Here is a 57,671-nt window from a genome sequence, read left to right as displayed (position 1 = left end):
AAATGTCATAGTGGTCGTAATTGGTTCGATCTCCGTTTTGACTTTATATTCTTATTTCTTTTAGATCTGCTGGGTGCAGGTCTATTTTTTATGTATAAATCATTACCTGAATAAAAACGGGCGGGCTGATTGCAAAAATAAATGAAATGTTGACAAGATGAATGAATAGATTATAATTAACTTTATTAATTCCGACTAAAACAATAAGCTTTATTAGAATAGGGTGGTTTAATTGTTTATTGAAATCAGCAATGTACACAAACAATACGCGGACAAAAATAATCACCAGGTTGATATTCTAAAAGATATTAATCTAGAAGTAAATAAAGGGGAATTCGTATCGATTCTTGGGCCATCCGGCTGCGGAAAATCGACACTTCTTTCTATAGTAGCTGGACTGACTCCAGCAACGAGCGGCGAAATTACAGTCTCTGGCAAAAAGATAGATAAACCGGGAAAGGACAGAGGAATGGTTTTCCAGCAGGCGGCGCTGTTCCCGTGGCTGAATGTATTGGAGAATGTTCTCTTCCCGCTTAAACAGGAAATGCCAAAGAAACAGGCCGAAGCGGAAGCAAAGAAACAATTACAAAAGGTACAGCTTAGCAAATACCTTTCTCACTATCCTCATGAGCTATCAGGAGGGATGCAGCAGAGGGTGGCGATTGCAAGGGCGCTGGCGATGAATCCGGAAATCCTTTTGATGGATGAACCATTCGGAGCTCTGGATGAACAAACTCGTTCGCGGCTTCATGAACAGCTGGAGACGATCTGGGCAGAAACTCAGAAAACGATCTTGTTCGTCACTCACAGCATCTCTGAATCCATTAAACTATCAGACCGGATCATTGTGATGGGAACGAAGCCAGGGGTGATCCTTAAGGATATTAAAGTAGAGATTCCAAGGCCCCGCCATGAGCATAAAAAAGAGATGGTGGAACTGGAAGAATATATTATGAGTTATCTGAAGAAGGAGATCGACAAAGTCATCAGGGAGGAGCTTGCAGATGAATCCGCACATTAAGAGAATCATATTTTTCTCAGCAATCATTGCATTCTGGTACGCAGGAAGCAAGCTTGAATGGTGGATGCCCATCATCCTTCCATCTCCGGAAAAAGTCCTTGAGGCACTGGTCACAGGCTTCGAGGATAAAACTTTGATCTATGATCTGATCGCCAGCTTCAAACGTCTTGCGATTGGTCTCGGTCTCTCCCTTGTAATCGGGACTGCGCTTGGAGTCCTGCTCGCAAAATCCAAAACGGCGGATGAGACACTGGGCACAATCGTTCTCGCGTTCCAAAGTGTACCTAGCATTGTATGGCTCCCCCTTGCGATCATGTGGTTCGGAATGAACGAGAAAGCTGTTATTTTCGTGGTGGTTCTCGGAGGAACATTTGTCATGACACTTAATATTAGAGTTGGGATTAAAAATGTTTCGCCATTATTTATAAAGGCCGCGAAAACGATGGGAGTGACAGGCTGGAATTTATATAAAAGGGTTATTTTTCCGGCAGCGATCCCTTATGTGGTAACCGGCTCAAGACTGGCCTGGGCATTTGCCTGGAGGGCTCTGATGGCAGGGGAACTTTTAAGCACGGGCCCGGGTCTCGGATATACGCTCCGTTACGCCTCGGATTTCGGCAATATGGGTCTCGTGATTGGCGTCATGATCATTATTGGTGTCATTGGAACAATCGTAGACCAGTTAATTTTCCAGCGTATCGAAAAATCAGTGCTTAATCGCTGGGGACTTGATTCATAAAGGCTCTTTTCTCAAACTTTGTTGCTATTGACTGCACAATAAGACTGAATAACCTTAATTTCTTCACAATGAGAAAAGAGCTTGCAAACTTGGTATCGAAATACAAAATGGGTATGATCACGTTAAAATCGGCTTAGGATTTTAACAACAATTTTAGGAAAACAGACTTCATAAAATAAGGAGGAAAGAATAATGAAAAAAGCTATTTTAATGTTAACAATGTTGTTTACAGCTGCGATGGTACTCGCCGGTTGCGGTTCAAGCGGTTCATCGACAACCTCAGCAGGCAAGGAAAAAATCGTCATCGGCTACTTCCCGAACATCAACCATGTTCCAGCGATGGTGGCAAAAGATAAGGGCTTCTTTGAACAGCAGCTTGGCGATGGAACCACAATCGAGTATAAGACATTTGCTGAAGGCGGTTCTTTCATGACTGCACTGAAAACGGGCGAGATTGATGCAGGTCTTGTTGGCCCGGGCCCGGCGATGAACAATTACTCAACAGGTGCTGATGTTAAAATCATTGCAGGTGCGTCCACTGGCGGTACGGTTGTATTGGCGAGAAAAGGAGTCGAGATCAATTCAGTTGAAGACTTCGCAGGCAAGACATTCATCACCCCTGGAGTAGGCTGCACACATGATGTTCAGTACGAAACATACCTTGAAGCAGAGGGAATCACGTCACAGCGGATCGGCGGAACAATGAAGCACCTTACTGGCCAGCCGGCACAGTACGCTGCAATGCTGAAGTCAGGCAAGGTGGATATCGCTGTAGCACCTGAACCATGGGCAGCAGTAATTGAAAAAGAAACTGGCGCAGAAGTCGTTATCGGCTGGGATGAAGTATCATTCGGAGAAACACTTCCTGCATCCGTAATGGTCACTTCCGGGAAGATGATCGAGGAAAAACCAGAAACCGTCCAAAAAATTATTGATGCTCATAAAGATGCTGTGAAATTCATCAATGAAAACCCAGCAGAAGCACAGGAAATCACCATTAAAGACATTAAAGAAACAACAGGACAGGAGCTTGAACAAGATGTTGTCGAGCTGGCATGGGAAAGAATCGGCTTCACCCATGAAGTCGATGCACAGGCAATCCAGGACTTCTCGGATTCATCCTACGCATTGAAGTTCCTGAAAGACAAACCAGATTTCAAAACATTGATTGACGATAGCTTTCTAAAGAATTAAAGAAGCTTGCATAAAGAAAAAGGTATCAGGAGTTTTCCTGGTACCTTTTTGCTGTTAAAAGGAGACATTTTCCACACATAATAGCTTAATGTGCGGATAAAGGAGTCGCCCCCGAGAGTATCGTCACATAAAAAGACTTAATGTGCGGATAAAGGAGTCGTCCCCGAGATTATCGTCACATAAAAAGACTTAATGTGCGGATAAAGGAGTTGCTCCCGAGAGTATCGTCACATAAAAAGACTTAATGTGCGGATAAAGGAGTTGTTCCCGAGATCATCGTCACATAAAAAGACTTAATGTGCGGATAAAGGAGTCGCTCCCGAGAGTATCGTCACATAAAAAGACTTAATGTGCGGATAAAGGAGTCGCCACAGAGATCATCGTCACATAAAGTAAAGTAATGTTCACATAAAGCAGTTATCTCTCAAATTATCGTCACATTAAATACGACCCTAAAACACCTGAATCATATATTCCAGTTCAAGTAGACATGATGAGCATTTCCCCTGCCCACAATAACTTGTTCTATTTTTAGGACAAAGGATTAAAATAGTTATAGATATGGTTGTACGTAAAGGGGGAGAAGCTATGGCGAGAAAGATGGGTTTTTACGGTGTGGTCGCCTATGTGCTCTATGGTTTCGCAGTGTACTGGTATTTATTTTACTTTGCAGATACGAATCTACCATTTGAGTTCGAAGGTTCGAGGGCTGACCCGGCAACATTCTTGAATGGACGAGAATTAATGCTGAGTGAGGAATACTCAAAAATCAGGAATTTATTGTTCTTTCTGTCCACACCCTTCGAGTGGCTGTTTTACTTTTTGATTCTCCTGCTGGGGCTTTCTAAAGCTTTCAAGAAATGGGGAGAAGAGACGGCGAAGAATAGGTATGGCCAGACAGCGATCTATTTAATATGGCTTTCGTTCTTTGCTTATATCGCGACCTTCCCTTTAAGTTATATCAGTTATACGCTGTCTAAGACCTATAATATATCGACGCAAACATTCGCCTCCTGGATGAAGGATGAACTTATCGATTTCTGGGTCAATTATGCGATGATGTTTGTGATTGTGATTGTCCTGTACTGGCTGATGAACAAGTTTAAAAGGTACTGGTGGCTGTTTGCATGGATGCTTTCCGTTCCGTTCACCTTGTTCATCATGTTCCTGCAGCCTGTTGTGATCGACCCGCTGTACAATGATTTTTCCCCGCTGAAAAATAAAGAGCTGGAGACAAAAATCCTTGATATTGCGGAGCAGGCTAATATTCCAGCTGATCATGTATTCGAAGTGGATATGGCTGAAAAGACAAATGCACTGAATGCGTATGTGACAGGAATTGGATCTAATTCAAGGATTGTTCTCTGGGATACGACATTAAACAGGCTGAACGATGACCAAATTTTGTTCATCATGGCACATGAAATGGCTCATTATGTGGAGAAGCATTTATATATCGGGATTGCCGGATACCTGGTACTCTCATTGTTCGGCCTGTACTTTGTTTCAAGACTGATGAACTGGGCGATCAAGCGTTGGGGAAAGGAATTCAAGCTAGAGCATCCCGGGGACTTGAGATCATTTCCGCTGTTTCTGATGTTCCTCTCGATGATCATGTTTGCCGCAAGCCCGGTTTCCAATCTTGTCTCCCGTTATCAGGAAACAAGAGCTGACCGGTATGCGATCGAAATGACGGACAACACAGATGCAGCGATTTCTGCCTTCCAGGAACTGACGAAGGCGGGGCTCAGCCAGGTAAATCCTCCATGGCTGGTGAAAATCTTCCGTTACGGACATCCGACAATGCTGGAACGGATTTCCCGACTCGAGGATTATGAAGTGGAAAAGAGGAATGAGCAGGAAGATGAAAATTAACCAAGAAAGCCCTCGAATAAAGAGGGCTTTCTTTTTTGGTGGGCTCAGCCTGATTAAAATTCAACAAAGCAATCAGCCTTATTCCGAAATAATAAAATATCCCCTATATAGGGGATATCACTCATCTAAGTGCCGAATTGTTTGTTGAGATCCTTCAATTCTTCCGTCAATGTTAAAAACATGATTTTGTCTCTTTCATCGATTGCTTTATCAATTTTCGACATCAATTTTTCTTTTCTGGTGTTCAGCTGAATTTCGGAAATAAGCATGTCAACATACAGGTCCAGAACAAAAGATTCCTTGGCTTTAATGCGTTTCATCACACTTGCCTTCATGGTTTCAGAATACGATTTTTCTTTCACTGACCTCACCTCTTAGACCTTTTTTATATTATATGGATTATGTAATAGATAATCAACTAAATTTTTATAATTTTTAGAAAATTTATATCAGGACCCCAATTGTGGCTAAAAATAAAACTTTTTCTATACATAAAGAAAATTTAAACACTTATGGTAAAATAGGGTATAAGGTATTTTAGGAGGTGAAGGAATGACAGGTAATATAAAGAACTTAGTAGAAGAGTACGAAATAAATCCTTTTACCATGATAATTATTCCTGAAGAATACGGCAGCAGGATTTACTCCAGGGTGATCGAGCTGGAGGAGGAGTATTTATCCCCGTTCAGACCAATAGATATTGTTAAGAAAAGCTGCAAATATTTTGGAAGCAGTTACGATGGCAGAAAAGAGGGAACGAAACAGCTTACCGGGATCACCCACAAAACCCCCATCATCATCGACCCTATAAGCTCCATTTATTTCATGCCTACAAGCTCACCTACAAAACCGGATTGCATATGGGTTTCACATGAGCATGTTTTATTCCATAAGAAGGTGGATGCCCACAGTACACAGGTTACCTTCAGGAATAAGAAATCCATGATTCTCCCGGTATCCCATCATTCATTTGAAAACCAGCTGCTGCGGACATCCCTGCTGCGCACCAAATTCATGCAGCGAATGAAAGAAACCGAACGTAAAGCGCTATATCTTCTTCATGGGCCAAAGTTTAGTGAATCGCAAGGATATCCTCATGCCAGCCTCGTCAGTGAGGTATATAAAGACTGAATAAAAGAATCCGGTTTTTTTCTGCCGGATTCTTTTTCAATTGTAATCTAAGTATTTTTGTAGTGGATAAGGTTTAGTTTTCTTAATCCAGCTCAAGCGCCTAGCCAGTTTTCATCCCTAAATGAACTTCCTCGGGTATCTTGCGATAAGCGTTAGCTTTGAGCAGCTCGAGACGCATGTCTAGCTGCGGCTCCTAACTCCTCGAGTCGCTTCGGTCCTGTAAATGAAGTCAAAGAACGACTTCACTGTCAGGCCTTCCAGCGCTTGTCGGAGTTGGGCAGTCGCCTCCGCTTTTCGAATTGTCTAGTGTCGCCGCCTAGAAAATCCGAAACTTCAACTCCGCCGGCAGGGTCGGAGTCTCCAGTTTCTCCGTTTCTGGACAGTCGGCTATACTTTTCTATTTCGGTCCTGGCAATGAAGTCAAAGAACGACTTCACTGTCAGGCCCTCCACCGCTTGTCGGGGCTGAACGAGGCGCTTGCGCTTTTTGTTCTGGTTTAAATCGCTTGAAAAGGTAGTGGACCATCAGCTCCTGGACTTTGTTGCGTATTCGGGGATTGAAATAGTTATGCTGTTCTTCGTAGCCTTTGTAGATGAAGAGGAACATGGTGAAGGCGTCATCCCGCTTTACTTCTTCAACCTTAAGGTTATTCTTTTTGAGGTAGCTTTTTACGACGAAGAGTTCTTTCTGGACTGCTTTCATTGTTTCTTCAATTAGTTCCAAATAAGGCTTCTTTAATTTGAATGGACTATTTTCAACGACAGAAAGATCCCGGTTGAGCACGACCAATACCATCGGCAAATAGATAGCCTGCTCCATAATATCACGGTCTTTCTCAGGAATCCTTGTCATTTTACACTGTCCCTTCTGTATGGATTAGAACATTTGTTCGTAATTATCGTACTGGATTTTGAAGAGGATTTCAAGAGGGTAAAAAAAATTTACCCATCACTATCATCTTCTCCAAAACAAAAGGAAACTTGCAGAGTTGGGGAAGTGAGACACTTAAGGACCTTTTTTCGAAAATAAAGCAGGAGATTTATTTCTGTTATCGAAATAATAAAGAGAATAATTTAACTTTGGAAGGATGGCTGCCGAGATGGAAAAGAGATTTATTAAAGTAGAGGATTTATTTGAATTAAAGTCCGTTACTGATCCTCAGTTTTCACCTGAGGGAAAGAAGTGTGTGTTTGTACAGACAGAGATGCTGGAGAGTAAAAATGATTATGCCTCTAATTTATACATAATTGATATTGAAGAAGGCGGAGAGCCGATGCAATGGACTTACGGTGAATATCGCAACCATTCCCCGAGGTGGTCACCGGATGGAACGAAGCTGGCTTTTGTATCTAACCGCAGCGGCAAGAATCAGATATTCGTTCTGGATTCTGCAGGCGGGGAGGCGAAGCAGGCAACAGATTTCAGGAATGGTGCCAATGGACCAGTCTGGTCTCCGGATGGCGATCGAATCGCCTGTTCCGTATCCCTGAAGCCTGACGAGGATTTGCTTGAAAAAGCAGAAGAAAAGAAGGATGACAAGAAGCTGGAACCGTTCGTAGCTGAGGAAATGAAATACAAATCAGATGCAGCTGGTTTCTGGGACGGAAAATACAAGCAGACAGTCATCGTCAATCTTGCAGATGGCAAGGCGGAGCTTGTGGCAAAGGGTGAAGTGGACTATCATCTGCAATGCTGGTCTCCTGATGGCAAAAGCCTTGTATTGTCGGCAGATGAGTCACCTGAACGCGATTTCTCTTTCAAAAGTGATTTATGGCTGATGGACATTGAGACAGGTAATAAAACGAAACTGACAAATGGCAAGGGCTACTTCGGGAATGCTTCCTTTTCTCCTGATGGAAAATATCTTGGCTATACGGGGCATGAAAGAGCGTTTGAAAATGCAACACTAACCCAGCTGTGGGTTCAGGATCTCGAGACTGGTAACATCCAATGCGTCACAGAAAACATGGATATCCTTGTGGGGGACGCTGTTGCCGCAGACTTCCACCAGGGAGCGCACAGCCCGGGGGTGATCTGGGGCGAAGATGGCAAGAGCTTTTATTTCCTTGCTAGCGACCAGGGAAACACTGTTTTGTATTTTGCGAACCTTGATGGCGAAGTGTATCCGGCACTTCTTGACCAGCAGCATGTTTATGGGTACACTCTTGACCGCAGAAACCAGAGAATCATTGCAGCCATCAGCAATCCGGTGCTGCCGGGAGAATTGTTCCAGCTTGAAGTAACCACTGGTGAGATGACAAAGCTTACGTCCGTAAATGAAAAGGTCCTGCAGGAGGTCACTTTATCGAAACCAGAGCAAATTACTTTCGAAGCCAGTGATGGCACCACGCTGCACGGCTGGATCATGAGGCCGGCTGGGTATGAAGAAGGAAAGAAATATCCGCTGATTCTTGAAGTCCACGGGGGACCGCACGCTATGTATGCGAACTCATACTTCAATGAATTCCAGGTCCTGGCGGCTGAAGGCTACGGAATCCTCTATATCAATCCACGCGGCAGCCATGGCTACGGGCAGCAATTCGTCAATGCTGTGCGCGGGGATTATGGCGGCGGAGACTACCAGGATGTGATGGATGCTGTTGATTATGCGCTGAAAAATTACGATTTCATTGACAAAGATCGATTGGGAGTGACAGGCGGGAGTTATGGCGGGTTCATGACAAACTGGATTGTCGGACATACGGACAGATTCAAGGCAGCCGTCACTCAGCGTTCGATTTCAAACTGGATCAGCTTTTATGGCGTCAGTGACATCGGATACTATTTTACAGAGTGGCAGATTCAAGCTGATCTCAGCGATTTGGAAACATTGTGGAAGCATTCACCTATCGCCTATGTGGATAAAATCAATACACCATTATTGATTCTTCACAGTGAAAAGGACTATCGCTGTCCAATTGAACAGGCAGAGCAGCTTTTCATCGCCTTGAAAAGACAAGGGAAGGCAACGAAGTTCATCCGCTTCCCTGAATCTAACCATGAGCTTTCCAGAAGCGGAAAGCCTAATCTGCGCCTGAGCAGGCTAGCAGCTATTGTTGATTGGTTTAACAGCTATCTGTAAAATCAATAGAATCGAACATTTACCCGCGGCAACTATTCCTGCCGCGGGTTAATTTTTGAAAAATTCTCCAGAGAAGTTTAATGTTATAGGTAAAGAAGGAAAATAGTAATAAAATATATTTCGTCCGGCTGTTGCTGCCTAATCAGTGTTTCTAATCAAACCAAAACGGTCATGAATCAAAACACTGAGTAAGCAACAAGTTAACAAAAGGGACTTAATAAAGAAGAATATCTATAAATCGGAAGGGTTTTTTAAATGAGATCTGATAGGCACCAACACAAGAAAAGAAAAAAGAGAGTCAGATGGTCGGGCATTTTTCTGCTTTTATTCATCCTGGTCGGAGCCACGGCGCTATATTCTTATATGCAGTACCGATCCGGTGTGAATGATTCAGAAAAGGCAGCGGAAGAAAACAAACAGGAGTATCATTTCAATGGTGAGAGCGACCGCAATGGCCTGACGAATATCCTGCTGATTGGGAGTGACGCAAGAGGGAATGAAACTTCGCGTGCAGATACAATAATGATCGCCAGCTATAATCCAGATACAGAATCTTACAAATTGACCTCAATCATGAGGGATACGTATGTGGAAATCCCAGGGCACGGAAAAAATAAAATCAACTCAGCTTTTGCGCTTGGCGGGCCGGAATTATTACGGAAGACAATAAAGGAGAACTTTGATGTGAGCCTTCAATATTATTCAATCGTCGATTTTGAGGGCTTTGTCCGTCTGGTTGATGAAGCATTCCCCGAAGGTGTTGAAGTCAATGTTGAAAAGAGAATGTCTGAGGGAATTGGTGTCACACTCGAACCAGGTGTACAAAGACTGGATGGTAAGCATCTGCTTGGATATGTCCGGTTCCGCCAGGATGCAGTCGGTGATTTTGGCCGTGTTGAACGCCAGCAAAATGTCATAAAGGAAGTAGGCAAGCAGTTCGCCAGCATCCAGACATTGCCGAAACTCCCTAAATTGGTGGGAGTCCTGACTCCGTTTGTCAATACCAATATGGATACAGGCGATATCATATTTATGGGAAAAGGATTGATCTCCAAGGATAATCGGAATATCGAAACAATGAGGATACCGGTTGAAGGATCGTTCGAGAACCAGAGGGTGAGCGGTGCAGGCGCAGTACTGGTGATCAATTTTGAAGAGAACAGAACTGCGCTTCAGGAGTTTTTAACTAAATAGTTGCCTTACTAAAATTCCCCGAGCAAGAATTAGAGGTGTACAATTATTTATAAGAGGTAAATAGGATAAGGTAATCAGGACTCTGTTGAAACTTCAGGATTCTGATTACCGAGTTGTTAGGACAAGGAGATTTCAATGGATGTTGAATTGATGAAAGAATGGTTTACAAATGAAAACATTATGGATTTGCTCAATCAATATCGCTCATTTGGGCCGATTCCGGGAATCCTTCTGCCAATGCTTGAGGCGTTTTTACCTTTCCTGCCATTGTTCTTATTTGTCATGGCGAATGCGAACGCGTTTGGGCTGTGGCTTGGGTTTCTTTTTTCCTGGACTGGAGCAGTTCTCGGAGCTTTGCTCGTATTCTTGATTTTTCGTAGATACGGCCAGGGACGAATACTTAGGTTCTTGCAGCGCCATCCTAAAGTCCAAAAGGGGATGAATTGGATAGAACGCCACGGTTTTGGTCCGATTTTCCTGATGCTGTGCTTCCCTTTTACTCCATCTGCCCTCGTCAATATTGTGGCAGGGCTTTCGAAAATCAGCATGGCTCAGTATATGCTTGCAGTAATAACTGGGAAAATGGTGATGATATTTACGATCAGTTTCGTAGGATATGATATTCGTTCATTGATCACCAATCCTGCGCGGACTGCCATCGTTCTGGCTGTCATCGCCATTCTCTGGTATATTGGCAAAAGAATTGAAGTAAAGATGAATATGAGTGTTGGAAAAGACGATAATGACTGATAGCAGGAACAGGATAACAGGTGGTGAAGGTAGTCGATGATACAAATCATGAAAAGGGAAGGGCTTGAGTGGATCAAGGCTTTTGCTCTCGGCATGATCATATTTGTCTTTATCAGGATTTTCTTTTTTTCCAATTATGTAGTTGAAGGGGAATCCATGCTTCCGACTCTGGAGGATGGGAATAAAGTCGTTGTTAATAAGCTGGGATATGAGACGGAAGATCTTGAAAGGTTTGACGTGATCGTATTCCATGCGAATGAGGAAGAGGATTTTGTAAAGCGGGTCATCGGCCTGCCGGGAGAAAAAGTAGAATACCGCGAGGACATGTTGTTCATCAATGGCAAAAAAGTGAATGAACCTTTTTTGAAGCAGTACCGCGAACAATCCCCAGGAGGCTACTTGACGGGCGATTTTACCATTGAGGACTTGACCGGGGTTGAAAGAGTGCCTGAAGGAAAGTTGTTTGTCCTCGGCGATAACCGACTTGGAAGCTGGGACAGCAGGCAGTTTGGCTTCATTTCGGAGGATCAGGTCGTTGGCAAGGTTAATCTTAGATATTGGCCGCTTGAGGAAATGGATGTATCGTTCTGACAATACATATAGAGAAGTGGAAAGACTCGTCAATTTTCGAGTCTTTTTTTATTTCGTCCATGTTAGACTGAAAACATTATCATGAAAACAGGGCGGAGATTATATGCAGGGAACATTGCCATTGATCAAAACAAAATTGATTGTTCCTGGCTTACAGGAACAATGGATAAGACGGGCAAAATTATCGAGAAAAATGAAAGCGATTTCCGAGAAACCGCTGACCATCATCCAGGCTGGCGCCGGTTATGGCAAGAGCACGGCTTTGGCATTGCATGTCAAAGATCAACAACAGTCATGCTGCTGGTATACAATCACTTCTTCAGATGATGATATTCTTCCGTTTCTTTCCTATTTGACAGCCTCGATTCAAACCTTGTTCCCGGAGTTTGGCCATGAGTTAATACCATATATGAAAAAAATGGACCGTTATATAAGGGAAGAGGAACTAGGCATGCTCTCTTCGCTTTTCATCAATGAGATCCTTCAGATACCCGAACAGATCATTGTCATCCTTGATGACTACCACGCGATTGAACATTCTTACCATATCAATGTCTGGATGGAAAAACTGCTGGAGCATATGCCGGGCCATCTCCATCTTGTGATTTCGACCAGGACAAAGCCTGGCTGGAAAGTACTTGCTAAGTTTAGGGCTAAAAATGAATTGAATGAGATTTCGAAGGCGGATTTGATTTTCGGCAAAGAAGAAATTGAGCTGCTCCTTTCTGATTATTATCAGATGGCTATTAGTGACGAACAGATTGACCAGCTGTATCACATTACAGAAGGCTGGGTCATCGCGATTGGAATGATTGCTCAGCAGCTGCCGCATCTTCATAGCCTTGAAGAGCTGCTGGCAGAGCCTGCAAAGTCGCTTGAAGATCTTTTTCAATACCTGGTATATGAAGTGTTTTCGAAACAGCCCCCAATGATCCAGCAGTTTCTTGAACAGACAAGCATCTTCGAAGAAATAAGCGGCGATGTATGTGACCACATCCTCGGTATGAACGGTTCCATCCAGATGCTGCAGCAGCTGACTGCGAAAAACCTGTTTATTCAAGAGATTGGCGGCAGCCAGTTCAGGTATCACGCCCTTTTCCGGGAATTCCTCGAGAACAGGCTGATCACAAGCCAGCCTGAACAATACAGAGTTTTAATGATGAACAGTGCCTATTATTTTGAAAAAAAAGGACAGTGGGAAGAGGCATTATACTGCTATGAGAAAGTTGGCCAATATCAGGCAGCTGCGGCGATTATGGATGAACAGGGGATGGAGCTTCTCGAAATGGGCAAGCTCGAGAATCTGCAGGAGCGGCTGGCAAGAATCCCGCTGGAAGATAAAAGCCGCTATTGGTCACTTTTATTTCTTGAAGGCGAAGTGTACCGTTACCGCTCATTGTACAAGCAAGCGGAAGCATGTTATGAACAGGCGATCCAGACAGCTGACAGAATGGGAAATGCGGAATGGAAAAGCAAAGCGCTTGAAGGCAAAGCGAAAATTTATCTTGATACAATCCAGCCGCTTAAGGCTGAACGCATTTTAGCACAGGCTATTGAGCTTCGGGAAGCGGCGATGCTTGATGCTGCTGCAGAGGAAACGGGAAGGCTCTATCGCCTTCTTGCTGAAAACCTGATCAATTCCGGACAGGCTTTGAAGGCAGAAAAATGGATAGAACGGGCAAGGTCGATGGGAGTGCATATTGAGGATGGAAACCTTGAAGCCCGGCTAACTTTAAGGACCGGCCGATTTGAAGAAACGAGAAGGATTTTAAGTGATGCTAAAGCAATTGGCCATCTGGATGAAAAGCAGCATTTGCCTCAATCACATAGGGAAACAGATTTGCTGCTGGCGTTGATTGAAGCTTTTACAGGCAATGGCATGCAGGCAAAAACCTTGTCTCAATCAGGGATACAATATGGGATTGATATCCAGGCTCCATTTGTGGAGGCTTGTGGATGGATCAGGATGGGGCATGCAGTCCAGCTGATTGAACAATATGATCTGGCTTTGGCAGAAAAATGCTATGAAACGGCACTTGATATCATGGGACGTCTGAGCATCGAAAGAGGGAAGGCCGAACCGCTGATGGGCCTGTGTATCCTCTATGGATCAAGGCGTGAATATGAAAGGGCAGCTGAGGCTGGAAGAAAGGCGCTGCTCGAAACAGAACAGGTGAAGGATGTTTGGTTATCAGCCCTCATTACCTTATGCATGGCCATTGCGTCCATCTACAACGACAGGCACAAAGAGGCATTCGAGAACCTTCGCAAAGCAGAGGGACTGATCAGTCAGTGCGGCGATGAATATGGCAGGATGCTGCTTGCGTTTTGGAATTCCTATTATTATTTTTTGTTGAATGAAGATGAGGAATTCAAATCAGCATTTTCAAGCTTCTTAAAATTGATGAAGACAGGAGGATATGAATTCTTCCTGAAAAAGCGGACGACATTTGGGCCGCGGGACTTGCAAGTTTTCGCACCGATGCTAATTCAAGCGGTAAAGCATTCCATAATGCCTGGATATGCAGAGAAGCTGCTGGAGGATTTGAAAATTCCGCGCTTGAGTGCCCATCCTGGCTACACATTAAGAGTCCAAACGCTTGGTCAATTCAGGCTCTGGCTTGGAGACAGGGAAGTGGAGGACAGGGATTGGCAGAGGGGAAAAGCGAAAGAGCTTTTCCAGCTATTCTTGACGAAGAGGAGCCAGTTCCTGATGAAGGAGGACATTTTCCAGATTCTATGGCCAGTCCATGAGGAAAAAAGTGCAGACAGGGATTTTAAGGTCGCTCTGAATGCCTTGAATAATGTACTGGAGCCTGCCCGCAAAGCGAGATCCACCCCTTTTTTCATTATCAGGGAGGGAACAGGGTACGGAATTAACCCTCAGGCAGCGATTGAACTGGATTCGCGAATTTTTGAAGAATGGGCAGAGGCCGGCCTTGAAGAGAAGAATACCGAAAAATCTATGGAGGAACTTGAACGCGCCCTGAATTTATATAACGGGGATTATCTTCCTGAAAGAAGGTATGAGGATTGGTGCCTCAATGAGCGGGAACGGCTTCTTGTATACTTTTTGCGCAGTGCGGAAAAGCTCGCCCAGTTGAACGTAAGGCGGGAAAACTATGATTCTGCCATTCATTGGTGCCAAAAAATCCTCCATAGGGATAGAACATGGGAGGAAGCATACCGGTTGCTGATGTTTTGCTATTATCGGAAGAACAATCGCCCGCAGGCAATGCGATGGTATAAAAAATGCAGCGAAGTACTGGAGGAGGAACTGGGAGTCACTCCGCTGGAACCAACAAAGCATATGTATGAGATGATCATTGCAGGACATAATCAATAGACTTACAGGAGGATATGGAATGGAGCACAAAAGACAGATTCACAGTTCATTAAAAGTTTTATTGGTATCGGATCTGGAAAAAGCGCGGAAGTTCTACTCTGATGTATTAGGCTGTGAGGTAACGGGCTGGTGGGCCATCCGTGATGGATTTTCAGGACTGGCAATAAAAATGCTGCAAGCAAGCGTTCCGAAAGATGTGAGGCCTAATCCGCCGGCAGCAGGTGAAAAGCATGGATTCGACCTTTACTGCTATGTAGAAGACTGGAATTCGCTTGATGAGTTATACCATGAATTCAAGGGAAAAGGAGCGCAAATTGCCATCGAGCCTTGGGTTGATGAAAATAATGGACCCTGGAAGGAGTTTGCCGTCAAAGACCTTGATGGATACTGCATCGCATTCGGCGGAACAGACGGCATTTGACTGAGGGTGATGCATGCTGTTAGTCACGTTTAAGCGACTGTAAGGATGCGATCAAAATAACTTTTCAGGATCAGCCACCTTGCCGGATAGGTTGCAGCAAAATCGGCTAATGCCTCATTTGAATAAATCAGCAGACAATCAATCTGTTTTTTATGCTGCTTTAGATCATAGAGCAGGGCGTGCGGGATTGTATAATGCTGGTTTAATTGATAAGGGTTTAATTTTACAGGCACTACACTTTCTTTATCCATTAAGTCAAGCAGGGCAGCTTGCTGAATTTCAACGCTTTCATCCTGGACGTGCCCATTTATATGAATCTTTTCATTGATCAAATAGATTCCCTTCATAGAAATCCCCTCCATGTTTTAGGCAATTTAGTAAAGTTATTGCCATAAAAATAGGAGGGGATACTATTTAATTTGGAAGTCTAGAAATAGAAGTTCATTTTTTAACGGTGCCGGTACTTATAAATCAATCCTGCAATGATATTTGCCGGAATGAACAACAAAATACGGCATTCATGAACTTGTCCCCCTTTTATTTATTTCACTATTAATTTCATAACTACTTCTTCTGCTTTTTGCCACCAACAATGCCTTCCATGACATACCCAATTTGCTGTAACTCATTTGTAACTTCCATTTTTTAAGATGATGTCAAAGCTTGTGGGCTTTGGAATCACCATTTTAAAGGGGGAAAGGAAATGAAAGCTGGTCAGCGGAATTTTGTTTTATCTTTTATGCTCATTTTGGTCCTGTTGTTTACAAGTGCCTGCAGTGGATCGGGAACAGAGAAGTCAGGCGGTACAGAAAGTACGGAAGGAAAAGGTGAACCGAAGAACACGGAACCGATCAAGATTGGTGTGCTGGCTTCGCAAACAGGCGGACTTGAAGCTTATGGGAAGCAGACACTTCGCGGGTTCGAGTTGGGGCTTGAATATGCAACAGACGGAACGAATGAAGTAGCGGGGCGTAAAATCGAATTCATTGTTGAAGATACCGAAACCAAACCTGAAGTAGCAGTCCAGAAAGCGACGAAGCTGCTTGAGGAAGATGAAGTAGACTTCCTGGTCGGTTCATCAAGCTCAGGTGACACGCTGGCAGTCCTGCCATTGGCTGAGGAATACGAAAAAATCATGATTGTCGAGCCGGCAGTAGCAGACAGCATCACAGGCTCTGAATTCAATGAATATATTTTCCGAACGGCGCGCAACTCTTCGCAGGATGCTGTTGCGGGTGCCGCTGCCATTGCGAAGGATGGCGTAAAAATCGCGACTCTTGCTCCGGACTATTCCTTTGGCCGCGATGGCGTCGCTGCGTTCAGAGAAGCAGCAGAAAAACTTGGCGCAGAAGTTATTCATGAGGAATATGCAGATCCTGCTGCTACAGATTTCACTTCCAACATCCAGAAAATCATCGACCAGAAGCCGGATTACTTGTTCGTTGTCTGGGCTGGCGCAAATTCACCATGGAACCAGATTGCAGACATGAAGGTCCAGGAAAAAGGCATTAAAATCTCCACTGGTGCTCCAGATATCGCCGCACTTGCAACAATGGAGCCGCTTGTCGGCATGGAAGGCTTCACTGTCTATTATCATGACCTTCCGCAGAATGACATCAATAAATGGCTTGTTGATGAACATAAAAAGCGCTTTAACGGCGAGCTTCCAGATTTATTTACGCCAGGAGGCATGACAGCTGCGATGGCGATTGTCGAAGCCTTGAAGAAAACAGAAGGGGACACCGATTCCCAAAAATTGATCGAGACGATGGAAGGAATGAGCTTTGATACTCCTAAGGGCCAAATGACCTTCCGGGAAGAAGACCATCAGGCACTCCAGGCATTATACGCTATCAAATTGGAGAAAAAAGATGGAGTGGACTATCCAGTCCCTGTCCTGATCCGCGAGCTCTCTCCAGAAGAAACAGCTCCACCGATCCGCAATTAACTAACAGATCCATAATGAACTTCGGTAACCCAGCCGAAGTTCATTATGCTTTTACAGAATCGGTGCGCAGACGTAATTTTATCAAGGGTGGTGAAAAGGAAATGACGGCAATTATTGAGACGAAAGACCTTAGCATTACATTTGGCGGCCATACAGCTGTAGATTCTGTCAGTATTTCAGTTCCGCACAATCATTTTAAATCGATCATCGGTCCGAACGGTGCCGGAAAAACGACCTTCTTTAACCTGTTGAGCGGGCAGCTCATGCCAACAGAGGGAAAGGTCATCTATAAAGGCAGTGACATCACAAAGCTGTCTCCGACAAAAAGGACGAGGGCGGGAATCGGACGGTCCTTCCAGATCACCAATGTATTCCCGAACCTGACGGTGATGGAAAATGTCCGTCTTGCCGTGCAGTCACATGAGGGAGTCCGTTATCAGATGCTGAGGCATTTCCGTTCTTTTAAAAAGTTCGAAGAGCAGGCAGAAGAGTGGCTGCAGCTTGTCTTGCTTGATGGCAAGAAGGATGCGCTTGCGAGGAATCTTGCACACGGAGAGAAAAGGAAGCTGGAAATCGCGATGCTGCTTGCTCTGAATACCGAGGTGCTGCTGCTCGATGAACCGACAGCAGGCATGTCGCTGGAAGAGGTCCCGGCAATCCTGGAGGTAATCAGGAAAATCAAACAACGCGGCGACCGGACGATCGTTTTGATTGAACACAAAATGGATATGATCATGGATCTTTCGGATTCTATCATGGTATTGTTCAACGGTGCTTTGCTTGCCGATGGGACACCGGAGGAAATTATGAAAAATGAAACAGTACAGTCTGCATATTTGGGAGGTTTGCATAGTGAACACGCTGCTGAAGCTTGACCAGGTCGAGACATTCATCGGCCAGTATCACATCCTTCAAGGTATCTCATTTGTAGTGCCGAAAGGGGAGGTTACCGTACTGCTGGGAAGGAATGGCGCCGGAAAAACCACGACACTGCGAACAATCATGGGATTGAACCCGGCAGCTAAAGGATCGGTTCAATTTAAAGGAGAAGAAATCAAGAGCCTGCCAACTTTTACGATTGCAAATAAGGGAATTGGATATGTGCCTGAAGACCAGGGGATTTTTGCCGGCCTTACCGTCGAAGAGAATATCAAAGTGGCGGTAAAAAAAGAAAATGATGAAACCCGGCAGCGGCTGGATTGGATTCTTGAGCTATTTCCTGATTTGAAAAAATTCTGGAAGAAACCAGGCGGCCTATTGAGCGGCGGCCAAAAGCAAATGCTTTCTATCGCAAGGGCATATGTCAATGACAATGAACTGCTCTTGATCGATGAACCGAGCAAAGGCCTTGCACCGATCGTCGTCGAAAAGGTAATGGAATCCATCCAGCAAATGAAGGATAAAACAACGATCATACTTGTTGAACAAAACTTCATGATGGCCAGCACGATTGGCGATAGATTTTACATTATCGATGATGGCAGGACGGTTTCAAACGGCTCGATGAACCTCCTCCGTGAGGACGAAGAAATGAGACGGAAGTACCTGGGCATTGCATAGGAAAGGAGGAAGCAAGAGTGGATGTTTTGATTAACTTAAGCCTTAACGGTCTAGCCACGGGAATGCTGATTTTCCTTCTGGCAGCCGGCCTTACTTTGATTTTCGGCCTGATGGATGTACTTAATTTCGCCCATGGCGGCTTGTTTGCCTGGGGAGCATACAGCGGCATTTGGATTTATAGCTCGACTGGAAGCTTTTTTGCCGGGATCATCGGGGCCATCCTTACAGGCATGATTCTCGGAATTGTAACCGAGCGCTGGATCATCAAGCCTGTTTATGGCAACCATGTGCAGCAAATATTGATTACGCTTGGTTTGATGCTTGTCTTATCAGAGATGTTAAAAGTGGTGTGGGGACCTAATCAGATTTCAGCAGCAACCCCTGATTACCTTTCAGGCAGCTGGGAGTTTGGCGGGATTATCATCATCAAATACCGTGTATTCATCATTGCTGTAGGATTTGCGGTATTTCTTGCTGTACAATACTTGCTTAAAAAGACAAAGATCGGTCTGGTTGTCCGCGCGGGGGTTATGAATAAGGAAATGGTCCAATCACTCGGAGTAAACATCCAGAGAGTATTCATGTTCGTATTCATGATCGGTGCCGGAATGGCTGCTCTTGGCGGGATGCTTCTAGGGCCATATTCTGGGGTGATTTATGCGGATATGGGCATGGAGTTTGCGATCCTGGCATTCATCGTTGTGGTCATTGGCGGAATGGGCAGCTTTACAGGCTCGGTAATGGCCGCAATTCTGGTTGGATTGTCAGGTTCATTCATGGCCTATTATGTGCCAGATCTGGCGCTGGCAGCTAACATGCTTCTGATGGCAGTCGTATTAATCTTCAGGCCGCAGGGCTTATTCGGGGCAAAGGGGTGAGAAAAAGATGACAAGAATGTTGTCAAATCGCATGAACATCTTATATTTGCTTGTCGCCGGGTTCCTGGCAGTACTTCCGTTTGTCTACGATTCTAGAAGCATGCTGATCCTTCTCTCCCAGGTGTTCATTTTTGCCGTGCTGGCGATGAGCTATGACATCCTGCTCGGATACACCGGCATCGTCTCGTTCGGTCATGCGATGTTCTTCGGAATCGGGGCCTATACAGTTGGTGTCTTCATGAAAAGGTTTGAACCTGAAACAAGCTACTTTATGCTCGCTGTCCTGGTCACGATTTTGCTGACTGCTGTGGTCAGTTATTTCGTCGGGCTGCTGACACTGCGGCTGAAAAGCCATTTTTACGCGATGCTGACGATGGCGTTCGCCGGATTATTTTTAGTGCTCGCTGAAAAATGGCGGACTGTAACATATGGGAATGATGGCTTCACGTTCAGGGTACCAGATTTCCTTAAGGACCGAACGGACTTTTACCTGATTTGCCTTGGTTCAATGGTCATTGTCTTCATTTTATTAAAAAGATTCACCAACTCACCGCTTGGAAGAGTCCTTCAGGCGATCAGGGAAAATGAGCAGCGGACAGAATCGCTAGGATACAGTGTTCTGCAATATAAAATCATTGCCAGTGTCGTATCAGGAGTCATCGCTGGTATTGCCGGGATTTTATACGCTGTTTCCTTAAGGTTCGTAAACACCAGTGTTTTTACGATGGACATTACACTCGATGCCTTGCTGATGACGATCATTGGCGGAGTCGGGACGCTGGTCGGGGCAATCATCGGCGCGGGAATCATCGAGTTTTCCCATCACTGGCTTACAGAGCTTGCGAAGGTTCACTGGATATTCGAAAGATGGATCATCTTTTTCGGCATTATTTATATCCTTGCTGTCATGTTTTTCCCTCAGGGGATTGTCGGTTCCTTGCAGAAACTGAAATTCAGAAAGAAAAAGAAAACTGCGGTTCCAGTAGAATCAGAGACTATAAGCCAGGGAGATTCTTGATGGAAACAAAGCAAGTCACTTCATTCGTACTCCGCTTTCAGCTCACGGACATCGAAATGGACAGCGGCAGAAAATACTGGAGGGTCAAGGTAACCCATGTCCAAGAAGAAAAAGAAGCCATGTTTGATTCCCTGGAGTCGGCAATGACATTTATTAAGGAAATTGTTGGTGAATCATAGACCGGTTTTTAAAGGGGGATGAAGATGCAAATCGGCATTGTCAGTACGGGAATTTACCTTCCTGAAAATTATGTGACAGGGGCGGAAATTGCCCGGTTGGCAGGAATTCCTGTACAAGTTGTTGAAGAAAAAATGGGAATCAGGAAAAAGCCGGTGCCAGGCCCGGAAGATCATACGTGTGAGATGGGAATCAAGGCTGCGAAAAGGGCATTGGAAAAAGCCGACCTGGATCCGCTGGACATCGACCTTGTTATCTATATTGGCGAGGAATACAAAGAATATCCATTATGGACAGCAGGGATCAAGCTGCAGGAGGAAGTCGGTGCAAGGAATGCCTGGGCCTTCGATACCGCGTTAAGATGCGGAACGACTGTGATGGCCCTGAAACTGGCGAAAGGGATGATGCTCTCTGATCCGGGAATCAATACCGTTCTCCTCGCGGGAGGCTATCGCAATGGTGATTTCATAGATTACCAGAATCCAAGGACGCGGTTCATGTATAATCTCGGGGCCGGCGGCGGTGCGATTATATTACAAAAGGGGCATGGGAAGAACGTACTGCTGGAAACAGAAATGATCACGGATGGGTCTTTTTCCGAAGATGTCGTCGTCGTTGCCGGCGGAACAAAAAATCCGATTTCTGCGGAGGCTCTTGAGCAAGGACTGTACCAGCTCGATGTTCTTGATCCGAAGGGAATGAAGGAGCGGCTCGAGCAAAAATCGATGGCCAACTTTTTAAAAGTCATCCGGCGGTCCGTGGGGAAAAGCGGTTTTTTCGAAAAGGACATCGCCTACATCGGGATGCTTCACATGAAGCGGTCGGCGCATGATTTTGTATTGAGGGAGCTGGGCCTAACGGAAGAAAACTCCATCTACCTCGAAGACTATGGGCACATCGGACAGATTGATCAAATCCTGTCGCTCGAACTGGCAGATAAGGCAGGGAAATTGAAGGATGGGGATGTTGTCGTTCTCGTCAGTGCCGGAATCGGCTATGCCTGGGGGGCAACAACTATTGTTTGGGGAAAGGGTGTGCTGTAATGGAAAAAACGGCAGTAGAGTTGAAGAAGGTTAATTTGCGCAATGGGGAAACAATCGCGTATAGGGAAAGGGATGGAGGAATGAAAAATGTTTTGTTAATCCATGGGAACATGACATCATCCAAACACTGGGACTTGTTGATTGACGCAATGGACCCTGAATATAAAATTTTCGCGCTTGACCTTCGCGGATTCGGTGGGTCCAGCTATTACAAGCCCATCATGTCGATCAAAGACTTTTCTGATGATGTAAAAATGTTTGTCGATGAAATTGGGTTGAAGGATTTTGCTCTTGTCGGATGGTCGACGGGAGGGGCGGTAGGAATGCAGTTCGCAGCCGATTACCCGGGTTATTGTAAAAAGCTTGTACTGCTCGCCTCAGCATCGACGAGAGGATATCCGTTCTTCGGGACGAGTGAAGAAGGCCTGCCGGATGTTAACAACCGGCTGGTTACTTATGATGATGTTAAGGCGGATGCTGGTAAAACAATTCCCGTCCAGACAGCCTATGACCAGCAAAATAAAGGATTTTTAAAAGCAATGTGGAATATGTTGATTTATACTGATCGTCAGCCAGAAGAACGGCATTATGACGAATATGTTGATGATATGCTGACACAGCGCAATCTCGCTGAAGTCTACCATTCTCTTAATACTTTTAATATCAGTGCTTTAAATAATGGGCTGAAGGATGGAACAGACCAGGTAAAGGATATCCAGATTCCTGTGCTTGTGCTCCGAGGTGACCGGGATCTAGTTGTCACTAAAGGGATGGCAGATGAAATTATCGAGGATTTTGCAGGCCGTGCAAGGATTGCGGAACTGCAGGATTGCGGCCACTCGCCATTAGTGGATGACCTGGATCAGCTGCTGAAGCATATTGAAGGATTTTTAGCAGAGTAGGAAGGTGTTATTATGAGATTGAAAGATAAAGTAGCGATTATTACTGGGGCAGCGAACGGGATCGGTCTTGCTGCAGCAAGGACTTTTGCCCGTGAAGGCTCAAGGGTTGCCATGGCGGACTTTGATGAAGCAACAGGAAAGAAGCGTGAAGCTGAGCTGTCTGCTGAGGGCTATGACGTCGCTTTTTTTCAGGTGAACGTCGCTGACAGGTCCAGTGTCGACTCGCTGGTCCAAAATGTTCTAGGCCATTTTGGCAAAATTGATATTTTAATAAATAATGCAGGAATCACCAGGGATGGGATGCTGCACAAGCTCGCTGCAGAGGACTTCCAGAAAGTCGTTGATGTCAACCTGACCGGCGTGTTCAATTGTGCCCAGGCGGTTGTCCCGGCAATGGTGCAGCAAGGATCGGGCAGAATCATCAATACATCTTCCGTTTCCGGCATATACGGCAATGTGGGACAGACAAACTACGCAGCTACAAAAGCCGGAGTCGTCGGGATGACGAAAACATGGGCAAAAGAACTCGGCCGCAAAGGAATCAATGTCAATGCAGTCGCTCCCGGATTCATTGAAACGGGTATGACCGCAGCAGTGCCGGACAAAGTGATTGAACAAATGAAGATGCTCGTCCCGCTTGGCAGGCTCGGTTTGCCAGAGGATATCGCCCACGCCTACTTGTTCCTCGCCTCAGACGAGTCCAAATATGTAAACGGCACCACCCTCCATGTCGATGGCGGGATCATGATGTAAGATGAAAAGCGTAAGCGCCTCGTTCAGCCCCGACAAGCGCTGGAGGGCTGACCGGTGAAGTCGTTCTTTGACTTCATTGGGCGGACCGAAGCGACTCGAGGGGCTAGGCGCTGTAGCTGGATTACGATGATGAAAAGCGCACTTGCTGCGCTTTTTTATTTTGGGATGGCGTGGTAAAAGGAGAGTAAATATTTCAACCGTAAATAAAACTGCTCCAACCGTAAATAAATCTCTTTCAACCGTAAATAAAACTGCTCCAACCGTAAATAAATCTCTTTCAACCGTAAATAAAACTGCTCCAACCGTAAATAAATCTCTTCCAACCGTAAATAAAACCGCTCCAACCGGGAATAGATGTTACAACCGTTAAAAAAACCATTCCAACCGTCTATAAATACGACCCAACCGTTTAAAAAACTTCGCTAACCGTTGAAAAAATTCATCCAACCGTTAAAATAAATCCTCAAACCGAGAAAAATCCTCCCCACTGGTATTAAAACCGATCCAACTGGAGTTTAAATCTCCTCTAACAGTATTAAAACTAACTGTTGCCACTGCGATCGGCCAAAAGGTACCCAAAAATGCATTGCTTAATCCACCCTTCAGTCCGCCGATAACCACTTTAAGGTTAACTCCCCACCAAAAGTGGTAAATGGTATTAAAAAAGGATGAGGTGCTGAACATGGAAGAAACAAAGCAAAAATACTACTTTAATATAGAAAGCGGCGAGGTGCTGGACACGCCGGCTGAGCCGGAGGGCCATTTATTTACATTGATTGCGACAGGTGAAGAAATCAGCGATCTGCGGGAATACCTGGAGATAAACTATAAAGCAGACTGGGCAACATACGGAAATTCCCATCTGCATCCTTTCAAGGACCCGGATCGTGAACATGCGGAATATGACTTTGCGATGAAGGAAATTTATGCGATGGTCTACAAACTGGGTGATGCCGAAGCAAGGAACCATGTAAAAAGCATGGGGATATTTACAGAAGATGAGTTGAGGGGAATATAAACGTTTGACACCATGGCTGATGCTGTGGTGTCTTTTTTCATATGTAACTATCCTGTAACTCCCATCGCCTAAAATGAATCCATCAAGACGAGAGAAGGAGAGATTGCGGTGAGGTGGGAGCTCGACTGGCTTGAATCTAGAGCGGGATTGACACCGGATGCAGCTGCGATTGCCGATGCAGGGACAGATCAGGAATGGTCTTTCAGGGAAGTCAATGATCGGGCTAAAGCAATCGCGGTGTGGCTGGGTGAAAAGGGTGTCCAAAAAGGCGACAGGGTTGCGCTGCTTGCGCCAAACGGAATCAGTTACTTTGATTTGCTGTTTGCCTGCGGAAAGATCGGTGCCATTTTTGTGCCGCTGAACTGGAGGCTATCCCTCGATGAGCTGGCATATATCATAAAAGACTGTGAGCCCAGGCTGCTGGGGTTTCATTCCAATTTTACAAAGGTAGTGACAATGATTTGGGGGCAGGAGGATCGTTGCATCCAAATCAATGGTTCACGATACGCTCAGCTGTTTGACGTAAAAGTTAGCCAAGATGCTGAAAAGGCCACAGTGGAGGAAGAAGATCCTCTGGCGATGATTTATACAGGCGGAACCACTGGGAAGCCCAAAGGAGCGGTTTTGTCACATCGGGCCATCGTCTGGAACAGCCTTTCCACAATCGCCAGCTGGAATCTGACGAACGAAGATACGACGGTAACGTATTTGCCTTTATTCCATACAGGCGGTTTGAACGCTCTTTCAATCCCTATCCTGATGGCAGGAGGTAAAGTCGTACTGGCAAACGAATTTACCCCCGAGAAGGCAATCGAAAATTTAATCAGGTATAAATCGAGTATTGTGCTTTTGGTGCCGACAATGCACCATATGCTCGTAAAATCGCAACAATTCCTTGAAACGGAATTACCGGATATTAAGTTATTTTTATCTGGGGGTGCACCGTGCCCGCTCGAAATCTATGAAGCTTACAAACAAAAGGGCCTCAGCTTCAAGGAGGGCTATGGACTGACAGAGGCTGGCCCAAATAATTTTTACATAGATCCTTCAGAGGCAGATGTAAAAAGGGGCTCGGTAGGTAAGCCAATGCTATTTCATAGTATCAGGATTCTGGATGAAGACGGACAAGAGGTTGGAGCAGGTGAGGTCGGTGAACTTGCCATCAAGGGGAACCATGCATTTTCTTACTACTGGAAAAAAGAAAAAGCGACGAATGACACCTTAAAGGACGGCTGGCTCTACACTGGCGACCTGGCGAAGAGAGATAGGGATGGATATTACTATATTGTCGGCAGGAAAAAAGAGATGATCATCACGGGTGGTGAAAATGTGTATCCTCTTGAGATTGAGCACTGGCTCTGTTCCCATCCTTCGATTCGCGAGGCTGCCGTGGTCGGAATGCCGGATGAAAAATGGGGAGAGGTCGTGACTGCATTCATTGTTCTGGAAGAGGGGGCCGTTTTGAGTGAGCAGGAAGCCAAAATGCATTGCAGGCAGAAGCTCGGCGGCTATAAAATACCGAAAGTAATTCGTATCATAGGCCAGATGCCGAAGACGCATGTAGGCAAAATAGATAAAAAACGGTTGAAGGAAATGGCAGGTAAAAATCAGAAAACAATCAGCTGAAAATTTGATTTAGGAATATATCGGGATTTAAGGAATATGCAGCGATGATTCAGGAATATATCAAGATTTTAAGGAATAAGTGGTCATGATTCAGGAATATATCAAGATTTTAAGGAATAAAGCCGAAGGTCAGGACAAAGTTTACCCCCCGGATTTCCAAAATGCAATCTAAAACATGAAAAAAGGCATTTCAGCCAGCGTTTGCTGACTGGAATGCCTTTTTTAATAGAAATAGAAATATATATTTTTCTCTTTGAGAATTGTCCAGCTCCAGCGCCTAGCCCCTCGAGACGCTTCGGTCCTGCCAATGAAGTCAAAGAACGACTTCACTGTCAGGCCCTCCAGCGCTTGTTGGGGCTGATCAAGGCGCTTGCGCTTTTCAAAATCAATATGCAAAACACAATATTAACAGAGAAGAGGGAAGATAAGAGAATCATGACCCCGCTGAATGGCAGCAGTGCTGCGACCGGCGGGGCGAGACTGGCTCCGGTCAGCAGGATAAAAGAATAGAGCGATAATGCTTTGGCGCGCTGGCTGCTGCCATAAAAGCCGATTAAAGTAATGACGGTGGGAATGACGAGTGAAATCGATGAAACAAAAAATATAGAAAAGATAACCAGAGCACCGGTGGTATGAAAGAAAAGCAGCAGGAATGCGCTTGATGACCCGATGGCCAAACCAAACATCAGAGTCTGCAGCTCTCCCCAGCGCTCCATCAATCTGCCTGTAAAAAGGGAGAGGGAAGCACCGATCAATCCAACCAGCCGGATCATCAGCAGGTCTGAGGCAGGGCCGTCAAAAAAACGTCCAATAGCATCATAGAAGGCGATAATTGCGAACAGCAGCGAGAACGTAATCATATAGCATTTCATCAGGCGAGGCTCTTTTAGCAATTGCAAAAAGATTTTCCATAAAGGCTTGCTTTCTGTCGCAGGAGGTGGTGATTCTTTCAGCAGGAAAAAAGCAGCGGCAAATAGAATGAAATAAAGTGCTGAGAAGAAAAAGAAGACGCTATTCCAGGAAAAAACATCCGCCAGAAAGGCGCTGGCAACCTGCCCAAAGATCCCTGCGATTAAAAATCCTGTATTGATCAGCACAACCAGGATCGTCCTCTGCCGAAAATTGAATACATCATAGGAGTAGGCGAAAGCAACTGAAGCGAAAGTAGCAAGGGTGACTCCCTGCAGAGAACGGGCGATCCACAAACTGAGGGATCCGACTGAGAATCCCACTGCCAGTGTCGTCAATGCAGAGGCCAGTAGCCCGAATACAAGGATTTTCCTTCTCCCTGTGAAATCGGAAACCGGTCCGAATGACAGCAGCCCGCACGCATAAAAGAAAGTAAACAGACCACCTGCGAGGACTACGTGGGATTCGGCAATTAAAAGGTCATCCGCAAGAACCGAATAAATAGGAATCAATGTATAGATATTGCTTGCGACCATAATGGCGCAGAGTGTCAGAAGGATGGAAGCCTTCTGAAAAAAGGACATGGATTTCATGTATATCACCTGCCATCAACAACATATGCAGACACCGAATGTTTTGCAGGTTGTTTTGGGAAAAATTAACGGGCTTCTTGCTTTCAAATTGGCATGCAAAAAAGGTATAATGAATGATATATAGAACAGTCGTTTGGTATGGAAAGGCGCATGGAAATAAAGCGCCTTTTTCAGTTTTTATCATCAATAAAAGAGATAGATATTTTAAGAGAGAAAGGGGTAGTAAGATGTCTGTACGTTTAGTACTGGGGCGGTCGGGGAGCGGGAAGACCGAGATGATCATTAAGGAAATCAAGGACAGGCTCATCTCGGACCCGCAGGGGGAACCGATTGTTTATCTTGTCCCTGAACAAATGTCATTCCTTTCCGAATACAGATTGTCCACTGACCCTGAACTTGGCGGCATGATCAGGACGCAGGTTTTCAGCTTTCCGCGCCTGGCATGGAGAATCCTGCAGGAAACAGGGGGATACACTCGCCAGCATTTGGACAGCGTCGGGATCAGCATGATGATCCGCAAAATTATTGAGGACAAAAAGGACGAGCTGAAAATCTTCCAAAAGGCAGCGGATAAGAATGGGTTTGTCCAGCAGATGGAACAAATGCTGATCGAGTTCAAACGCTATGCAATCAATCCGGATGAGCTCGCCGGAAAAATGGAGGAAAGCTCAGCAGGCAATAAAGCGCTGAAGGATAAAATCCATGATCTTGAGCTGGTATACCGACAATTTGAAGACGAATTATTCGGCAAATATATAGATTCAGAGGATTACTTTAAACTGCTGGCCGAGAAAATCCCGGCCTCGCAATATTTGAAAAATGCAGAAGTATACATTGATGGTTTTTACAGTTTCACGCCCCTTGAATTGATGATCATTGACCAGCTGATGAACACTTGTAAAAGAGTGACCATCGCGCTGCCAGTCGACAAGGGATTCAAAGATGGTCAGCCTGACGAACTGCATTTATTCAGGATAACAGGAGAAACCTGTTCAACTCTGTATGACATGATAAAAGCAAAAGGCTACGAGCTTGAAGAAGAGATTGTGCTGACGGAACAGAGGCGCTGGCATGATGAATCCTTAAAGCATCTAGAAAGAGAGTTCGATTCCAGGCCTGCCGTCAGATACAACGGGGGGGCCGCAATCCATATTGCCCAGGCAGCCAACAGAAGGGCGGAACTTGAAGGGGTAGCCCGAAAGATCCTAGGTCTGGCAAGGGATAATGGTTACCGTTACCGCGATATTGCCGTACTGATGAGAGGCAGCGAATACCGTGAAGTGCTTGAAACGATATTTGACGATTATGGACTGCCTTACTTTATCGACCAGAAGCGGAATATGCTCCATCACCCATTGATTGAGCTAGTCCGTTCCAGCCTTGAAACAGTTTTGGGGAGCTGGCGCTATGAGCCGATTTTCCGGGCTGTAAAAACGGACCTGCTGTTCCCTGATGGCGTGAATCTGAACAAGATGCGCGAACAGATGGATGTACTGGAGAATTATGTTCTTGCATATGGCATCCAGGGAGATAAATGGACAAAAAAAGAACGCTGGAAATACCGGAGGATCCGCGGCCTGGAGTATGACGGTTTGGCCCAGACAGATTTAGAAAAACAGACAGAGCAAGAACTGAATGACCTGAGGCTGCTTATTACTTCTCCGCTGCTGAGGATGGCTCGCCGCCTGAAGCGTGCTGACACTGGAAGGAAGCTTTCGGAAGCAGTCTATCTATTTATGGAAGAGCTTGATATCCCGGCGAAGCTTGAAGCCTGGAGAATGTCGGCAGAGGGAGAAGGAAGGCTGGTAGATGCGAGGGAGCATGAGCAAGCCTGGAACGCAGTGGTCAACCTTCTTGACCAGTTCGTCGAGATGCTAGGTGACACGACGGTTGCGCCAAAACAGTTCGTTTCGATTCTTGACGCTGGTTTTGAATCACTCAGATTCTCGCTGATTCCACCGGCAATTGACCAGATACTGATTGCCGACATTGAAAAGACGCGGCTTGCCGATGTTAAAGTCGCATTCGTCATCGGCGTCAACGAAGGGGTCCTGCCGGCGAAGATGACGGAGGAAGGAATTTTTGCAGATGATGACCGGGAGCTTTTGCAGTCAAAAGGATTAAAGCTAGCTCCGGGCAGCCGTACGAAGCTTCTGGACGAAAACTTCATCGCTTATAAAGCATTCGTTACGCCGTCAGAACAACTGTATATCAGTTATCCAATCGCCAATGAAGAAGGGAAGGCTTTGATGCCATCCTCATTCATCAAGAGGATCTCTGACCTATTCCCTGAACATCAAACGCATTTCTATCTGCCGGATCCCTCGGAATTGCCGGAAGAGGAGCAATTAGAATACGCTGCTGGTGAAAATGTAGCCTTGTCTTATCTGACTTCCCAGCTTCAATTGAATAAGCGTAATTATCCTGTCTATGATTTTTGGTGGGATGTGTATGATTACTATATAAAGAATCATCAATGGTCAGATACAGCACGCAAGGTTCTTTCAAGCTTATTTTACGAAAACAGGACAAAACAGTTGTCCGAATCACTCACGAAGGAGCTTTATGGTGACGAAATCCAGGCGAGTGTTTCAAGGATGGAACTGTTCAACAGCTGTCCATTCTCGCATTTTGTCCAGCATGGCCTGAAGCTGCGTGACCGCCAGATTTTCCGCCTTGAAGCGCCTGATATTGGGGATCTTTTCCACGCTGCGCTTAAGGAGATTGCCGAGACCGTCATGCAGCAAAACCTCAGCTGGGCCCAGCTTACAAGAGCCCAGGCTGAAGAGCTTGCAAGGGATGCTGTCCAAAAGCTGGCTCCTAAATTGCAGAATGAGATCCTGCTGAGCTCGAACAGGCATCATTATATCAGACAGAAGCTTCAGAATATCATTAGCCGCGCGTCGCTCGTATTAAGTGAGCATGCAAAGGTGAGCGGATTTTCACCAGTAGGCCTGGAGCTAGGCTTCGGCCGACAGGGAAAACTGCCTCCGCTTGCTTTTTCGCTTAAAAATGGCACCAGGATGGAACTGATGGGCCGGATTGACCGCGTCGATAAAGCAGAGGATGACCAGGGAGTGTACCTGAGGGTCGTCGACTATAAATCCAGCGTGAAGGATGTCAATTTGACAGAGGTATATTATGGTGTGGCCCTTCAAATGCTTACCTATCTGGACATCATCATCACTCATTCGCCATTGTTGGTCGGCAAGACTGCTGACCCGGCTGGAGTCCTGTATTTCCATGTCCATAACCCTATTGTCAACGCACCCAAAATGCTGACTCTTGATGAAATTGAAGAGGAAATCCTTAAACGCTTCAAAATGAATGGATTGCTGCTCAGTGATGAGAATGTCATCAGACTGATGGACAAGGGACTGGAGACAGGGAGTTCCCAGATTATTTCCGCAGGTTTTAAAAAGGATGGAAGCCTGTTGAAAAGCTCGAAAGTGGCCAGCAAGGAAGACTTTGACCATTTGCGGCAATTCGTCCGCCATAAGTATGTAGAGACCGGAAACAGGATTGTCAGCGGAATCGTCGATGTGGCCCCGTATAAGCTAAAGGACAGGGCACCATGTACATTCTGTTCTTTCAAGCCAGTCTGCCAGTTTGACCTGGGAGTGGAATCGAATGATTTCAGGAAACTTCCAGTCATTAAAAAGGAAGACTTGTTGGAGTCGCTCCGGCAGGATCAAAATATGAAGGCAAACGATGGATTGCCAGGAGTAAATGATCGATTAGAAGAAATCAGGAAACTGGATATTCTTGCATCAATCGGGGAGGAGGAAGAGGATCTTGGCTAAAATGAATATACCGCCTATACCGGAAGGGGCAACCTGGACGGAAGATCAGTGGAAGGCAATCATGGCCTCGGGGCAGGACATCCTAGTCGCAGCGGCAGCAGGTTCGGGCAAAACTGCTGTGCTTGTTGAGCGGATCATCAAGAAAATAACTTCGGAAACCGATTCGATTAATGTCGATGAACTGCTCGTCGTGACATTCACGAATGCATCCGCGGCTGAAATGCGCCACAGGATAGGAGAAGCACTGGAAAAAGCGATCGACAGCAATCCGGCATCGACTCATTTGAAAAAGCAGCTTAGCCTGCTGAACAGAGCGTCGATTTCAACACTTCACTCCTTCTGTCTTGAAGTGATCAGAAAATATTATTACATGATTGATGTCGACCCTGGTTTCAGGATTGCAGATGAAACAGAAGGTCAGCTGCTTAGGGACGAAGTGATGGAGGATCTGTTCGAGGAAGAATACGGAAAGTCAGACAACCAGCCTTTTTTCAACCTGGTAGATGCGTTCACGAATGACCGCAGCGATGAAGGATTGAAGGATATCATTGCCGACCTGTTTGATTTCGCCAGATCCAATCCTTCGCCTGATGCATATCTTGATTCAATCGTTTCCATGTACGACGCAGCAGGCAGTGCAGCGATGGAGGATCTTCCTTTCATGAAGGTGCTCGTTGCGGATATTGAGCTTCAGCTCCAGGGAGCGAAACAGCTTCTGGAAAAAGGGATGGAGATCGCCAGAATGCCTGGAGGGCCTGCGCCAAGGGCTGTTAATTTTACAGAAGACCTGCATGTGATTGATACCTTGCTTGCTGCAAAGGACAGATCATGGGCAGAGCTTTATGAGGCGATCCAGCTAGCCAATTTTGGCAGGGCAAAAACATGCCGCGGTGATGATTTCGACAAGGATCTTGTAGACAAGGCAGCCAAGCTTAGGGACCGGGCAAAGAAAATCGTCCAGGATTTGCGAGGGGAACTCTTTTCGCGCAAGCCCGAAAGCTTCCTGAAGGATATGCAGGAAATGAAGCCGCTGGTCGCTGTCCTGATTGATCTTGTAAAAGAATTCTCGAGCAGGTTTGGAGAAGTGAAGCAGGAGCGCGGCCTCGTCGATTTCTCGGATCTTGAGCATTATACACTGGATATCCTGTCAGCTGAATCGGAAGCGGAGGTAGTAGGAGCTAAACCTTCTGAAGCAGCTCTCGCATATAGAGTTAAATTCAAAGAAGTCCTTGTGGACGAATACCAGGATACAAACATGGTGCAGGAAGCGATTCTCCAGCTTGTGACAGCTGAAGGGGAAGAATCAGGCAATCTGTTCATGGTTGGCGATGTTAAGCAATCCATCTACAAATTCCGTCTTGCTGAGCCTAATCTGTTCCTTGGAAAGTACAACAGATTCACATCCAGCGGAGAAGGAACAGGGTTGAAAATAGATTTGGCCAAAAACTTCCGGAGCCGCAGAGAGGTGCTTGACGGAACGAATTATTTATTCAAGCAAATCATGGGGATCAAGGTTGGCGAGATTCATTATGATGAAAATGCCGAGCTGAAAAAAGGTGCGCCATATCCTGAGGATGACGAGTTCCCAGTGGAGCTGCTCTTGATTGATAAAAGTGAGGGTGAATCTGCAGAAACAGAGTCTGGCGAAGATAATGAAACGGCAGCAGGTGAATTCGACGCAGACGACATGGAACAATCCCAGCTCGAAGCAAGGCTGATGGCCAAGCATATTAAGGAAATGGTAGAAGAGCGCCGGGGCGTATACAATCCAAAGACAAAGACATCAAAGCCGGTCAACTACCGTGATATCGTCATTCTCCTCCGCTCGATGACCTGGGCGCCGCAAATCATGGAGGAGTTCAAACAGCAGGGAATCCCGATTTATGCGAATTTGTCTACTGGGTATTTCCAGGCAACTGAGGTCGCAATCATGCTTTCTTTGTTGAAAGTGATCGACAATCCTTACCAGGATATTCCGCTGGCGGCTGTCCTGAGGTCCCCGATTGTCGGGCTGGATGAAGAAGAGCTTGCCATCATCAGGGTCAGCCAGAAACGAGGTTCCTTCTATGAGGCATTGACAGCATTCTGCCTGCAAAAGCCAGTACCGGAAAATGAAGGTTTGCACGAGAAGACAAGTCGATTTTTCGAAAGCTTAAAGAGATGGAGAACTTCGGCAAGGCAGGGTTCTGTTTCGGATTTGATCTGGCAATTGTACAGGGAAACCCGTTTCTTCGATTTTGCCGGCGGGATGCCAGGAGGCAAGCAGCGCCAGGCAAACCTGCGTGCACTATATGATCGCGCAAGACAATATGAAGCCACAAGTTTCCGCGGCCTGTTCCGCTTTTTGCGCTTTATTGAGCGGATGAGGGAACGCGGCGATGACCTTGGGGCTGCTAGAGCACTTGGAGAGCAGGAAGATGTCGTCCGGATCATGACGATCCACAGCAGCAAGGGTCTAGAGTTCCCGGTCGTCTTCGTTGCCGGGCTTGCTCGGAATTTCAATACGATGGACCTGAAGAAATTCTACATGCTCGACAAAGAGTTTGGCTTCGCAGCAAAATATATCAATCCTGAAAAGCGGATATCCCTCCCATCTCTGCCGCAGTTAGCCTTCAAGCGCAAGAAAAAGATGGAGATGCTGGCAGAGGAAATGCGGGTATTATATGTTGCCTTGACACGGGCAAAGGAAAAGCTCTACTTGATCGGCTCGGTCAAGGATGCCGAAAAAACGATCAGCAAATGGCAGGACGAGGCAAGCCATCCGGAGTGGCTGCTGGATGAATATTTAAGAGCGTCAGCTTCAGGCTATATCGATTGGATTGGACCTGCAGTGATCCGCCATCGAGATTGTGTTGATATCAGGGAAGGTGAGGAAACCCTTCATCCAGAATTGGGTGAGGAGATTACATTCCATCCTTCCCGCTGGAAAATCGAAAGCATTAAAGCAGAGGCAATCGCTTCATATGGTGAGGAAAAAACCGAAGAGCAAGAAAGCTTTATGGACCTTGTAGCAGCAGGAAAACCTGTAAACAAGGAATCAGGACTGGCAGAGACAGTGAAAAGTCAGCTTTCTTGGAACTATCATTTCAAGGAAGCAGCAAACCACCGTTCCAAGCAGTCAGTTACTGAGCTGAAGCGCAATCACGAAACCAGGGATGAAGAGAGCGGAACACAGATTGTCCGGAGGTTTTCAAAACCAATCCTCAATAGGCCGAGATTCATGCAGGAGAAGAAACTTACACCTGCAGAACGCGGAACCGCGATGCATATGGTCATGCAGCATATCGATCTGAACTACCCTGTAACGGAAGCCTCTCTGGAACTGCAGCTGGACAGGATGGTAGAGAAGGAGCTGCTTTTCCCTGAGCAACGGGATGCTGTGGATAAAAAATGGATACTTGCCTTTTTTGAAACTGATATCGGCAAGCGACTGGTTACTGCTGAAAAAGTCAGCCGTGAAGTTCCATTTTATCTGTCATTGCCGTCAAAAGAAGTATATCCAGATTGGCAGGGAGAAAACGAGCCGATCTTTATCCAAGGGGTAGTCGACTGCATATTCCAGGATGAAAAAGGGACAGTCCTGCTTGATTTTAAAACGGATGGCATTCACGACCGCTACAAAGGCGGTTTTGAGCAGGCAAAGCCGATTCTCGAGGAACGTTATCGAATCCAAATCAGCTTGTATGGCAAAGCAATCGAACAGGTGTGGAAGCAGCCGGTTGAGGAGAAGTACTTATATTTCTTCGACGGCGGTCATCTGCTGGAACTGGATCAACTATAAAGGATTGTTAAAAACCGGCGGGTTGTGAATAATAACCCTGCCGGTTTTTTTGGGTTTGGCTTTGAAAAGTGTCCGATAGAGGGCTGTATTGGACAAACGTAAGGCGAAGAAAGAGAAAAGTGTCCGATAGAAAAGAGCCTATAGGTTACTCAGAAAAGATGAACCAATATATATTGGATCCAAAACCGTAAAAACCCGTGTGTAATGGTGCACCTACCAAGGTAAAAAGATTTTAAGAGTAAAGAAACTTTTTTTTCAAAGAAAGCACTTTATGCCAAAATTCATTCTGATAGGTGGGATCACCCGAGTGGCAAAGAAAAAGAAGTCCGGCACATGCGAATTATGCGGCAGGCAGGATGTTGAGGTGACCATTCACCATCTGGTTCCTAAAGAACTGGGAGGCACTTTCATGCCAACTGCCGATCTGTGCATCCCTTGCCATAAACAGATTCATGCTCTGTTCACGAATGATGAGCTTGCAGCGGATTTGAACACAATTGAGCGTCTTCGCTCCCATCCTGAATTGGGGAAATTTTTGAAATGGATAAAAAAGCAGCCTTCTACAAGGCTGCCGAAAATTTCAAAATCTAATGCGCGAAAAAGAAATAAACACTAGTTATTTCCCACAGTCGGCTGGTCAATCAAGTTGGCATCAAGGACATTGCTGGCGCTTAATCCATTATATGTGACGATAAATCCTCCAGTATTGAATCCACCCTGCCCAGCGACTGTTTTTGAATTGCTTTTTGGCGAGATGAACAGCGTGTCGCCAAACTGCACCGTCCCGCCGCCTACATTCAATATTTGCACAGGACCTATTATTGCTGGCATTGAAAACATCCTTTTCTGCTTTTGTTTAGTTATTTATGCTCATTGCCGTCGTAAAACCGGATATAGACTAGAAACTCCATACTAAATCTATATGCCTTCCCCACTTGAGTTGTTATTACGGGGCAAAAGCTGACGTATATGCTTAACCCGGGCTTCCATGGAAATATTGTGGCTGTTTCCAAGATGCACTAAAGACGAGGAAGAGGTTCCCAGGATATCAATGTTCCGAACCTTCAATACAGGGTTGAGGTTCTGGGAAGAGAAAATAACACTTTCTTCTTCTGCTGGTTGAAATGGGATTGTTTCTGAAAAAATTGGATAGACGTTGTAATTCCCTTCATTATCAAAAAATATCTCAGCCTCTCTTTGTACGGCCAAAGCCCTGGAAACCGCCTGTATTTGTTGCGAATCACCTATTTGGAAAATCGAGGAGAAGGATACCGAGTCAATTTTTATGTGATCAACACATGTTATTCTCCGAAGCATAGCGATCACGATATATCCGGCGACAGAGGGACAAATGGACCGACAATCAACGACTCTGCAGGTGTATCAAAGGTTGCTGCCAGCTGGATTGTATCAGCATCCCCAACCATCAGCAGCGAGGAACTTGAAACACCTATGATCCTGATGTCGCCGACACAAATATCACGGTTATAAACTTGGAAATTCATTAAGAACGTCCTTCCTTTACATTATCCGGCAGGTTTTTCAGGAACAGGAATACACCATTCTGGATTTCCTGCTTAATCAAATCAATCACCCGTTCATTCAGCTGAGGGCTAAGTTCCGTACCTCTTTCATTCGAGGATTGTTCTTTTAAATGCTGAGCCACTCTGCCAGACAACTGTTTTTTGATATCATTTTTTATAAACTCGAAATAGGAATCATCTACACTGATTCCCAGCTCCGCCTGGGCACCTCGGTAAATGTTCTCCAGTTCCGATTCTAGATATTGGTCTATTGCTGTTTCAATCTCGATTGTCCTTTTAAATAACTGCTTTGGCGGAATCGGTACATTCACAGCCTTTTGATCTACGGTAAAATCGTCAATTCCATCCATGTCCGTTGGGTTTAAACCAATATTTAAAGTTCCCTCAAGGGTTTCCACTTTTAACTGGTCGAACTTATACTCGATATTTCCGATTTGAACCGGAGGCCGCTCCTTCAGTGCAGCAATTTCCTGCTGCAGTTCGGAAATCATTTCCTCCAATCTTGCAGTCTTTCTGCTCTGGTGCTCCACATATAAATGCAGCTTCTTTATATAATGATAAAATTCCGCATTCAAAATGAATCACCTCGAATCGGCCGATTTTTAAAACATCCCTAACTACGTGGAACAGGGGCCTGCAAAGGGACTGCAGGGGCTTCAAGTGTACCGCCTGGCATATCTCCCATGCCAGTGCTGATTTCTGTGGGGTGGACCGCCTCTGGCGCAGGAGCTGTAAATCCACCGGTGTTATAAAGATAGGAAACTGGCTTGATCATTCCTGCACTGCCAATTTGCAGTACAGAAGAGTTTGTGATTCCATCAATCCTCAGAAGGTTGATTTTGATGGATTGTTGTATATAAAAATTCATTCGACTCACCCGCATTATACATTCAGATAGTTTCCTTGATCGACGGCATCCTGATCATAGGTATTCGTTGAGCTCTGGTTATTGTACACGGTCAATCCATCTCCGGTATTGAATGAGCCAGCTCCGGAAAATGTTTTTGCATTGGAAACCGGGCTTATCCTGTAAACATCGCCTATATGGAAAACGGAGCTGTTCCCAATGGAAATGACCTGTGCGACTCCAACAATTGCTGGCATAAGCAACACCCTTTAATAAGATTTCTCTATTATCCTATGTGCCCAGAAGCAGAATGTGATTAAAATGCCTATTCGGTTTAACAGGTTCTTTTCACAATCAATGGTCATCAGGGATTGATACAAGAGTTTTGCAGCAAAGCCTTAGAGAAAATACATGTTATATAACAGTTAAAAAGTTATATAACAGGTGGAGTAATATGTTAATATATTTATATATTTAGAATTATAAAATTATTCTACAGGAGGCAGATTATGAACGTTCCATTGCTTTTGAACCAGTTTCTAGATCGTGCGGTGTCACTATACGGCGATACGAAAGCCATTTTTTCCGAAGATCGGGCACTTACATATTCTGAGTTGAATGATAGGGTGAACAGACTTTCCGATGGTTTAAGAAAGCTGGGGGTGTGCAAAGGCGACCGGATTGCCTATCTTGCACCAAATTCGATTGAGATGCTTGAAGGTTTTTATGGTGTATTCCAGCTGGGCGGAGTCATGGTCCCATTGAACATCCGCCTGAAGCCTGATGATTATTTGTTCATCCTTAACCACAGTGAATCAAAGGTTTTGTTCGTGGACCAGGATTTATATCATTTGATCCAGCCAATCAAGGATCAGCTCGAAAGCGTTCAGCATATTATTGTCCATTACAAGGAAAATAGCCTGGATGAAATCAATTATGACGAATGGCTTTCACAGCAATCTGCTGAAACTTTTAAACGTGAAGAAATCGAAGAAAATGATGTCTGCAGTCTCCTGTATACAAGCGGTACGACCGGAAATCCAAAAGGAGTCATGCTCACTCACCGGAATAATTATCTCCACGCGCTGAGCACGATGCACCATTTACGAGTCAGCGATGAGGATGTCCTCCTGCATGTCCTGCCAATGTTCCATGTCAATGGCTGGGGATCGCCATTTTATTACACAGCGAACGGCGCTTCACAAGTATGTCTGCGAAAAACGACGCCCGAGACAATTTTCAACGCGCTGGAAAAACATAAAGTCAGCGTCATGCATATGGCTCCAACTGTGTTGAATGCGCTGCTGCAGTATTTTGAAAAGAATGTCCCGACCATCGAACAGCAGGTACGGGTAGTCATCGCTGGTTCTGCACCGCCGCCGGCTTTCGTCACCCGGGTGGAAAAAGAACTGGGCTGGGAGTTCATCCAGGTGTACGGGATGACGGAATCCTCACCGTTAAGCACGATTTCAACGATCAGGTCGCATTTGAAGAAGCTGCCTTTGAATGAACAATACCGAATGAAAGCAAAAGCAGGCGTATCCATGATTGGCAGCCAGGTAAAAGTCGTGAATGAGCATGGGGAAGAAGTTGCCCATGATGGCAGGGAAATTGGAGAAGTTATAACCCGAAGCAATGGAGTCATGAAAGGCTACTGGAAAAATGAAGAGGCGACGATGGAAACGATCCGTAATGGCTGGCTTCATACCGGGGACATGGCAACCGTCGATGGATACGGTAACATTGATATCGTCGACCGCAAGAAAGATGTTATCATCAGTGGCGGCGAAAATATTTCCTCCATCGAAGTCGAGGGTGTCTTGTATGATCATCCGTCGGTCCTTGAAGCGGCAGTCATTGCCGTTCCTCATGAAAAATGGGGTGAGACTCCGCATGCCTATATTGTGCTGCGAGAAAATGAGCAAGTCACAGAACAGGAACTCATTGCTTTTTCCAGAGAAAAGCTTGCCCATTTCAAAGCAATTACAGGAGTGACTTTTGTAAAAGAACTGCCGAAAACGGCTTCCGGGAAAATCCAGAAAGTTCATTTGCGTAACGAATATTGGGAAAGCAATGGAAAGACTGGCAGATTTGTAAACTAATAGGCCTGGGGGGATGCCTTGCTATTGGCATCCTTTTTTTTATTGTAGTACAAGAATTTATATACACTTTGAGATTGGTACAGCTGCAGCGGGGGTGCTTCTGCACATTTAGTTTGGTAGGAATTTATATAATAATTTAGTTGTAAATATTACATGTTTTTTCTTAATCCAGCTCCAGCGCCTAGCCCCTCGAGTCGCTTCGGTCCGCCCAATGAAGTCAAAGAACGACTACACCGGTCAGCCCTCCAGCGCTTGTCGGGGCTGACCAAGGCGCTTGCGCTTTTTGTTCAGTTACCTTTGGCATGTTGTTTTATTGTGTGATATACATAGATTAGATGTTAACTATTAGGATGGAAAGAGGGAGAAAATGGAGATTAACGGACAGGTATCCGGAAATAGGGTTATTTCAATTGACCGGATGCGGGGCTTTTCATTATTGGGTATTTTTCTCGTAAATATGATTTCATTCCATTCGCCGTATTTTTATATTGATCCAGAGACATGGTGGGGTGGAAGCGAAAATTTATTTACATACCGGTTCATTGATATAATTATCCAGGCCAGCTTTTACCCGCTGTTTTCGATGCTGTTCGGATATGGTCTGGTTATTTTAAGAGAACGCACGCTTGAAAAAGGGTTAAGCTTTAACCCTCTTGCTTTAAGAAGACTTTCAATCCTTTTGTTGATTGGTATCATCCATGCATTCTTGATCTGGCCAGGTGATATTCTCATAACTTATGCAATCTGCGGTTTTGTTTTCCTTCTGTTTATTGGGTGGAGTGCGAAGAGGCTTTTTATTGCCGGATTGGGTTTATACATAGTTCCAAACATCCTCCTGTTGTTGATGCTCGGTGCAGCATCAGTTGTTGATGGCGGAGAGGGATTTTCAATGTATGACGCACAAGCTGCAGAGCAGTCGATAACCATCTATCAAACGGGCAGCTATACAGAAGTGACACATTATAGAATAACTGAATGGTATAAAAATAATAACCTTGTGGGGTTGTTCTTATATTTGATCACAATTCTTCCTTTGTTCATGATAGGAGCTGGAGCGGCAAAGCTGAAATTGTTTGAAAATGTACGTAATAAAAGAGGTAAGATTGCAGTCGCTGCGGCTGCATTCGCAGCCCTTGGCCTGTTGATAAAAGCAATTCCGTACCTGTTTGGCAAAACGATGATGACGGATTATTTGCAGGATGTTTTTGGCGGTGTATTGATCGCGATGGCTTATGCATTAATTATTGCGCTCGCTTCTGAGCTAAAACAATTTGACAGGTTCTTCTACCCGATGGAGGCTGCCGGCAGGCTCTCCATCAGCAATTACCTGATCCAGTCCATCGTTTCGACACTGATTTTTTATAGTTATGGACTAGGGTACTACGGGGATTTGTCCATTTTCTCTGGATCAATGCTGGCGCTGATCATTTACATAATGCAATTGGCATTTAGCAGCTGGTGGGTCAAAAGGTTTTACTATGGGCCGGTAGAATGGCTGTGGCGGAGTGGCACCTATTTGAAAAAGCAGCGTTTTAAAAAAGGAGAAACCTGATGGAGAAGGTCATCATTATCGGCTGCGGAGGCGCAGGGAAATCGACACTTTCCCGGAAGCTGGGAGAAATACGCAACATAAAGGTGTATCATCTTGATGCATTGTACTGGAAACCGGGCTGGGAAATGACTGCAAAGAATGAGTGGGAAACACTCATCAAGCAAGTGATTGAAAAAGATTCATGGATCATGGATGGCAACTACGGCAGCACGATTGATATGCGGGCACAAGCAGCTGACACCATCATCTTCCTTGATTATTCTGCTCCAAGGTGCCTGTATGGAGTTTTCAAAAGGAGAATCATGTACCATGGCAGGACAAGGCCGGATATGAATGAAGGCTGCCCGGAGAGACTTGATTGGGATTTTATCAAGTGGGTCGCAAAATACAAGCGTGAAAAAGCTCCTGGAATTATTGCCAAGTTAGAAGAATTCAAGCTTCAAGGAAAAGAAATATACCATTTTACAAATCCTCGTGAAACAAACAAATTCATAGAAGAGCAGTCTATTAAAGGAGGACGTTAACATGAAATTCGCTACATATAAAAATGAATCTGGTCAGTTTATTGGAATCGTTCATTCAGATGGCAGTCGCGTTCTGCCGCTTTTGGATGCCTATGAAAAAATGGGTGGTGAAAATAATCTCCCGTCTAACATGATTGAAGCCATTACACATGGTGAAGTTTTTTATCAGGAAGCGGAAAAAACAATTCAATGGGTAAGAGCGAACAATCTCGACAGCGAGCTATACATCCCGTTAGAATCGGTGGAACTGCTTGCGCCGATTCCACGCCCGGCCAAGAATATTTTCTGTGTCGGTAAAAATTACGCCGAGCATGCGATCGAAATGGGCAGCAAGGATGATATTCCTGAACATGTCATGGTCTTCACAAAGGCACCTACCACCGTTATTGCCCACGATCAGAATATCCTTGCGCACAGCGAATTGACAGAGCAATTGGACTATGAAGGCGAGCTGGCAGTCATCATTGGCAGGAAAGGCAAGGCGATTAAAAGGGAAGAGGCATTGGATTATGTGTTTGGCTATACAATCGTGAATGATGTGACAGCCCGTGACCTGCAGGCGAAGCACAAGCAGTTTTTCATCGGGAAAAGCCTTGATACAACCTGCCCGATGGGACCATGGATTGTCCATAAATCAGCACTCGCAAATCCAAATAATCTGGATATAAAGACAACCGTAAATGGAGAAGCAAGACAGGATTCCAATACGGAAAACTTCATTTTTCCGGTAGAAGAAATCATTGCAGTGCTCTCCCAGGGAATGACACTTGAGCCAGGGGATATCATTGCAACCGGAACACCAGCAGGCGTAGGCAAAGGCTTCAAGCCGCCAAGGTTCCTGAAGGCAGGAGATACCGTTGAAATTACTGTTGAAGGAATTGGGACATTACGCAACAAGGTGGAGGGCTAACTTAAGCCTGGTCGGTTAATTTTAGTTTTTTTGGCGCCGTTATGATATGATATTTTAGAATTTACTATTAGGAGGACGGGTACATGATCCATGCCCATATGACAGCCTGGTTTTTGGCTTTGGTTTTATTCTTTGTAGCACTTGGTCTACATAAAAGCGGTAAGGAAAAGGGCGCGAAAATTGTCCAGATGGTCCTTAGATTATTTTACGTGCTGATTCTATTGACTGGTTTCTGGCTTCTGTTCAGCATCAATATCAACCTGATGTATGTGCTGAAAGCGGCAGTAGGCCTGTGGGTCATCGCCATGCTGGAAATGATATTAATCCGTACGAGAAAGAACGAAAAAGCGTCTGTATTGTGGGTTCAATTTGTTGTCGCAGTTCTGCTTGTACTGTATTTAGGTTTTTCACTTCCGCTTGGAACAGATATGTTCTAATATTTGTCGAAAGAAAGCTGTCTTCATAGGCAGTTTTTTCTTTTTTTGTCATATCTTAACCCAAAGAAATATGATAATTTAAGTTATAAGGGTTATTGGAGAAATATAAAAATTGGAGAATGCAATGGCTACGACAAAAAGCTGCTTTTACGAAAATGAACGACAACTTAATAGCTTTATAGAGGGCAATTCATTCAAAGAACACCGCAATCTGCTGGTACAGATCTTTTTCAGCCAAAGTGAAAAAGAAAAGCTTCAGCAATTGGAACGGACGCTTAAAAAGCAGCTTCCCGCCTCAACAGTGTTGAGCTGTGAAGCCGGGAACAGCTTCATGGAAGAAAAAAAGTATTTCATCACAATTACTGTTTTTGATAAACATGAACTCAATCCTATTCTTCAAGATCAGTACACGATCAATACCTTGAACAATCTAGTAGAAATCTCCCAGCAAGATATCCTTCACCTTAACGAAAGCCTCAAAGTGTCCGAGCAATACTATCGTTCATTGTTTGACAACAATGGAGATTTTGTCTATTCAACAGATCTGGCAGGAAATTTCACAAGTATCAATCAGGCATTCATGAAAACCTTCGGCTATACAGAAGATGAACTTATCGGCAGGTCCGCACTCGACTTTATCAACAAGGAAGATGTACACCGTGCCAAAATGCATTTCATTCAGGCTCTCAAAGGGAAAGATCAAACCTATACAATAGAAATCCCAATCAAGAGCGGCGAAGCGCAGATCTTTCAAATCAAAAATATTCCCATTACGGTTAATGGGGCTTGTGTAGGAACATATGGAATAGGGCGGAATATAACGGAACAGAAGAAAACAGAGGAAAAGATCATTCAGCTCGCCTATTACGACCAGGATACTGGGCTGCCGAACAGAATGAGATTTACCGAACAGCTTGAAGAGATGCTCCACCGCGCCAAGCATAAGAAAGAACTGCTTGCCGTACTTGTCATTGATATTGACCGTTTCAAGATCATTAATGACAGTCTGGGACATTACGCTGGTGATATTGTCTTAAAGGAGCTGGCGGAAAGGATCCTGGACCGACTCCCGGCAGGAGCTTATCTTGGCAGGTTCAGCGGTGATAAGTTCACCCTGATGCTGACAGAGAATGTCAGTATCGATCAGACGACAAGAATAGCCAGGGAACTGCAAAATCTGATTTCAATGCCTATGTCTTATCAAAATCAAGAGTTCATCGTCACAGCGAGCATCGGCATCAGCTCCTTTCCAGGAGATGGTCTAGATGAACATGTACTGCTGAAGAATGCTGATATTGCGATGAACCGTTCAAAAAACCAGGGCGGAAATAGGATTACTTACTTCTCAACTGGAATGAACGATCAGGCCATGGTTCGGCTTGAGCTTGAAAGCTATTTAAGAAAAGCGCTTCAAAAAGATGAATTCTATCTCTGCTACCAGCCGCTAATGGACTTGAAGTCTGGGGAGATTACCTGCACAGAAGCCCTCATCCGCTGGCAGCATCCTCATCTTGGCCTTGTATCGCCGGCACAGTTCATTCCTCTCGCAGAGGAAACAGGGTTAATTGAGGAGATTGGTGCGTGGGTGCTGACAACCGCCTGTGTCCAGACAAAAGCCTGGCAGCAGAATGGCTTCCCCAATCTCGGAATCTCGGTGAATGTATCAGCTTACCAGTTCCAGCAGCACGGTTTTATAGGTCAGGTGATCGATGCGCTGAAGGTTTCGCAGCTTGCCCCAGGATACCTTTCCCTGGAACTCACAGAGAGCGCCATGCTGAAAGATATAGTCTACAGCATTTCGGTTATGAAATCGTTGCAGGAGCTCGGGGTAAAGGTTTCGATTGATGATTTCGGCACCGGATATTCCTCGTTAAGTTATTTGCGAAATTTACCGATCGATACGCTGAAAATCGATCAATCTTTTATCAATAATCTCCATGACGACCCATCTGATATTGCAATCGTCAAGGCAATTATTACAATGGGACAGGGACTTTCCGTGAAGATTGTTGCCGAGGGTGTCGAAACGCATGAACAGCTGAATCTTTTGCGAGATATGGACTGCCATTATGCACAAGGCTATTACATTGAGAAACCCCTGGACATTGCTGCCTTTGAAAAAGGATTCAGGACAATGGAAAAAGTGGAATATACGATAAGATAAAAATCAGAGCCTGCACAATTGTGCTGGCTCTTTTCTTTACGAAATTCTCTCGATGACGGTCCGTTTCCCGTTGTTCAAAGTCAATTCGAATCTGTCATTTTGTGTTTCGAAGTAATCAAAATGGTGCTGGACACTGCAGATGTATTCTTCATTATCAAGAATCAAAAAATTGACTCCTGAAACCCCTTGTTCGTGATCAAGGAAGGTCAGATGGTTGTAACAATAGATGCAATCATAGATTGAAAAATTGAGCGAATTCAATGTAATGATAAATTGGACAAACGCTTCATCATTAAGCTCATCAAGCAAACGCTCGAACGAATAGATCAGCTGTTTCCTGATTCTGATCATTTCCTGATCCTGCAAAGTGATTTTTTCGTTGCCGGTTTGAATGCTGCCGTTATCCAGCAAAAAACCTTTGCACCATTTATGGTTTCTCTGCACTTCAACCTCTTGATGGATGAATTCATCGATGAGTGCAGCCTCTTCTGTTTCTTCATCAAAGAAAACCCATTGTGAATTAATATATTCTACTGTCCCGGCATTAAATGCGCGCGGCTGGAATTCAATTAGATTGCTTCGTTGTTGTCGATTCATTTGGATCCTCCGTTAATTATCGCTCACCTTCTTTGTAGACAGATTTTGGCGAATTTATAACATGTTCTAAAAGATAGGCAATTAACCAGTTGAGATGTATTTGCATAAGATGAGTAATGCTTAAGCAATGGTCAAGTGCTTTATGCAATCAAAAAGTTCCGCTGAAAGGAATGATGAAAAAATGTGTGGAATAACTGGCTGGGTAGATTATCGTAAAAATTTGGATCATGAACGTGAGACCATGGCAAAGATGGCGGAAACTTTAAGTAAAAGAGGTCCCGACGATACAAATATATGGACTTCGGGGCATGCTGGGCTGGGTCATAAAAGGCTGGTAGTTGTCGATCCTGAGGGCGGCAAACAGCCAATGACCAGAACACAAGGAGATAACCGTTATACCATTTGTTATAACGGAGAACTTTATAATACGGAAGACCTCAGAAAAGCACTGCTATTAAAAGGATATTCTTTTAGCGGTCATTCTGATACAGAGGTTTTGCTGACTTCTTTCATGGAATGGAAAGAAAACTGCCTGGAACATTTAAATGGGATTTTTGCCTTTGCTGTATGGGATCACCAGCAGGAACAGCTGTTCATCGGCCGCGACAGGCTTGGCGTGAAGCCGTTATTTTTCCTGGAAACAGCATCTGGTCTTATGTTTGCTTCTGAACAAAAGGCGCTGCTTGCGCATCCAGATGTGAAGACTGAGGTAGGCAGGGAAGGACTTTGTGAGGTGTTTGGGCTTGGGCCATCCCGTTCTCCCGGGGCAGGCATCTTTAAAAACATGAAGGAGCTTCGGCCGGGCCATGGATTGATTTTTTCAAAAAATGGACTGAAAATCTGGAGATATTGGAACGTGAAGAGTGAGGAACACACTGATAGCCTTGAAGAAACAGCTGAAAAGGTACGTGATTTATTTACGGATGCCGTCACCAGACAGCTTGTTTCAGATGTGCCACTGTGCACCTTCCTCTCAGGGGGCTTGGATTCAAGCGCAATTACCGCCATTGCTGCTAACCATTACAAGTCGGAGGGAAAAGGAAGCCTTCATACGTATTCTATCGATTACGAAGGCAATGACAGATATTTCAAGGAAAATGAATTCCAGCCAAACGCAGATACCTTTTGGATCAATAAAATGACGGAAACATACGGCACTGTCCATCATAACAGTATTATTTCACAGCATGATCTGGCAGACTTTCTGACAGAAGCTGTTCATGTCCGGGACCTGCCGGGAATGGCAGACATCGATTCCTCGCTCCTCTGGTTCTGCCGTGAAATCAAACAGGATTTTACGGTAGGACTTTCAGGTGAATGTGCAGATGAGATCTTTGGAGGCTATCCATGGTTCCACAGAGAGGAAGATTTGAATAGACCAGGGTTCCCTTGGATGAGGTCGATTAATGAGCGTCAAAACATGCTGAGGGACCACTGGCGGAAGAAGTTGAGTCTTGAAGAGTATATGATGGCAAAATACAACGATACAATTGCAGAGGTTCCAGTGCTTGATGGGGAGAACCATAGCGATGCCAAGCGGAGACAATTATTCTATTTGAATATCATCTGGTTCATGACGACACTTTTAGACCGCAAGGACCGGATGAGCATGGGGGCGAGCCTCGAAGTGAGGGTGCCTTTCGCCGACCACCGCCTTGTCGAATATGTCTGGAACATCCCATGGGAAATGAAGATGCACGGCAACAGGGAAAAAGGAATCCTGCGCAAAGCATTGGAGGGCACGTTGCCTGATGAAGTTTTGTACCGGAAAAAGAGTCCATATCCGAAGACTCACCATCCGGCTTATACCCATGCTGTTCAGGGAATGCTTTCAGATTTCATGGCCGATTCGAACAGCGCGCTGCATGAATTCTTTGACAGGGCCACACTGCAAAAAATGATTGAGACCGAGGGCGCGTCCTTCAAAGTGCCATGGTTCGGCCAACTGATGACCGGTCCGCAGCTGTTGGCTCAGTTAGCACAAATTCATATCTGGTTCAGGGATTATAATATTAATATAGCAGACTAAAAAAGCAAGCCCGAAAAAATGGGCTTGCTTCAATTTTTAATAATTATAGACATCTGGCTAATGCCACGTCCTCTTTTCGGAAGTGTGGCTTTTCCAGATGAATTGATGATCAATTTTATAAAATGACAAAATTAGCTTTTATGTATCGAAAAATTCTGTAAAATAAACAGTAAGGAATACTTGAGAGATAGCTGCAGGGGAAATGAGCCGGATGAGCCCATGGGATTTGTTTATGGAATGATGAGAAAGCGATTACGGAGTAGGAATGCATAGATTGAGCCTAGATGGGAAGAACAGCGAAAAAAGGAGGGTTCTATAACTTGTGGGATAACAGGGTGACGAAGTTATTGAATATTGAATACCCAATCATACAAGCACCAATGGCAGGAGGGGTGACAACCCCGGAACTGGTGGCATCGGTATCAAACGCTGGCGGCCTTGGGATGGTCGGTGCAGGATATATGGAACCAGGCCAGTTGACGAGTCAAATAAAGGAAATCAAGAAGTTGACGGACAAGCCATATGGAGTGAATTTGTTTATTCCGGGCGATTTTCGAATTTCAAAGTTTGATTTCGACTTGGCCTATAACAGACTCCAGCCTTTTCGTGATGAGTTGAATATAAAGGAAGAAGTCCCGGTCCTTCCAGAGTCGAAGGTGGATCATGTTAAATTCGCTCAGCTGCTCGACGTCATAATCGGAGAAAAAGTCCCTGTCTGCTCCTTTACCTTTGGCATACCTTCTGAAGAGGTCATCTCCAAGTTGAAAAGGGAGGGAATCATCCTCGTTGGAACGGCCACAAGCTTAAATGAAGCAGTGATAAATGAAAATGCAGGCATGGACATCGTCGTCGGGCAGGGAAGTGAAGCGGGCGGACATCGAGGAACTTTTTCGGAAGATGGCGGTGACCATCTAATAGGAACAATGTCGCTGATTCCCCAGCTAACAGAAAAGGTATCAATACCAGTAATTGCTGCCGGAGGGATCATGAATGCGAAAGGGGTTATAGCCTCACTCTGTTTGGGGGCAAAGGGAGTGCAGATGGGAACAGCTTTCCTCACCTGCAGAGAGAGCGGTGCCCACAAAGTTTACAAAGAAGCAGTTCTCCAGGCAACTGATACAGATACCGTACTGACCCGAGCTTTTTCCGGTAAATGGGCCAGAGGAATCAAGAATCAGTTCATTAAAGATATCGAAGAAAGTCAGGTTCACATTCCTGATTATCCAGTTCAAAATATATTGACCACCCAAATAAGGAAGGCGGCAGCCTCAGGGAATGACAGCCGGTTCATGTCGCTTTGGTCAGGGCAAAGCCCAGGGCTGGCAAAGGACCAAACCGTTAAAGAGCTGATCAGAGATATCGTTTCTCAGGCTGAGGAAACAAAGGCATCATTTTGATTTGCAGATGCCGTTAGAGTTTTCAGCTAAAGTAATGGACAAGGGGCATTTCAGAACCGCCATCGTCCAGGATACCTAGGAATTTTGTTCATCTAAAGGATGGCTTTTTATGAGAATGAGTTTAAGGACTAAAATGTTAATTATGTCTTTTCTTGTGGTTTCAGGCTCTATTTTTACTAGCGGATTAATCATGGTTTACAGTATTTCGGATGCTTTTCAGAAAGAGCTGGGTGAGCGGGCGACAGCCATAGCTAGAACAGTTGCACAAATGCCCAGTATCCGAAATAATGTCGGAAAGCCAGGTGGGGAAACTATTATCCAGCCGTTTGCGGAACGGACAAGGCTGGCTACCAATGTAGACTACATTGTGATCATAGATATGCACCGTATCCGGTACTCACATCCATCTGAAAGCCTTATTGGCAAGGAGTTTGTCGGTGGGGATGAGAAGGCATCATTGTCAGAACATGAATATGTTTCAAAAGCGAAAGGGACATTGGGTAATTCGGTAAGGGCTTTTGTCCCGATTATGGATGAGGAAGGAGTTGTCCAGGTCGGGGTAGCCGTTGTCGGGATTCTTACTCCAACTTTCCATTCTCTTGTAGGCCAGTATCAAAATGATATCTTCCTTTCGCTCATATGGGGATTGATGATTGGTCTGGTCGGTTCTTTGTTCCTGGCAAATAATATTAAGAAGCAAACTTTTAATCTGGAACCCTATGAAATTGCCAGGCTGGCCGAGGAACGTTCTGCAGTTATGCAGGCAATGGATATGGGAATCATCGCTGCTGATGAAAACGGGAAAATAACTTTTATGAATCGGCTGGCTAAAGAATACATGTTTAATGACTCAGAAAAAGAAATAACCAGGGACAATGGCCTGACAGAGCTTCTTCCTAATTTAAATGATAGTATATCAAAAGCCCTCCATAACACTCAGTCCATGCAAATCGTAAATCGGAGCATGAATATATTTAATAAAATTTACCTTGTATCTCTCTATCCGATTTATGTTAATGGTCGGCCGGCTGGCTCATTCATTACAATGGTGGACAAGACTGAAGCCAACCGTCTGGCTGAAGAGCTTACAGGGGTGAAGACGCTGGTGGATGCCTTAAGGGCTCAGAATCACGAATATATGAATAAGCTGCATAGCATTGCAGGGTTAATTCAATTGGAAAGGACCGAAGAAGCCCTCAATATTATAATTGATGAAACAACTGATGAAGAGGATATGATCCAATTTCTGAAGGATTCAATATCGGACTATTCTATTTCGGGCTTGCTTTTAGGCAAAAGGGCAAGGGCTCGGGAGCTTGGAATCCAGTTTCATTTTGACAGACGAAGTTATCTTCATCAGCTTTTGGATGGTTTCAGTCCAGGCGATATAATCACAATCGTGGGAAATTTGATTGAAAATGCCTTTGAGGCTTATTCGCCTCAAGAAAAGAATAAAATCGTCGAATGCTTTCTCCAGGGTGATGAAAATCATTTGATGATTATGGTACGGGACAAAGGGAAGGGCATCAGGGCTGAAGACCGGAAAAATCTTTTCACATATGGTTTTAGCACTAAGGCCAAGGAAGGCAGAGGGATTGGTCTCGCGCTTGTCAAGCAGATTGTCGAGACTCAGGGAGGAAAGGTCGAAATAGTATCCGAAATCAACAAAGGGGCAGAAATAACCATTGAAGTGGAAAGAAGGGGAGAGAATGATAAAAGTTTTTATAGTTGAAGACGATCCAATGGTTCTTGATGTGAATATTGGATTCCTGAAAAGGCTACCCTTATTCCAATTATGCGGTTCAGCCGCCTTGGGAGCAGAAGCAGTCAAAGAGATTCAAGAGCTAAAGCCTGATTTGGTGCTTCTCGATATGTTTTTACCGGACTTATCCGGAATGGAAGTAATGAAATCTATACGAGAACAGAATATTCCAACGGATGTCATCATGATCACTGCAGCAAGGGATGCCCCGACCATCCATGATTTTTTTCGGTTAGGTGCGGTTGATTATCTGGTGAAACCCTTCCGTTTTGACCGATTCAAATCGGCGCTCGAGGCATACGAGAAAATGTGGAATAAATTAAATGCTTCACCCAGCTTGAAGCAGGAAGACATCGACGAATTCAAACAAATGCATGGACAGGCAGAATACTTGCCAAAAGGCCTAAGTGAAAAAACACTGAAGCAGATTTTATTAGCATTGATGGAACAGAACGAACCCGTTACGTCCGAAAGCCTTGCATCCGTCATGGGGATGGCACGGGTAACGGTAAGAAGATATTTGGAGTATCTCGTACAATCTAAGAAGATCAGGGTGCATGTCCAATATGGAAGTGTTGGACGGCCAAGCCATTATTATTTTATTTAATTTAAACCTCTTATATTTTAAGACCAAAAAGACCAAAAAGACCATTATGGTCTTTTTCTTGTTGACGTAATGGAAGCGCTTTATAATTTGAATTATCAAAATATGGACAAAAAAATTTCATCAAAATGTCAATGTTTTGCCATGGATGGAGGAAGGGGCAAGTTGAACCAGTGATCCATTACCTTTTCCGGACAAAGCCAAGAATGATTTTAATTATGGTATTCCCACTGCTTTTACTAACTTTGTCATCTTGTCAAACACAGAAAGTGGCTGTTGATCACGAGCAGCTTAGCAAGGAAGAGAGAATCGTCATCCGGTTTTCTCATATCGTCGGGGAAAAAACTCCAAAAGGAATGGCTGCCAGGAAGTTTGCCAGCCTAGTCAAAGAGAAATCAAAAGGGTATGTCGAGGTCCAGGTATTCCCCAATGGTTATCTTTATAAGGATGGAGAGGAAATCGATGCGCTGCTAAGAGGTGATATCCAGATGATTGCTCCTGCAACAGCCAAAATCAGTTCCTCTGTGCCTGAATGGCAAGCTCTTGACTTACCTTTTGCATTTCAGGACACCGATGAGGTCCAAGAGTATCTTGACGGGAATGTCGGGGACAAATTATTGAAAGGGCTTGAGAGGGAAGGTTTTTATCCATTGGGCATGTGGGAAAATGGATTCAAGCAAATGACCAATATATCAAAGCCGCTCATCCAGCCTGAAGATTTCCGAGGATTAAGGTTCCGAATCATGCCAAGTGAGATAATCAGGCAGCAATTTCTAGAACTGAAAGCAGAAATACAATCCAATTCTTTCAATGAGGTCTATCAATTACTGGAGAAAAACGAGATCGATGGCCAGGAAAATACATACTCCAACATTGTCAGCAAAGGAATCCATTCCCAACAGAAGCATATGACAGTCAGCAATCATGGTTATCTCGGGTATGTCGTATTGTTGAAAAAAGAATTCTGGGACCAGTTGCCTGAAGATGTGCAGCAAATCCTCCAGGAATCCATTAAGGAGGTTACTGCCTGGGAAAAGAAGATGGCCAGGAAGTTGAATGATGAGAGTTTACAAGAGTTGAAGGATTGTGGATGTGTTGAAATCCACTATTTATCAGAAGAAGAAAAAGAATTATGGGAAGAAGCTTTCAAACCGATTTACCAGAGATTCATCAATCGGTTTGGAGCAGATTTTATAAAACAGCTTCCGAGGAACAAAGGGGCAGAACACTAACCTCAGGCTCTGTTATAGGATAGGTTAATGCTAATTCGCCAGCAAAATGTCTTCAGAGCCAAATAGTAAACAATTTTAAGGGGGAAATACAATGAATTTTAATTGGAAAAAGAAAGCGATCGCTGCAGTTGCTGGATTGTCAATAGTTTTGACATCAGCCTGCGGAAATGGAGGAAGCAGCGAGACGAGCGGTGAAGCAGCTGAAATCAAATATCAGGATTATCCAAAGACCGTTAAAATTGGAACTGCTTCACAGGGAGGCACTTATTTCATTGTTGGTGGAGGCTTAGCCTCATTATTAGAACAAAAGCTGGATATTACAGCTAATGTTGAAGTAACAGGGGGACCTGTCCATAATATGCAATTAACCCAGGCGGGTGAACAGGATATCGGAATGGTAACACTTGGTCCGGCTTATGAAGGGTATACAGGAACCGGGGAATGGACTGGCGGAAACAAGATGGAGGATGTCCGGATTGTTTTCCCAATGTATACCACACCGATTCATTGGTGGGCGTTGGAAGAGTCAGGGGTTAAGAAACTTGAAGATATTAAAGGTCAACGTGTTGGTGTTGGACCGGCTGGGGGGACTTCCGGAACCTACGTTCCATTAATCCATGATGTTTTGGGATTGGATACTGATAACGTGCAGGCTGGCGCAAGTGACATGGCTTCCCAACAGATGGATGGCCAGCTTGACATCATCGGATATGCAGCAGGTATTCCTATTTCTGCTGTATCTGAAATCGAAGTTCAAAGGAAAATCAATTTCTTTGGGATCGATGGGGAAATGAGGGATAAGGTCACAGAAAAGTTCCCATACTTCTTCCCGTTCACGATTCCTGCCGACACATATACAACACTGGATAAAGACATCGAGACAATTGCCATGTTCAACTTTGGAATTGTGCGTAAGGATGCCAATCAGGACTTTGTTTATGACCTGGTAAAGGCTTATCATGAAAATCATGACATGCTTGTAAAAACCCATGTATCAATGGAAGAAGCTGTAGAAGAAGCGATAAAGATTAATAAAGATGTTCCGCTTCACCCAGGGGCAATTAAGTATTACGAGGAAAAAGGAATTGAACTGCCGAAATCAGTCTATCCGCCAGAAATGAATAAAAAGTAGAATACTAACCTATCCCCTCTTATGGGGATAGGTGTATTTAAGAAGGTTGGTGTAAAAATGAGCAAGGAAAAAACAGAACAAACCGAATTGATCAATAAGCCCGTCCTTGAAATGCTCGAAGAAGCTGAAGAGGAGGAACAGGTCGAAAGTGCCACCGAGGCACGAAGGTTCACTGGCTGGACTAAGACCCTTTTCACCTCGATTGCTGTAATTGGTGCGCTGTTCCATTTATATATTTTAAACTTTAACCCGATTGATCCATGGCTATTCAGAAGCGCCCATTTACTTTTCGGAGCAGTTCTTGGCTTCATGCTCTTCCCAGGGTGGAAGAAAGCGAATGAAAAGATTCATATTGTCGATTGGGTCCTTATCCTGGCAAGCATCGGCATCTTTATCTATATATATATGAATTTAAAACAATTACTTTTCCGATTCGGCGTCCTGCCGACAACAATGGACTTTATCATAGCATTGGCAGGAATATTGCTGGTCCTTGAACTTACAAGGAGGACAAGTGGCTGGACGCTCCCGATTCTGGCAGGCATATTCATTCTCTATGCCTTCGTCGGTCCGTACCTTCCAAGCATCCTTAACCATAGCGGCTACAGTATTGAACGCTTTACTACCTATATTTATGGTCTTGACGGTGTATTCGGAGTTACGCTCGACGTTTCGTCCAAATATATTTTGCTTTTTATTATTTTCGGAGCGTTTTTGCAGATGTCGGGTGTAGGGCGCTACTTTATTGATTTTTCTTTTACCCTTGCAGGAGGAATGCGTGGAGGCCCGGCAAAAGTAGCCGTCATTTCCAGTGGTTTGATGGGAATGATGAATGGTACATCAGCAGGAAATGCGGTTGCAACCGGTTCGTTGACGATTCCTTTGATGAAGCGAGTAGGTTATAATGGCCGATTTGCTGCAGCAACAGAGGCAACTGCTTCGGCTGGGGGACAGATCATGATCCCAATCATGGGAGCGGGGGCTTTCCTGATGGCCGAAATTACCGGGATCCGCTATAGCGAAATTGTTATTGCAGCAACAATTCCGGCAATATTATACTTCCTTTCTGTATATTTCATGGTCGATTTCGAAGCAATCAAAAAGGGCATGAAGGGAATTTCAAGGAAAGATCTGCCGAGTCTGAAAAGCATTTTAAAGAAGGCGTATTTGTTTGTGCCAATCATCCTGTTAATCGGGATGCTGCTGCAAGGATATTCTGTTATCATGTCGGGAACATACAGCATTCTGGCTTGTCTTGCTATCAGCTGGGTTCGCAAGGAAACGAGAATGGGATTAAAGAAGGTCCTGGAAGCGTTAGAACTTGGAATGAAAAACACAATTCAACTATTAGCAGTTTGTGCCACCGCCGGCATTATCGTTGGGGTAATCGCCTTGACAGGGGTTGGCCTAAGATTCAGCTCCATGCTCTTTTCAGTGGCCGGAAACAGTGAATTCCTTGCTCTCTTGTTCGCTATGTTCATTGCGATTTTCCTCGGGATGGGTATGCCGACAACAGCAGCCTATGCCGTGGGTGCTTCCGTTGTTGCACCTGGATTGGTTAACCTGGGAATTGAACCACTGTTTGCGCATATGTTCGTCTTCTACTATGCTGTCATGTCAGCCATCACACCGCCAGTCGCTCTTGCAGCCTATGCGGCAGCTGGAATTGCAGGCACTGATCCGATGAAAACGGGAGTGGAAGCATTCAGGCTTGGAATTGCAGCCTTCATCGTTCCTTTTATGTTTATCTACAGTCCGCAATTATTGATGGTAGGAAGCTTTATGGAAATCTCCCTTGCTGTAACTACAGCAGCCATCGGAATTTACCTGCTTTCAGCCAGCGTCCAGGGATGGTTCGCGGGACGGCGCGCCATTTGGGTTACGAGGGTTTTGCTAGTCATTGCTTCCCTTCTATCAATTGATTCTGGCTTAAAGACAGATTTAATCGCGCTTGTGATCATTGCGTCGGCTGTTGCTGTCCAGCTGATCATCGTGAAAAAAGAGGCAGATAACACACTGGCAGTCTAGGATAGCAAATTGGGAATGGAGGAATCAGGGAGTCCAGGTTAGTGGGAATTCCCTGATTTTTTTTTTACATTTTTAGTGGAAAGCTAGAGTTATGGCGAAAATAAACTGATAGCCTGCTCTTGCAGCAGCGAGTCTGAAGATAACTTTACATAAATAAAGAATAGTAGGGAGAGATATAAAATGAACCAACTAGATATATCCGTAATACCAGGTGATGGAATCGGCAAGGAAATCGTTCCTGCGACACTGCAAGTCTTAGACACTCTCGCCGACCTTCATGGCGGGGTGAAGTTCCATTACCAAACCCATCCGTGGAGCTGTGAGTATTATCTTGAACATGGCCGGATGATGTCCGAAGACGGAATTGAGCAGCTTAAGCAAACAAATGCCATTTATCTCGGAGCGGTCGGTAATCCCCAGCTTGTTCCTGACCATATTTCTTTATGGGGCCTGCTGATTAAAATTCGCCGTGAATGCGAGCAAGTGATCAATATCAGGCCTGCAAAATTTATTGAGGGAATCAAATCCCCGCTTGCTGAACCTAATCATTTTGACTTTATTGTCGTCCGTGAAAATAGTGAAGGAGAGTATAGTGAATCCGGAGGGAGAATCCATAGCGGCGAAGATGAAATCGCGATCCAAAATGCGATTTTCACCCGTAAAGCGTCGGAAAGGACAATCCGCTATGCCTTTGAGCTGGCGCAGACCAGAAAGGGCAGAGTCACGAGTGCGACCAAATCAAATGGAATAGTCCACAGCATGCCTTTCTGGGATGGGGTATTCAACGAAATCAGTGCTGAGTTCCCGGGGATTGAAACGGAAAGCAATCATATTGATGCTTTATGTGCCTTCTTAGTTTCGAAGGCACACCATTTTGATGTCATCGTTGCCAGCAACCTGTTTGGCGATATCCTGACCGATCTTGGAGCGGCGATCATGGGAAGTATTGGCATCGCACCTGCAGCGAATATCAATCTGACTGGAAAATATCCGTCTATGTTTGAGCCTGTCCACGGCTCAGCGCCGGATATTGTAGGCAGGGGTATCGCAAATCCAATCGGGCAGCTTTGGACCGCAAAAATGATGCTCGACCACCTTGGGCTGAATGAACTCGGCACTTTATTGCTCCGTGCAATCGAAGAAACAATTACTGAAGGTGTAAAAACACGAGATATCGGCGGTTCTTCAAATACACAAGACGTCATCACCTATATTAATTCAAAGATCCTAACCTATTAAAAGGGCACACCGGATCAGAAAAATAAAAACTCCCGGCTGGAATTCAACATTCTGGTCGGGAGTTTTTAATTACATTAAATGTTTGCGAGATAATCGTACCCTTATGCAGCAGCATCGCTTCCTATAAGGATACAATTAAGGGCAAATCGTACCCTTATGCAGCAGCATCACTTCCTATAAGGATACAATTAAGGGCAAATCGTACCCTTATGCAGCAG

Annotated in this window: 51 protein-coding genes (1 of these 51 running past the window's edge); 40 read left to right on the top strand and 11 right to left on the bottom strand. The window is 44.9% G+C overall.

The window, feature by feature from the left end:
• The 5 genes from J7E37_RS13395 to J7E37_RS13375 form a co-directional block, all read left to right on the top strand.
• On the top strand, positions 1-64 hold the 3' end of the coding sequence (locus J7E37_RS13395; protein WP_102261771.1) for an AzlD domain-containing protein. It extends 242 nt beyond the left edge of the window; 64 of the gene's 306 nt are visible here — the last part of the coding sequence; its start codon lies beyond the left edge, outside the window; its stop codon occupies positions 62-64.
• Positions 65-232: 168 nt separating this feature from the next.
• Positions 233-1,021, top strand: coding sequence for an ABC transporter ATP-binding protein (locus J7E37_RS13390; protein ID WP_215024403.1), 789 nt, complete (start codon positions 233-235; stop codon positions 1,019-1,021).
• Positions 1,005-1,760, top strand: coding sequence for an ABC transporter permease (locus tag J7E37_RS13385; protein WP_214781859.1), 756 nt, complete (start codon positions 1,005-1,007; stop codon positions 1,758-1,760). Before J7E37_RS13390 ends, J7E37_RS13385 begins: the two co-directional genes overlap by 17 nt.
• A gap of 192 nt (positions 1,761-1,952) precedes the next feature.
• The gene (locus tag J7E37_RS13380; RefSeq protein ID WP_214781860.1) at positions 1,953-2,954 is read left to right on the top strand and encodes an aliphatic sulfonate ABC transporter substrate-binding protein; all 1,002 of its coding nucleotides are present in this window, start codon (positions 1,953-1,955) and stop codon (positions 2,952-2,954) included.
• A 588-nt stretch (positions 2,955-3,542) separates the two neighbouring features.
• Positions 3,543-4,829 carry a M48 family metallopeptidase gene (locus J7E37_RS13375; protein WP_215024401.1) on the top strand — a complete coding sequence of 429 codons (1,287 nt, stop codon included), beginning with the start codon at positions 3,543-3,545 and terminating at the stop codon, positions 4,827-4,829.
• Positions 4,830-4,954: 125 nt separating this feature from the next.
• On the opposite strand, the gene J7E37_RS13370 is transcribed toward J7E37_RS13375, so the two are convergent.
• Entirely contained in the window at positions 4,955-5,191 is a 237-nt protein-coding gene (locus J7E37_RS13370) for an IDEAL domain-containing protein (RefSeq protein ID WP_214776700.1), read from the bottom strand.
• A 190-nt stretch (positions 5,192-5,381) separates the two neighbouring features.
• Between J7E37_RS13370 and J7E37_RS13365 the strand changes: the two genes are divergently transcribed.
• A complete protein-coding gene (locus J7E37_RS13365; protein ID WP_214776698.1) occupies positions 5,382-5,960 on the top strand; it encodes a competence protein ComK in 579 nt (192 codons plus the stop codon).
• Positions 5,961-6,380: 420 nt separating this feature from the next.
• Here the strand turns inward: J7E37_RS13365 and J7E37_RS13360 are convergent, their stop codons facing one another.
• A complete protein-coding gene (locus tag J7E37_RS13360; protein ID WP_215024400.1) occupies positions 6,381-6,812 on the bottom strand; it encodes a YhjD family protein in 432 nt (143 codons plus the stop codon).
• Between the two features lie 247 nt (positions 6,813-7,059).
• Here J7E37_RS13360 and J7E37_RS13355 point away from each other — a divergent pair, with 247 nt between their 5' ends.
• The 6 genes from J7E37_RS13355 (at position 7,060) to J7E37_RS13330 (ending at position 15,344) form a co-directional block, all read left to right on the top strand.
• Entirely contained in the window at positions 7,060-9,042 is a 1,983-nt protein-coding gene (locus J7E37_RS13355; protein ID WP_215024398.1) for a S9 family peptidase, read from the top strand.
• 255 nt (positions 9,043-9,297) lie between these two features.
• Positions 9,298-10,236 carry an LCP family protein gene (locus J7E37_RS13350; RefSeq protein ID WP_215024395.1) on the top strand — a complete coding sequence of 313 codons (939 nt, stop codon included), beginning with the start codon at positions 9,298-9,300 and terminating at the stop codon, positions 10,234-10,236.
• Between the two features lie 135 nt (positions 10,237-10,371).
• Positions 10,372-10,986 carry a TVP38/TMEM64 family protein gene (locus tag J7E37_RS13345; RefSeq protein WP_215024393.1) on the top strand — a complete coding sequence of 205 codons (615 nt, stop codon included), beginning with the start codon at positions 10,372-10,374 and terminating at the stop codon, positions 10,984-10,986.
• A 36-nt stretch (positions 10,987-11,022) separates the two neighbouring features.
• Entirely contained in the window at positions 11,023-11,577 is a 555-nt protein-coding gene (lepB, locus tag J7E37_RS13340) for a signal peptidase I (RefSeq protein WP_215024391.1), read from the top strand.
• A 103-nt stretch (positions 11,578-11,680) separates the two neighbouring features.
• Positions 11,681-14,923 (top strand): ATP-binding protein, encoded by a 3,243-nt coding sequence (locus J7E37_RS13335; RefSeq protein ID WP_215024389.1) that lies wholly within the window; start codon positions 11,681-11,683, stop codon positions 14,921-14,923.
• Positions 14,924-14,942: 19 nt separating this feature from the next.
• The gene (locus J7E37_RS13330) at positions 14,943-15,344 is read left to right on the top strand and encodes a VOC family protein (RefSeq protein ID WP_214776683.1); all 402 of its coding nucleotides are present in this window, start codon (positions 14,943-14,945) and stop codon (positions 15,342-15,344) included.
• A gap of 29 nt (positions 15,345-15,373) precedes the next feature.
• Here J7E37_RS13330 and J7E37_RS13325 read toward each other — a convergent pair whose 3' ends face one another.
• A complete protein-coding gene (locus tag J7E37_RS13325) occupies positions 15,374-15,691 on the bottom strand; it encodes a hypothetical protein (RefSeq protein ID WP_215024387.1) in 318 nt (105 codons plus the stop codon).
• A gap of 392 nt (positions 15,692-16,083) precedes the next feature.
• Between J7E37_RS13325 and J7E37_RS13320 the strand changes: the two genes are divergently transcribed.
• The 11 genes from J7E37_RS13320 (at position 16,084) to J7E37_RS13270 (ending at position 26,267) form a co-directional block, all read left to right on the top strand.
• Positions 16,084-17,292, top strand: a complete 1,209-nt coding sequence (locus J7E37_RS13320; RefSeq protein ID WP_483297211.1) for a substrate-binding domain-containing protein — start codon at positions 16,084-16,086, stop codon at positions 17,290-17,292.
• 101 nt (positions 17,293-17,393) lie between these two features.
• On the top strand, positions 17,394-18,167 hold the full coding sequence (locus tag J7E37_RS13315) for an ABC transporter ATP-binding protein (RefSeq protein WP_214776750.1): 774 nt from the start codon (positions 17,394-17,396) through the stop codon (positions 18,165-18,167).
• Positions 18,145-18,852, top strand: coding sequence for an ABC transporter ATP-binding protein (locus J7E37_RS13310; protein WP_214776677.1), 708 nt, complete (start codon positions 18,145-18,147; stop codon positions 18,850-18,852). The genes J7E37_RS13315 and J7E37_RS13310 overlap by 23 nt, the downstream gene beginning before the upstream one ends.
• A 17-nt stretch (positions 18,853-18,869) precedes the next feature.
• Positions 18,870-19,730, top strand: coding sequence for a branched-chain amino acid ABC transporter permease (locus J7E37_RS13305; RefSeq protein ID WP_214776675.1), 861 nt, complete (start codon positions 18,870-18,872; stop codon positions 19,728-19,730).
• A 7-nt stretch (positions 19,731-19,737) separates the two neighbouring features.
• Complete coding sequence (locus J7E37_RS13300; RefSeq protein ID WP_215024383.1) at positions 19,738-20,748, top strand: branched-chain amino acid ABC transporter permease; 1,011 nt, start codon at positions 19,738-19,740, stop codon at positions 20,746-20,748.
• The gene (locus tag J7E37_RS13295) at positions 20,748-20,927 is read left to right on the top strand and encodes a hypothetical protein (protein WP_214776671.1); all 180 of its coding nucleotides are present in this window, start codon (positions 20,748-20,750) and stop codon (positions 20,925-20,927) included. Before J7E37_RS13300 ends, J7E37_RS13295 begins: the two co-directional genes overlap by 1 nt.
• A 24-nt stretch (positions 20,928-20,951) precedes the next feature.
• Positions 20,952-21,968, top strand: a complete 1,017-nt coding sequence (locus tag J7E37_RS13290; RefSeq protein WP_215024381.1) for a 3-oxoacyl-ACP synthase — start codon at positions 20,952-20,954, stop codon at positions 21,966-21,968.
• Entirely contained in the window at positions 21,968-22,870 is a 903-nt protein-coding gene (gene phaZ / locus J7E37_RS13285) for an intracellular short-chain-length polyhydroxyalkanoate depolymerase (protein ID WP_215024379.1), read from the top strand. Before J7E37_RS13290 ends, phaZ begins: the two co-directional genes overlap by 1 nt.
• 12 nt (positions 22,871-22,882) lie before the next feature.
• Positions 22,883-23,623, top strand: a complete 741-nt coding sequence (gene fabG / locus J7E37_RS13280; protein WP_215024377.1) for a 3-oxoacyl-ACP reductase FabG — start codon at positions 22,883-22,885, stop codon at positions 23,621-23,623.
• A gap of 682 nt (positions 23,624-24,305) precedes the next feature.
• The gene (locus J7E37_RS13275; protein WP_215024375.1) at positions 24,306-24,641 is read left to right on the top strand and encodes a hydrolase; all 336 of its coding nucleotides are present in this window, start codon (positions 24,306-24,308) and stop codon (positions 24,639-24,641) included.
• A 108-nt stretch (positions 24,642-24,749) separates the two neighbouring features.
• Complete coding sequence (locus J7E37_RS13270; RefSeq protein ID WP_215024373.1) at positions 24,750-26,267, top strand: class I adenylate-forming enzyme family protein; 1,518 nt, start codon at positions 24,750-24,752, stop codon at positions 26,265-26,267.
• 332 nt (positions 26,268-26,599) lie between these two features.
• Here the strand turns inward: J7E37_RS13270 and J7E37_RS13265 are convergent, their stop codons facing one another.
• On the bottom strand, positions 26,600-27,769 hold the full coding sequence (locus J7E37_RS13265; RefSeq protein WP_251009656.1) for an MFS transporter: 1,170 nt from the start codon (positions 27,767-27,769) through the stop codon (positions 26,600-26,602).
• A 227-nt stretch (positions 27,770-27,996) separates the two neighbouring features.
• On the opposite strand from J7E37_RS13265, the gene addB reads away from it, so the two are divergent.
• From addB to J7E37_RS13250, 3 genes are all read left to right on the top strand, one after another.
• Positions 27,997-31,572, top strand: a complete 3,576-nt coding sequence (gene addB, locus J7E37_RS13260) for a helicase-exonuclease AddAB subunit AddB (protein ID WP_215024371.1) — start codon at positions 27,997-27,999, stop codon at positions 31,570-31,572.
• A gap of 1 nt (position 31,573) precedes the next feature.
• Entirely contained in the window at positions 31,574-35,353 is a 3,780-nt protein-coding gene (addA, locus tag J7E37_RS13255) for a helicase-exonuclease AddAB subunit AddA (protein WP_215024483.1), read from the top strand.
• Between the two features lie 307 nt (positions 35,354-35,660).
• A complete protein-coding gene (locus J7E37_RS13250; protein ID WP_483297210.1) occupies positions 35,661-35,969 on the top strand; it encodes an HNH endonuclease in 309 nt (102 codons plus the stop codon).
• Here the strand turns inward: J7E37_RS13250 and J7E37_RS13245 are convergent.
• From J7E37_RS13245 to J7E37_RS13220, 6 genes are all read right to left on the bottom strand, one after another.
• Positions 35,966-36,184, bottom strand: coding sequence for a spore germination protein (locus J7E37_RS13245; RefSeq protein WP_214776651.1), 219 nt, complete (start codon positions 36,182-36,184; stop codon positions 35,966-35,968). The genes J7E37_RS13250 and J7E37_RS13245 overlap by 4 nt on opposite strands.
• 87 nt (positions 36,185-36,271) lie before the next feature.
• A complete protein-coding gene (locus tag J7E37_RS13240) occupies positions 36,272-36,670 on the bottom strand; it encodes a spore germination protein GerPE (RefSeq protein WP_214776649.1) in 399 nt (132 codons plus the stop codon).
• A gap of 5 nt (positions 36,671-36,675) precedes the next feature.
• Positions 36,676-36,858 carry a spore gernimation protein GerPD gene (locus J7E37_RS13235; protein WP_214735407.1) on the bottom strand — a complete coding sequence of 61 codons (183 nt, stop codon included), beginning with the start codon at positions 36,856-36,858 and terminating at the stop codon, positions 36,676-36,678.
• The gene (gerPC, locus tag J7E37_RS13230) at positions 36,858-37,472 is read right to left on the bottom strand and encodes a spore germination protein GerPC (protein WP_251009655.1); all 615 of its coding nucleotides are present in this window, start codon (positions 37,470-37,472) and stop codon (positions 36,858-36,860) included. The genes J7E37_RS13235 and gerPC overlap by 1 nt, the downstream gene beginning before the upstream one ends.
• A gap of 38 nt (positions 37,473-37,510) precedes the next feature.
• Positions 37,511-37,765 (bottom strand): spore germination protein GerPB, encoded by a 255-nt coding sequence (locus tag J7E37_RS13225; RefSeq protein WP_214776647.1) that lies wholly within the window; start codon positions 37,763-37,765, stop codon positions 37,511-37,513.
• Positions 37,766-37,779: 14 nt separating this feature from the next.
• The gene (locus J7E37_RS13220) at positions 37,780-38,001 is read right to left on the bottom strand and encodes a spore germination protein (RefSeq protein ID WP_214776645.1); all 222 of its coding nucleotides are present in this window, start codon (positions 37,999-38,001) and stop codon (positions 37,780-37,782) included.
• A gap of 252 nt (positions 38,002-38,253) precedes the next feature.
• Here J7E37_RS13220 and J7E37_RS13215 point away from each other — a divergent pair, with 252 nt between their 5' ends.
• From J7E37_RS13215 to J7E37_RS13190, 6 genes are all read left to right on the top strand, one after another.
• Entirely contained in the window at positions 38,254-39,846 is a 1,593-nt protein-coding gene (locus J7E37_RS13215; RefSeq protein ID WP_215024367.1) for a long-chain-fatty-acid--CoA ligase, read from the top strand.
• 367 nt (positions 39,847-40,213) lie between these two features.
• Positions 40,214-41,398 (top strand): DUF418 domain-containing protein, encoded by a 1,185-nt coding sequence (locus J7E37_RS13210; protein ID WP_215024365.1) that lies wholly within the window; start codon positions 40,214-40,216, stop codon positions 41,396-41,398.
• A complete protein-coding gene (locus tag J7E37_RS13205; RefSeq protein ID WP_214776639.1) occupies positions 41,398-41,922 on the top strand; it encodes a DNA topology modulation protein in 525 nt (174 codons plus the stop codon). The genes J7E37_RS13210 and J7E37_RS13205 overlap by 1 nt, the downstream gene beginning before the upstream one ends.
• Position 41,923: 1 nt before the next feature.
• Positions 41,924-42,832, top strand: a complete 909-nt coding sequence (locus J7E37_RS13200) for a fumarylacetoacetate hydrolase family protein (RefSeq protein WP_215024363.1) — start codon at positions 41,924-41,926, stop codon at positions 42,830-42,832.
• Between the two features lie 83 nt (positions 42,833-42,915).
• A complete protein-coding gene (locus J7E37_RS13195; RefSeq protein ID WP_214776637.1) occupies positions 42,916-43,269 on the top strand; it encodes a YisL family protein in 354 nt (117 codons plus the stop codon).
• Positions 43,270-43,393: 124 nt separating this feature from the next.
• Positions 43,394-45,433: a sensor domain-containing protein gene (locus J7E37_RS13190; RefSeq protein ID WP_215024361.1), complete on the top strand. Its 2,040-nt coding sequence runs from the start codon at positions 43,394-43,396 to the stop codon at positions 45,431-45,433.
• 36 nt (positions 45,434-45,469) lie between these two features.
• Here J7E37_RS13190 and J7E37_RS13185 read toward each other — a convergent pair whose 3' ends face one another.
• Complete coding sequence (locus tag J7E37_RS13185) at positions 45,470-46,030, bottom strand: DUF2777 domain-containing protein (RefSeq protein WP_215024359.1); 561 nt, start codon at positions 46,028-46,030, stop codon at positions 45,470-45,472.
• Between the two features lie 181 nt (positions 46,031-46,211).
• On the opposite strand from J7E37_RS13185, the gene asnB reads away from it, so the two are divergent.
• The 8 genes from asnB (at position 46,212) to J7E37_RS13145 (ending at position 57,453) form a co-directional block, all read left to right on the top strand.
• Positions 46,212-48,059 (top strand): asparagine synthase (glutamine-hydrolyzing), encoded by a 1,848-nt coding sequence (gene asnB / locus J7E37_RS13180; RefSeq protein WP_215024357.1) that lies wholly within the window; start codon positions 46,212-46,214, stop codon positions 48,057-48,059.
• Between the two features lie 320 nt (positions 48,060-48,379).
• A complete protein-coding gene (locus J7E37_RS13175; RefSeq protein WP_251009654.1) occupies positions 48,380-49,456 on the top strand; it encodes an NAD(P)H-dependent flavin oxidoreductase in 1,077 nt (358 codons plus the stop codon).
• Between the two features lie 109 nt (positions 49,457-49,565).
• Positions 49,566-51,188, top strand: coding sequence for an ATP-binding protein (locus tag J7E37_RS13170; RefSeq protein ID WP_251009653.1), 1,623 nt, complete (start codon positions 49,566-49,568; stop codon positions 51,186-51,188).
• Complete coding sequence (locus J7E37_RS13165) at positions 51,166-51,825, top strand: response regulator (protein ID WP_214776633.1); 660 nt, start codon at positions 51,166-51,168, stop codon at positions 51,823-51,825. The genes J7E37_RS13170 and J7E37_RS13165 overlap by 23 nt, the downstream gene beginning before the upstream one ends.
• Before the next feature lie 170 nt (positions 51,826-51,995).
• Positions 51,996-53,054, top strand: coding sequence for a DctP family TRAP transporter solute-binding subunit (locus J7E37_RS13160; protein WP_353050019.1), 1,059 nt, complete (start codon positions 51,996-51,998; stop codon positions 53,052-53,054).
• A 91-nt stretch (positions 53,055-53,145) separates the two neighbouring features.
• A complete protein-coding gene (locus J7E37_RS13155) occupies positions 53,146-54,186 on the top strand; it encodes a TAXI family TRAP transporter solute-binding subunit (RefSeq protein ID WP_215024353.1) in 1,041 nt (346 codons plus the stop codon).
• Between the two features lie 57 nt (positions 54,187-54,243).
• A complete protein-coding gene (locus J7E37_RS13150) occupies positions 54,244-56,214 on the top strand; it encodes a TRAP transporter permease (RefSeq protein ID WP_215024351.1) in 1,971 nt (656 codons plus the stop codon).
• Between the two features lie 180 nt (positions 56,215-56,394).
• Positions 56,395-57,453, top strand: a complete 1,059-nt coding sequence (locus J7E37_RS13145; protein ID WP_215024349.1) for a tartrate dehydrogenase — start codon at positions 56,395-56,397, stop codon at positions 57,451-57,453.
• Positions 57,454-57,671: the final 218 nt, after the last annotated feature.

This window comes from Bacillus sp. ISL-39 (assembly GCF_018613295.1).
Lineage (GTDB): Bacteria > Bacillota > Bacilli > Bacillales > Cytobacillaceae > Mesobacillus.
This window is presented reverse-complemented; position numbering and strand designations above follow the sequence as displayed.

Bases quoted from the DNA above. Each gene is read 5' to 3' on its own strand.
- J7E37_RS13385 (WP_214781859.1), top strand. From the start codon at position 1,005: ATGAATCCGCACATTAAGAGAATCATATTTTTCTCAGCAATCATTGCA.
- J7E37_RS13380 (WP_214781860.1), top strand. From the start codon at position 1,953: ATGAAAAAAGCTATTTTAATGTTAACAATGTTGTTTACAGCTGCGATG.
- J7E37_RS13375 (WP_215024401.1), top strand. From the start codon at position 3,543: ATGGCGAGAAAGATGGGTTTTTACGGTGTGGTCGCCTATGTGCTCTAT.
- J7E37_RS13365 (WP_214776698.1), top strand. From the start codon at position 5,382: ATGACAGGTAATATAAAGAACTTAGTAGAAGAGTACGAAATAAATCCT.
- J7E37_RS13360 (WP_215024400.1), bottom strand. From the start codon at position 6,812: ATGACAAGGATTCCTGAGAAAGACCGTGATATTATGGAGCAGGCTATC.
- J7E37_RS13355 (WP_215024398.1), top strand. From the start codon at position 7,060: ATGGAAAAGAGATTTATTAAAGTAGAGGATTTATTTGAATTAAAGTCC.
- J7E37_RS13350 (WP_215024395.1), top strand. From the start codon at position 9,298: ATGAGATCTGATAGGCACCAACACAAGAAAAGAAAAAAGAGAGTCAGA.
- J7E37_RS13345 (WP_215024393.1), top strand. From the start codon at position 10,372: ATGGATGTTGAATTGATGAAAGAATGGTTTACAAATGAAAACATTATG.
- lepB (WP_215024391.1), top strand. From the start codon at position 11,023: ATGATACAAATCATGAAAAGGGAAGGGCTTGAGTGGATCAAGGCTTTT.
- J7E37_RS13335 (WP_215024389.1), top strand. From the start codon at position 11,681: ATGCAGGGAACATTGCCATTGATCAAAACAAAATTGATTGTTCCTGGC.
- J7E37_RS13330 (WP_214776683.1), top strand. From the start codon at position 14,943: ATGGAGCACAAAAGACAGATTCACAGTTCATTAAAAGTTTTATTGGTA.
- J7E37_RS13325 (WP_215024387.1), bottom strand. From the start codon at position 15,691: ATGAAGGGAATCTATTTGATCAATGAAAAGATTCATATAAATGGGCAC.
- J7E37_RS13320 (WP_483297211.1), top strand. From the start codon at position 16,084: ATGCTCATTTTGGTCCTGTTGTTTACAAGTGCCTGCAGTGGATCGGGA.
- J7E37_RS13315 (WP_214776750.1), top strand. From the start codon at position 17,394: ATGACGGCAATTATTGAGACGAAAGACCTTAGCATTACATTTGGCGGC.
- J7E37_RS13300 (WP_215024383.1), top strand. From the start codon at position 19,738: ATGACAAGAATGTTGTCAAATCGCATGAACATCTTATATTTGCTTGTC.
- J7E37_RS13295 (WP_214776671.1), top strand. From the start codon at position 20,748: ATGGAAACAAAGCAAGTCACTTCATTCGTACTCCGCTTTCAGCTCACG.
- J7E37_RS13290 (WP_215024381.1), top strand. From the start codon at position 20,952: ATGCAAATCGGCATTGTCAGTACGGGAATTTACCTTCCTGAAAATTAT.
- phaZ (WP_215024379.1), top strand. From the start codon at position 21,968: ATGGAAAAAACGGCAGTAGAGTTGAAGAAGGTTAATTTGCGCAATGGG.
- fabG (WP_215024377.1), top strand. From the start codon at position 22,883: ATGAGATTGAAAGATAAAGTAGCGATTATTACTGGGGCAGCGAACGGG.
- J7E37_RS13275 (WP_215024375.1), top strand. From the start codon at position 24,306: ATGGAAGAAACAAAGCAAAAATACTACTTTAATATAGAAAGCGGCGAG.
- J7E37_RS13265 (WP_251009656.1), bottom strand. From the start codon at position 27,769: ATGAAATCCATGTCCTTTTTTCAGAAGGCTTCCATCCTTCTGACACTC.
- addB (WP_215024371.1), top strand. From the start codon at position 27,997: ATGTCTGTACGTTTAGTACTGGGGCGGTCGGGGAGCGGGAAGACCGAG.
- addA (WP_215024483.1), top strand. From the start codon at position 31,574: ATGAATATACCGCCTATACCGGAAGGGGCAACCTGGACGGAAGATCAG.
- J7E37_RS13245 (WP_214776651.1), bottom strand. From the start codon at position 36,184: ATGCCAGCAATAATAGGTCCTGTGCAAATATTGAATGTAGGCGGCGGG.
- J7E37_RS13240 (WP_214776649.1), bottom strand. From the start codon at position 36,670: ATGCTTCGGAGAATAACATGTGTTGATCACATAAAAATTGACTCGGTA.
- J7E37_RS13235 (WP_214735407.1), bottom strand. From the start codon at position 36,858: ATGAATTTCCAAGTTTATAACCGTGATATTTGTGTCGGCGACATCAGG.
- J7E37_RS13225 (WP_214776647.1), bottom strand. From the start codon at position 37,765: ATGAATTTTTATATACAACAATCCATCAAAATCAACCTTCTGAGGATT.
- J7E37_RS13220 (WP_214776645.1), bottom strand. From the start codon at position 38,001: ATGCCAGCAATTGTTGGAGTCGCACAGGTCATTTCCATTGGGAACAGC.
- J7E37_RS13215 (WP_215024367.1), top strand. From the start codon at position 38,254: ATGAACGTTCCATTGCTTTTGAACCAGTTTCTAGATCGTGCGGTGTCA.
- J7E37_RS13210 (WP_215024365.1), top strand. From the start codon at position 40,214: ATGGAGATTAACGGACAGGTATCCGGAAATAGGGTTATTTCAATTGAC.
- J7E37_RS13205 (WP_214776639.1), top strand. From the start codon at position 41,398: ATGGAGAAGGTCATCATTATCGGCTGCGGAGGCGCAGGGAAATCGACA.
- J7E37_RS13200 (WP_215024363.1), top strand. From the start codon at position 41,924: ATGAAATTCGCTACATATAAAAATGAATCTGGTCAGTTTATTGGAATC.
- J7E37_RS13195 (WP_214776637.1), top strand. From the start codon at position 42,916: ATGATCCATGCCCATATGACAGCCTGGTTTTTGGCTTTGGTTTTATTC.
- J7E37_RS13190 (WP_215024361.1), top strand. From the start codon at position 43,394: ATGGCTACGACAAAAAGCTGCTTTTACGAAAATGAACGACAACTTAAT.
- J7E37_RS13185 (WP_215024359.1), bottom strand. From the start codon at position 46,030: ATGAATCGACAACAACGAAGCAATCTAATTGAATTCCAGCCGCGCGCA.
- asnB (WP_215024357.1), top strand. From the start codon at position 46,212: ATGTGTGGAATAACTGGCTGGGTAGATTATCGTAAAAATTTGGATCAT.
- J7E37_RS13170 (WP_251009653.1), top strand. From the start codon at position 49,566: ATGAGAATGAGTTTAAGGACTAAAATGTTAATTATGTCTTTTCTTGTG.
- J7E37_RS13165 (WP_214776633.1), top strand. From the start codon at position 51,166: ATGATAAAAGTTTTTATAGTTGAAGACGATCCAATGGTTCTTGATGTG.
- J7E37_RS13155 (WP_215024353.1), top strand. From the start codon at position 53,146: ATGAATTTTAATTGGAAAAAGAAAGCGATCGCTGCAGTTGCTGGATTG.
- J7E37_RS13150 (WP_215024351.1), top strand. From the start codon at position 54,244: ATGAGCAAGGAAAAAACAGAACAAACCGAATTGATCAATAAGCCCGTC.
- J7E37_RS13145 (WP_215024349.1), top strand. From the start codon at position 56,395: ATGAACCAACTAGATATATCCGTAATACCAGGTGATGGAATCGGCAAG.